At 73.6% G+C, this 55,237-nt stretch carries 50 protein-coding genes, 1 pseudogene and 1 riboswitch (1 of these 52 only partly in view); of the genes and pseudogenes, 24 read left to right on the top strand and 27 right to left on the bottom strand.

Going from position 1 to position 55,237, the window contains the following annotated elements; genetic code table 11:
• Positions 1-836: the 3' portion of a hypothetical protein gene (locus AC1Q5D_RS11190; protein ID WP_481738676.1), read on the top strand. It extends 373 nt beyond the left edge of the window; the window shows 836 of its 1,209 coding nt (coding positions 374-1,209); its start codon lies off the left edge, out of view; it ends in the stop codon at positions 834-836.
• Between the two features lie 4 nt (positions 837-840).
• A complete protein-coding gene (locus tag AC1Q5D_RS11185; protein ID WP_481738675.1) occupies positions 841-1,434 on the top strand; it encodes a DedA family protein in 594 nt (197 codons plus the stop codon).
• A gap of 34 nt (positions 1,435-1,468) precedes the next feature.
• Here AC1Q5D_RS11185 and AC1Q5D_RS11180 read toward each other — a convergent pair whose 3' ends face one another.
• The 13 genes from AC1Q5D_RS11180 to AC1Q5D_RS11120 form a co-directional block, all read right to left on the bottom strand.
• Positions 1,469-1,996, bottom strand: a complete 528-nt coding sequence (locus AC1Q5D_RS11180) for a DUF421 domain-containing protein (protein ID WP_481738674.1) — start codon at positions 1,994-1,996, stop codon at positions 1,469-1,471.
• 43 nt (positions 1,997-2,039) lie between these two features.
• Entirely contained in the window at positions 2,040-2,486 is a 447-nt protein-coding gene (locus AC1Q5D_RS11175) for a pyrimidine dimer DNA glycosylase/endonuclease V (protein ID WP_481738673.1), read from the bottom strand.
• 76 nt (positions 2,487-2,562) lie between these two features.
• Positions 2,563-4,203, bottom strand: a complete 1,641-nt coding sequence (locus tag AC1Q5D_RS11170) for an aldehyde dehydrogenase family protein (RefSeq protein ID WP_481738672.1) — start codon at positions 4,201-4,203, stop codon at positions 2,563-2,565.
• The gene (locus AC1Q5D_RS11165; protein ID WP_481738671.1) at positions 4,200-4,940 is read right to left on the bottom strand and encodes an HD domain-containing protein; all 741 of its coding nucleotides are present in this window, start codon (positions 4,938-4,940) and stop codon (positions 4,200-4,202) included. Before AC1Q5D_RS11165 ends, AC1Q5D_RS11170 begins: the two co-directional genes overlap by 4 nt.
• A gap of 22 nt (positions 4,941-4,962) precedes the next feature.
• Positions 4,963-6,276, bottom strand: a complete 1,314-nt coding sequence (locus tag AC1Q5D_RS11160; RefSeq protein ID WP_481738670.1) for an NAD(P)/FAD-dependent oxidoreductase — start codon at positions 6,274-6,276, stop codon at positions 4,963-4,965.
• Between the two features lie 2 nt (positions 6,277-6,278).
• Positions 6,279-6,599, bottom strand: a complete 321-nt coding sequence (locus tag AC1Q5D_RS11155; protein WP_481738669.1) for a 2Fe-2S iron-sulfur cluster-binding protein — start codon at positions 6,597-6,599, stop codon at positions 6,279-6,281.
• 47 nt (positions 6,600-6,646) lie between these two features.
• Positions 6,647-7,405 carry an SDR family NAD(P)-dependent oxidoreductase gene (locus AC1Q5D_RS11150; RefSeq protein ID WP_481738668.1) on the bottom strand — a complete coding sequence of 253 codons (759 nt, stop codon included), beginning with the start codon at positions 7,403-7,405 and terminating at the stop codon, positions 6,647-6,649.
• Positions 7,406-7,593: 188 nt separating this feature from the next.
• The gene (locus AC1Q5D_RS11145; RefSeq protein WP_481738667.1) at positions 7,594-9,489 is read right to left on the bottom strand and encodes a PEP-utilizing enzyme; all 1,896 of its coding nucleotides are present in this window, start codon (positions 9,487-9,489) and stop codon (positions 7,594-7,596) included.
• Between the two features lie 105 nt (positions 9,490-9,594).
• Entirely contained in the window at positions 9,595-10,842 is a 1,248-nt protein-coding gene (locus AC1Q5D_RS11140) for a PEP/pyruvate-binding domain-containing protein (protein WP_481738666.1), read from the bottom strand.
• Positions 10,843-10,845: 3 nt separating this feature from the next.
• On the bottom strand, positions 10,846-12,120 hold the full coding sequence (locus AC1Q5D_RS11135) for a cytochrome P450 (protein WP_481738665.1): 1,275 nt from the start codon (positions 12,118-12,120) through the stop codon (positions 10,846-10,848).
• 153 nt (positions 12,121-12,273) lie between these two features.
• Positions 12,274-13,086: an IclR family transcriptional regulator gene (locus tag AC1Q5D_RS11130; RefSeq protein WP_481738664.1), complete on the bottom strand. Its 813-nt coding sequence runs from the start codon at positions 13,084-13,086 to the stop codon at positions 12,274-12,276.
• Positions 13,087-13,149: 63 nt separating this feature from the next.
• Complete coding sequence (locus AC1Q5D_RS11125) at positions 13,150-13,827, bottom strand: HD domain-containing protein (protein WP_481738663.1); 678 nt, start codon at positions 13,825-13,827, stop codon at positions 13,150-13,152.
• A gap of 43 nt (positions 13,828-13,870) precedes the next feature.
• The gene (locus tag AC1Q5D_RS11120; protein ID WP_481738662.1) at positions 13,871-16,033 is read right to left on the bottom strand and encodes an HNH endonuclease signature motif containing protein; all 2,163 of its coding nucleotides are present in this window, start codon (positions 16,031-16,033) and stop codon (positions 13,871-13,873) included.
• A 970-nt stretch (positions 16,034-17,003) separates the two neighbouring features.
• Between AC1Q5D_RS11120 and ectA the strand changes: the two genes are divergently transcribed.
• The 4 genes from ectA to thpD all read left to right on the top strand — a co-directional run bounded on the left by ectA (position 17,004) and on the right by thpD (position 20,571).
• A complete protein-coding gene (gene ectA, locus AC1Q5D_RS11115; protein WP_481738661.1) occupies positions 17,004-17,549 on the top strand; it encodes a diaminobutyrate acetyltransferase in 546 nt (181 codons plus the stop codon).
• A gap of 142 nt (positions 17,550-17,691) precedes the next feature.
• Positions 17,692-18,963 carry a diaminobutyrate--2-oxoglutarate transaminase gene (gene ectB, locus AC1Q5D_RS11110; protein ID WP_481738660.1) on the top strand — a complete coding sequence of 424 codons (1,272 nt, stop codon included), beginning with the start codon at positions 17,692-17,694 and terminating at the stop codon, positions 18,961-18,963.
• A gap of 180 nt (positions 18,964-19,143) precedes the next feature.
• Positions 19,144-19,548 carry an ectoine synthase gene (locus tag AC1Q5D_RS11105; protein WP_481738659.1) on the top strand — a complete coding sequence of 135 codons (405 nt, stop codon included), beginning with the start codon at positions 19,144-19,146 and terminating at the stop codon, positions 19,546-19,548.
• A gap of 120 nt (positions 19,549-19,668) precedes the next feature.
• A complete protein-coding gene (gene thpD, locus AC1Q5D_RS11100; protein WP_481738658.1) occupies positions 19,669-20,571 on the top strand; it encodes an ectoine hydroxylase in 903 nt (300 codons plus the stop codon).
• A 220-nt stretch (positions 20,572-20,791) separates the two neighbouring features.
• Here the strand turns inward: thpD and AC1Q5D_RS11095 are convergent, their stop codons facing one another.
• From AC1Q5D_RS11095 to AC1Q5D_RS11085, 3 genes and pseudogenes are all read right to left on the bottom strand, one after another.
• On the bottom strand, positions 20,792-21,694 hold the full coding sequence (locus AC1Q5D_RS11095) for an Orn/Lys/Arg family decarboxylase (RefSeq protein WP_481738657.1): 903 nt from the start codon (positions 21,692-21,694) through the stop codon (positions 20,792-20,794).
• 106 nt (positions 21,695-21,800) lie between these two features.
• A pseudogene (locus tag AC1Q5D_RS11090) lies at positions 21,801-23,006 on the bottom strand (Orn/Lys/Arg decarboxylase N-terminal domain-containing protein); the annotation flags it as partial.
• A 209-nt stretch (positions 23,007-23,215) separates the two neighbouring features.
• Positions 23,216-24,856, bottom strand: coding sequence for a PucR family transcriptional regulator (locus AC1Q5D_RS11085; RefSeq protein ID WP_481738656.1), 1,641 nt, complete (start codon positions 24,854-24,856; stop codon positions 23,216-23,218).
• A gap of 135 nt (positions 24,857-24,991) precedes the next feature.
• On the opposite strand from AC1Q5D_RS11085, the gene rlmN reads away from it, so the two are divergent.
• Positions 24,992-26,467, top strand: a complete 1,476-nt coding sequence (gene rlmN / locus AC1Q5D_RS11080) for a dual-specificity RNA methyltransferase RlmN (RefSeq protein ID WP_481738655.1) — start codon at positions 24,992-24,994, stop codon at positions 26,465-26,467.
• A 10-nt stretch (positions 26,468-26,477) separates the two neighbouring features.
• Here the strand turns inward: rlmN and AC1Q5D_RS11075 are convergent, their stop codons facing one another.
• Positions 26,478-26,909, bottom strand: a complete 432-nt coding sequence (locus AC1Q5D_RS11075; protein ID WP_481738654.1) for a DMT family transporter — start codon at positions 26,907-26,909, stop codon at positions 26,478-26,480.
• A 2-nt stretch (positions 26,910-26,911) separates the two neighbouring features.
• Positions 26,912-27,226 carry a DMT family transporter gene (locus AC1Q5D_RS11070; protein WP_481738653.1) on the bottom strand — a complete coding sequence of 105 codons (315 nt, stop codon included), beginning with the start codon at positions 27,224-27,226 and terminating at the stop codon, positions 26,912-26,914.
• Between the two features lie 12 nt (positions 27,227-27,238).
• Positions 27,239-27,305: riboswitch (guanidine-III (ykkC-III) riboswitch) on the bottom strand.
• 108 nt (positions 27,306-27,413) lie between these two features.
• On the opposite strand from AC1Q5D_RS11070, the gene AC1Q5D_RS11065 reads away from it, so the two are divergent.
• Complete coding sequence (locus AC1Q5D_RS11065) at positions 27,414-28,256, top strand: oxygenase MpaB family protein (RefSeq protein ID WP_481738652.1); 843 nt, start codon at positions 27,414-27,416, stop codon at positions 28,254-28,256.
• On the opposite strand, the gene AC1Q5D_RS11060 is transcribed toward AC1Q5D_RS11065, so the two are convergent.
• Positions 28,253-28,636 carry a VOC family protein gene (locus AC1Q5D_RS11060; protein ID WP_481738651.1) on the bottom strand — a complete coding sequence of 128 codons (384 nt, stop codon included), beginning with the start codon at positions 28,634-28,636 and terminating at the stop codon, positions 28,253-28,255. The two genes, AC1Q5D_RS11065 and AC1Q5D_RS11060, sit on opposite strands and share 4 nt — an antisense overlap.
• 106 nt (positions 28,637-28,742) lie before the next feature.
• Positions 28,743-29,249: a GNAT family N-acetyltransferase gene (locus tag AC1Q5D_RS11055; RefSeq protein WP_481738650.1), complete on the bottom strand. Its 507-nt coding sequence runs from the start codon at positions 29,247-29,249 to the stop codon at positions 28,743-28,745.
• Positions 29,250-29,447: 198 nt separating this feature from the next.
• On the opposite strand from AC1Q5D_RS11055, the gene AC1Q5D_RS11050 reads away from it, so the two are divergent.
• The gene (locus AC1Q5D_RS11050) at positions 29,448-30,602 is read left to right on the top strand and encodes a pyridoxal phosphate-dependent aminotransferase (protein WP_481738697.1); all 1,155 of its coding nucleotides are present in this window, start codon (positions 29,448-29,450) and stop codon (positions 30,600-30,602) included.
• Positions 30,603-30,701: 99 nt separating this feature from the next.
• On the opposite strand, the gene AC1Q5D_RS11045 is transcribed toward AC1Q5D_RS11050, so the two are convergent.
• Positions 30,702-31,079 (bottom strand): hypothetical protein, encoded by a 378-nt coding sequence (locus AC1Q5D_RS11045; RefSeq protein WP_481738649.1) that lies wholly within the window; start codon positions 31,077-31,079, stop codon positions 30,702-30,704.
• 206 nt (positions 31,080-31,285) lie between these two features.
• Here AC1Q5D_RS11045 and AC1Q5D_RS11040 point away from each other — a divergent pair, with 206 nt between their 5' ends.
• The 4 genes from AC1Q5D_RS11040 to AC1Q5D_RS11025 are packed head-to-tail and all read left to right on the top strand — an operon-like array spanning position 31,286 to position 34,792.
• Positions 31,286-32,347, top strand: coding sequence for an ABC transporter ATP-binding protein (locus AC1Q5D_RS11040; protein WP_481738648.1), 1,062 nt, complete (start codon positions 31,286-31,288; stop codon positions 32,345-32,347).
• On the top strand, positions 32,344-33,099 hold the full coding sequence (locus AC1Q5D_RS11035) for an ABC transporter permease (protein ID WP_481738647.1): 756 nt from the start codon (positions 32,344-32,346) through the stop codon (positions 33,097-33,099). The genes AC1Q5D_RS11040 and AC1Q5D_RS11035 overlap by 4 nt, the downstream gene beginning before the upstream one ends.
• A complete protein-coding gene (locus tag AC1Q5D_RS11030; protein WP_481738646.1) occupies positions 33,096-34,190 on the top strand; it encodes a sensor histidine kinase in 1,095 nt (364 codons plus the stop codon). Before AC1Q5D_RS11035 ends, AC1Q5D_RS11030 begins: the two co-directional genes overlap by 4 nt.
• Complete coding sequence (locus tag AC1Q5D_RS11025; protein ID WP_481738696.1) at positions 34,187-34,792, top strand: response regulator transcription factor; 606 nt, start codon at positions 34,187-34,189, stop codon at positions 34,790-34,792. The genes AC1Q5D_RS11030 and AC1Q5D_RS11025 overlap by 4 nt, the downstream gene beginning before the upstream one ends.
• Positions 34,793-34,841: 49 nt before the next feature.
• On the opposite strand, the gene AC1Q5D_RS11020 is transcribed toward AC1Q5D_RS11025, so the two are convergent.
• Both AC1Q5D_RS11020 and purB read right to left on the bottom strand, forming a co-directional pair.
• Positions 34,842-36,017, bottom strand: coding sequence for a metallophosphoesterase family protein (locus AC1Q5D_RS11020; protein WP_481738645.1), 1,176 nt, complete (start codon positions 36,015-36,017; stop codon positions 34,842-34,844).
• Between the two features lie 280 nt (positions 36,018-36,297).
• A complete protein-coding gene (purB, locus tag AC1Q5D_RS11015) occupies positions 36,298-37,707 on the bottom strand; it encodes an adenylosuccinate lyase (protein WP_481738644.1) in 1,410 nt (469 codons plus the stop codon).
• 253 nt (positions 37,708-37,960) lie between these two features.
• Here purB and AC1Q5D_RS11010 point away from each other — a divergent pair, with 253 nt between their 5' ends.
• Together AC1Q5D_RS11010 and AC1Q5D_RS11005 are read left to right on the top strand one after the other, a co-directional pair.
• Positions 37,961-38,380, top strand: coding sequence for a hypothetical protein (locus AC1Q5D_RS11010; RefSeq protein WP_481738643.1), 420 nt, complete (start codon positions 37,961-37,963; stop codon positions 38,378-38,380).
• Positions 38,377-39,795 carry an alpha/beta hydrolase family protein gene (locus AC1Q5D_RS11005; RefSeq protein ID WP_481738642.1) on the top strand — a complete coding sequence of 473 codons (1,419 nt, stop codon included), beginning with the start codon at positions 38,377-38,379 and terminating at the stop codon, positions 39,793-39,795. Before AC1Q5D_RS11010 ends, AC1Q5D_RS11005 begins: the two co-directional genes overlap by 4 nt.
• A gap of 88 nt (positions 39,796-39,883) precedes the next feature.
• Here the strand turns inward: AC1Q5D_RS11005 and AC1Q5D_RS11000 are convergent, their stop codons facing one another.
• The 4 genes from AC1Q5D_RS11000 to AC1Q5D_RS10985 are packed head-to-tail and all read right to left on the bottom strand — an operon-like array spanning position 39,884 to position 45,298.
• Entirely contained in the window at positions 39,884-40,291 is a 408-nt protein-coding gene (locus AC1Q5D_RS11000) for a phage holin family protein (RefSeq protein WP_481738641.1), read from the bottom strand.
• A complete protein-coding gene (locus AC1Q5D_RS10995; RefSeq protein ID WP_481738640.1) occupies positions 40,288-41,820 on the bottom strand; it encodes an FAD-dependent oxidoreductase in 1,533 nt (510 codons plus the stop codon). Before AC1Q5D_RS10995 ends, AC1Q5D_RS11000 begins: the two co-directional genes overlap by 4 nt.
• Positions 41,817-43,928, bottom strand: a complete 2,112-nt coding sequence (locus AC1Q5D_RS10990; RefSeq protein WP_481738639.1) for a molybdopterin oxidoreductase family protein — start codon at positions 43,926-43,928, stop codon at positions 41,817-41,819. The genes AC1Q5D_RS10995 and AC1Q5D_RS10990 overlap by 4 nt, the downstream gene beginning before the upstream one ends.
• Before the next feature lie 2 nt (positions 43,929-43,930).
• Positions 43,931-45,298, bottom strand: a complete 1,368-nt coding sequence (locus tag AC1Q5D_RS10985; RefSeq protein ID WP_481738638.1) for an MFS transporter — start codon at positions 45,296-45,298, stop codon at positions 43,931-43,933.
• Between the two features lie 141 nt (positions 45,299-45,439).
• Between AC1Q5D_RS10985 and AC1Q5D_RS10980 the strand changes: the two genes are divergently transcribed.
• The 9 genes from AC1Q5D_RS10980 to catA all read left to right on the top strand — a co-directional run bounded on the left by AC1Q5D_RS10980 (position 45,440) and on the right by catA (position 55,166).
• Complete coding sequence (locus AC1Q5D_RS10980; RefSeq protein ID WP_481738637.1) at positions 45,440-46,561, top strand: histidinol-phosphate transaminase; 1,122 nt, start codon at positions 45,440-45,442, stop codon at positions 46,559-46,561.
• A gap of 122 nt (positions 46,562-46,683) precedes the next feature.
• Entirely contained in the window at positions 46,684-47,856 is a 1,173-nt protein-coding gene (gene pdhA, locus AC1Q5D_RS10975) for a pyruvate dehydrogenase (acetyl-transferring) E1 component subunit alpha (RefSeq protein ID WP_481738636.1), read from the top strand.
• Positions 47,853-48,827: an alpha-ketoacid dehydrogenase subunit beta gene (locus tag AC1Q5D_RS10970; RefSeq protein WP_481738635.1), complete on the top strand. Its 975-nt coding sequence runs from the start codon at positions 47,853-47,855 to the stop codon at positions 48,825-48,827. Before pdhA ends, AC1Q5D_RS10970 begins: the two co-directional genes overlap by 4 nt.
• 97 nt (positions 48,828-48,924) lie before the next feature.
• Complete coding sequence (locus AC1Q5D_RS10965; RefSeq protein ID WP_481738634.1) at positions 48,925-50,490, top strand: dihydrolipoamide acetyltransferase family protein; 1,566 nt, start codon at positions 48,925-48,927, stop codon at positions 50,488-50,490.
• A 152-nt stretch (positions 50,491-50,642) separates the two neighbouring features.
• Complete coding sequence (locus AC1Q5D_RS10960) at positions 50,643-51,584, top strand: hypothetical protein (RefSeq protein WP_481738633.1); 942 nt, start codon at positions 50,643-50,645, stop codon at positions 51,582-51,584.
• A gap of 175 nt (positions 51,585-51,759) precedes the next feature.
• Positions 51,760-52,647 carry a LysR substrate-binding domain-containing protein gene (locus AC1Q5D_RS10955; protein ID WP_481738632.1) on the top strand — a complete coding sequence of 296 codons (888 nt, stop codon included), beginning with the start codon at positions 51,760-51,762 and terminating at the stop codon, positions 52,645-52,647.
• A complete protein-coding gene (locus tag AC1Q5D_RS10950) occupies positions 52,644-53,747 on the top strand; it encodes an enolase C-terminal domain-like protein (protein WP_481738631.1) in 1,104 nt (367 codons plus the stop codon). The genes AC1Q5D_RS10955 and AC1Q5D_RS10950 overlap by 4 nt, the downstream gene beginning before the upstream one ends.
• Before the next feature lie 56 nt (positions 53,748-53,803).
• Positions 53,804-54,082, top strand: a complete 279-nt coding sequence (gene catC, locus AC1Q5D_RS10945) for a muconolactone Delta-isomerase (RefSeq protein WP_481738630.1) — start codon at positions 53,804-53,806, stop codon at positions 54,080-54,082.
• A gap of 229 nt (positions 54,083-54,311) precedes the next feature.
• Positions 54,312-55,166, top strand: coding sequence for a catechol 1,2-dioxygenase (catA, locus tag AC1Q5D_RS10940; protein ID WP_481738629.1), 855 nt, complete (start codon positions 54,312-54,314; stop codon positions 55,164-55,166).
• The last annotated feature ends 71 nt before the right edge of the window (positions 55,167-55,237 follow it).

Genomic DNA, 55,237 nt, shown 5'->3' with positions numbered 1-55,237 from the left:
TCTTCGGGCTCACCGTCGACGCCGTCGCGGGCGCGACCATGCTCGCCGTCGCGGCGGGGATCAGCGCGTACGCGGCCTTCACATCCGGGGCCCGGATCACGGCCGCGACCCTGTCCGTGCTGCTGGCCGTGTTCATGGCCTCCGGCATGCTCGTGAGCATGCTGTTCGCGGAAAACCCGCTGTGGTGGCACTCGATGTTCAGCGAGCTCGGCACCGGCCAGGCCGGGGCGACGTCGTTCTGGACGTTCAACACCACCATCACCACGTCCGGGGTCATCCTCACGACGCTCTCCTCGTTCCTGACCCGGGACCTCAAGCACTGGGCCGAGGTCCTCGGGCGCGCGGACGCCGCCATCGGCCGACGGCGCCGGCTGGCGCGCCCCCGCCCCGCCGTCGTGCGCTGGGGGCTGATCGCCGGCGGGCTGTGCATGGTCGGGATCGGCGTGTTCCCGGTCAACACGTTCACGGACGTGCACACGTTCTTCGTGCGGCTGCTGGCCGTGATCCTGCTGGTGCTGCTGCTGGGGGTGCCGCTCTGGCTGCCCGGGTATCCGGCCGCGTTCTATGTGCTGACGCTCCTCGCCGTGGGCGCCCTCATCGGGGCGGCCGCGCTCTGGTTCCCGCTGCGCTACTACAACCTCACGGCGCTGGAGCTGGCCGCGGCGGGGATCGTGTTCTCCTGGCTCGTGGTGTTCATCCGGAACACGACCGCCGTCATCGAGGCCGCCGGCATGCAACCCGTGGAGCTGGGCCACGGGACCGACGAGCCGGGGGAGGGGGACGACGGCGGCGCCCCCGCCGGCCCGACACCCGCGGAGAGCGGCGGGACGGGGTAGCGCCGTGGACGTCCTCTCGATGCTGCTGGGCCACCTCGACGCCTGGTGGGTGTACCCGGCCGCCGGCCTGGCCGTGGCCCTGTCCGGGGTCTTCCCGCCCGTGCCCAGTACGACGCTGTTCGTCGCCCTCGGCTCCCTGTCCGTCAGCACGGGGCAGCTGAACCCCTACCTGCTCGGCCTGGCGATGGTGGGCGGCGCCCTGGCCGGGGACCTCGCCGGGTACCTGCTGGCCCGGTACGCCGGGCTGGCCGGGTTCCGCCTGTTCCAGCGCCCGGGATGGCGGGCCACGCTCCGGGCGACGGGCCGCCGCCTCGAGCGGCACGGCCTCGTGTTGTTGACGACGTCCCGCTTCATCCCGCTGGGCCGGATCACCTCGAACGTCGCGGCCGGCCTCGTGCCGCTGGCCCCGGGGCGGTTCTGCGCGCTCTCGGCCGGGGCCGCGGTGCTCTGGGCGTCGTATTCGGTGGCCGTCGGCGCCGTCTCGGGGGCCTGGGAGGGCGTGCGCACCGAGTTCGCGGTCCTGTTGGCCATCGCGGCGGCCCTGGTCCTGGGCCGGGTCTTCTCCGGCCTGGCCGTGTGGTGGCAGAACCGGGCGTGAGGCCCGCGCGGGGGTCCTGCGGGGCGACGTCCGCTCAGGTGTCGAGGTCGTCGTCCCGGGGGGCCACATCGACCAGGGCGGACCCGTCCCCGTATTGCGCGCGCGGGATGACGCTGATCTTGCCGTTGGTCTCCAGAACCATCGCCTGGACCGTCGAGAGGTCGCCGATGCCCTGGAGCCGGGCGGCCTGCCGCAGTTCGGAAACCGTGAGCCGGTTGCGCCGGAGGGCCTCCTGGCGGATCTGGCCATCGGCGAGAAGCAGGGCCGGCTCGCTCGTAAAAACACCCCTGGCGCGGGGCCAGCGCGAGGAGGTCCAGGCGACGACGAACTGCAGGCTCGCCAGCAGCACCAAGGCCACCGTGCCTTCGGCCCAGGAGACCTCCGGGCTGAGCAGGATGGTGGCCACCGTCGAGCCGAGCGCAACGGTCACGACGAAGTCGAAGGCATTGAGCTGGCCGAGGGTCCGTTTCCCGGTGGACCGCAGCACCAGGACCAGTGCCGCGTAGGTCGCCGAGCCCACGAGCAGGATCCGCAGGATCGCGTCCCAAGAGTCAAACCACATGCCAAGCCCTTCCGCCGTCTGGTGTCAACGCGCCGTGGTCCCGTCAGCCCGCGGCCCGTTCCCACGCCTCGACCGGGCCCGGGACCAGGCGGAACGAGGGGTGGGCCCTGACGGGGTCGGCCGCCGCGAGGGCCGCGGCGCGCGCCGGGTCCCGGACGTCGAGCTTGGCGAGCAGGTGGCCGCGCTCGAAGGCGAGCTGGCCCTCCGTGAGGGGCAGGAGGGCCGCCGCGTCCGGGGCGTGCCCCGCCGGTCCGAGCTTGCCCCGGTCGAAGCGGTAGCCCCGCGCGTCGGCCTCGTCGACGACCCGCCCGAGGTAGGCGTCGACTGCGGCCAGCGGGTCGGCGCACGCCCGGAACCGGACCAGCTGCGGGTGGTTGGTGTACCCGCGGGTCTGCCCGGCCAGGACCTTGCGCGCCAGCAGGCCCTCGCGCCAGCACGCGAGGAGCCCCTTCGTGTCGAGGTAGGCGGGGTGCAGGCTCCACAGGCGCATGCCGACAGCGTCCCACACCCGCCGGTCCCGGCCGGCACGCCGGGTTCGCCGCCGCGCGGGGGTCCCGCCGCTCCCGCTACCGCCGGCGGTGGATCGACTTGTAGCTCAGGTACGCGGCGAGGCCCTCGGGCCCGTACTCGGTGCCGAGCCCGGAGTCGTGCCGGCCCCCGAACGGGGACGCGTGGTTGGAGGCGAAGAAGTTGATCCCCACGCTGCCGGAGTCGACCCGGTCCGCCACGGCCAGCGCGGCGTCCTCGTCCGTCCCGTACACGATCCCGCCGAGCCCGAAGCCGGTGTCGTTCGCCAGGGCCACGGCCTCGTCCACGCCGTCGTAGGCGATCACGGACAGCACCGGCCCGAAGACCTCCTCCCGGGCGATCCGCATCGACGGCGCGACGTCCGCGAACACGGTCGGCTCCACGAAGAACCCGCCCTCCAGGCCGCCGCCGGGCGCCGCGGCCTCTCCGCCCGTGGTCGCCCGCGCGCCCTCGGCGTGCGCCGACTCCACGTACTCCATGACGGTGCGGAACTGGGAGGCCGTCGCGGACGGCCCGAACACGGTGGCCGGGGCCAGCGGGTCGCCCTGCGGCTGGGCGGCGACCGTCGCCGTCGCCATGTCCACGACGTCGGCGTACCGCTCGCGCGGGGCGAGGATCCGGGTCGAGATGTAGCAGGTCTGCCCCGTGTTGCGCAGGCACGAGCGCACCAGTCCGCCGGACATCGCGTCCAGGTCGGCGTCCGGCAGCACGATCGCGCTGGACTTGCCGCCCAGCTCCAGTGTCACCGGCCGCAGCAGCTCCCCCGCCGCGGCCGCGATCTTCCGGCCCACCGGCGTCGAGCCGGTGAACGCGACCTTGTCCACGCCGGGGTGCCGCACGAGCGCGTCCCCGAGCCGGCCGGAACCGGTGACGAGGTTGACGACCCCGGCGGGCACGCCGGCTGCGGCGCACGCGTCGACGATGTGGCGGAAGGACAGCGGCGTCGGCGAGGCCGGCTTCATGACGACGGTGCACCCGGCCAGCAGCGCCGGCGCGAGCTTGATGGCCATCAGGTTGATGGGGAAGTTCCACGGCGCGATCAGCCCGCACACGCCCACGGGGTCGCGCCGCAGCACCGACTCGCGGTCCGGCGCGTTCGGGAACGGGCGCACCTCCTCCCCGTCGAGCAGCGGGGCGAGCGTCGCGAAGTAGCGCAGGATCCCCGCCGCGTTCGCCGCGGCGCCCCGGGACTCGGAGATGGGCGTGCCGTTCTCCCGCGTGTTCGTCAGCGCGATCTGCTCGGACCGGGCCTCGACCTCGTCCGCGATGCGCAGCAGGTACCCCGCGCGCTCCGCGGCGGACAGGCGCGGCCAGGGGCCGGCGTCGAACGCGCGGCGGGCGGCGCCGACGGCGCGGTCCAGGTCCGGGGCGCCGCCGTCGGGCACCGACCCCCACGCCTCGCCGGTGGCCGGGTCGGTCACGTCGTTGCGCCCCGGCGCGAGCGCGGGCACCCACGCGCCGTCCGCGAACACGTCGTCGACGTGCGCGTAGCGCAGGTCCAGCGCGGCGCGGGCCGCGGCGGCGGGGGAGGACGACGGCGGCGCCGCCGTCGGACCGGGCCCAGCGCCGGCGGGCGCAGCGCCGGCGCGCGCACCGGCGGGGACCGCGGCGGGCGCAGCTGCGGGGGCCGCGGCGGCCGCGCCCGCCTCGGGGCGGGAGGCCTGCGGCGCGGCGCTCATCGGATGGCCTCCGTCCGCAGCAGGGCGTTGGAGCGGGCCAGGTCGGCGCGGGCCATGGCGACGGCGGCCTCGGTGATGAGCTCCGGGACGATCTCCTGGCCGAGCCGGTCGCAGTACGTGGCCGGATCCATCCCGAACCAGGAGCTGGCCAGGGCGATCCCGGCGTGGTCGAAGCGCCACAGCCGGTCGGCGTCGCGGACGAGGGCGTCCTCGAGGGAGTAGGCGACGTGCCGGGTGTCGTGCCCGTCGATGATCTCGCAGACCCGGTCGACGAACTCCGGGCCGTGGCCCAGGCCCGGCAGGACGCGGCGCGCCACGGCGCAGCCCCGCTCCTCGTGCTCGAAGCGGATGGCGGCCTTGCGCCAGTCCCCGGAGAAGCCCTCGGACAGGATCCGGGACTCGTCCACGTGGGCCCAGCCGGTGTCGTGCAGCAGGATCGCCACGAGCACCAGCTCGCGGTCCGCCTCGGGGTAGGCGTCGCAGAGGCGCTGCGCGTAGGCGAGGGAGATCGGCAGGTGCACGTCGTTGCCGCGCGTGCGCGTCTCCGGGACGACGGCCCGCCACAGCGCGTCCAGCCCCGTGCTCGGGGTGAGGGCGATCGGACCCGTGTCCACGGGGCCTGCCGCGGGAAGGGGCCGGTCCGGGTGGGCTGCGGCGAAGGCGGCGGCGCGCGGGTCCGCGGCGTGCGCCGCCGGGTCGGCCGGGGCCCACTCGGCGTGGGTCTTGTCGGTGCTCATGTCTCTCCTTCCGCCCGGACGCTCAGGCGTCCGTCGCGAGGGTCTTCAGCGGGGTGGCCGGGTCCGCGGCCGCCGCGGCCGGGATGTTCTGGCCCTTGCCCAGCGCGTTCTTCACGGCCATGAAGTCCAGCGGGTGGTTGACGCAGTCCGCGGCGATGATCCGTCCGTCCCGGTAGTAGAGGACCGAGAAGCGGCCCTTGGCGTCGTCGCGGCGGACCACCGTGGAGTCGTGGCCCAGGGACAGGCCGGCGATCTGCAGCTTCAGGTCCGCCTGGTTGGACCAGAACCACGGGATGCCCGCGTACTCCTCCCGGCGGCCCATCAGCGAGTAGGCGGCGACCTTCGCGTGCTCGACCGCGTTGTTGACGCTCTCGAGGCGGAGGCGCTCGCCGGCCGGGGCGCCGGGCAGCGGGTTGGGCAGGTTGGCGACGTCGCCGACCGCGACCGTGGCCCCGTCGGAGGCCAGGGCGTTGCCGTCGACGACGATCCCGTTGTCGACCTCCAGGCCCATGGACTCCGCGAGCTCCGTGTTGGGGACGACGCCGATGCCGACCAGCACGATGTCCGCCGGCAGGACGGTGCCGTCCTCCAGCTCGACGCTGCTGACGCGGCCGCCCTCGCCGGCGATCCGCCGGATCCGCGTCTGGAGCCTGATGTCCAGCCCGCGCGCGCGGTGGGCCTCGAGGAAGTAGGCGCTCGTGGGCTCGCCGACGGCGCGGCCGATGAGCCGCGGCCCGTACTCCAGGACCGTGACGCGCTTGCCCATGCCGTGCAGCGAGGACGCGGCCTCCAGCCCGATGAACCCGCCGCCGACCACGACGACGTCGGCCGCCTCCGGGGCGAGGTCCTTCAGGGCGAGCGCGTCGTCGGCGTTGCGCAGGTAGACGACGCCGTCGAGGTCCGCGCCCTCGGCCTCCAGGCGGCGGGCGCGGGCGCCCACGGTGAGGGCCAGCCGGTCGAAGGCGATCCGCGACCCCGTGGCCGAGACGGCCGTGCCGGAGCCGTCGGCGTTCTTCTCGATCCGCTCGATGCGCTCCCCCTTCACGAGCGCGATGCGGTGCTCGGCCCAGTACTCGGCGGTGCGGAAGATCAGCTTCTCCTTGTCCACCTTGTCCTGGAGGAACTCCTTGGACAGGGCGGGCCGCTGGTAGGGGCGGTGGTCCTCGTCGCCGAGCAGCGTGATGTGCTCCGTGTAGCCGAGGGCGCGGAGGGACGCGGCCAGCTGCACGCCGGACTGCGAGGCCCCCACGATCAGCAGGCCGGTGCGGGTGGGCGCCTCGCCCGCGGCGAGGACGCCGACGGCGGGGTCGGCCGCGCGGGTCGTTTCGGTCGCCATGGCTACACCTGCGTTTCCGGCGTCGTGACGTGCAGGTCCTGGCCCTCGCACAGCTTCAGCTGGCAGGAGAGCCGGGAGTTCTCCTCGCGGTCGACGGCGGTGCCGTAGAGCATCTCGTCCTCCATGTCCTCCATGGGCGGCAGGTTCGGGAGGTCCCGCTCGTCGACGAAGACGTGGCAGGTGGCGCAGGAGAGGGACCCGCCGCACTCGGCGACGATGCCGGGCACGCCGTGGCGGACGGCCGTCTCCATGACGGAGTCCCCGGTGTTGCCTTCGATGTCGCGGACGGTTCCGTCGGCGTCGGTGAACTGGACGACTGGCATGGTGTCCTCCTCTGGTCTGGGATCCGTGGGGGATGCTGGGTGGTGGGCTAGATGAATTGGCGGCCGCCGTCGACCACCAGGGTCTGGCCGGTGACGTAGGAGCTGTCGGGGCCGGCGAGGAACAGGGCCGCGCCGACGATGTCCTCCGGCTGGCTGGAGCGCTTGAGCGCCCCGCGGTCCACGCCGTAGGTCTCCGCGTTGTCCATGAGCGAGTAGCTGGCCTCGGTGAGCGTGAAGCCCGGGGCGATCGCGTTGACGGTGATGCCGCGCCGGCCGAGCTCCTTGGCCATGACGCGGGTCAGGGCGACGACACCGCCCTTGGACGCCACGTAGTGCATCCACTGCTCGGAGCCGGAGTAGATCGTCGCGGAGGAGAGGTTGATGATCCGCCCGCCCTCGGGCAGGTGCGGGCTGGCGGCCCGGGAGACGAGCCACGGGCCCTTGAGGTTCACGCCCATGACCAGGTCCCATTCGGCGGGGTCGATCTCCTCGAAGGGGGAGCGGGTCACGGCGCCGTAGATGGCGGCGTTGTTGAGGACGACGTCGATGCGCCCGCCCCCGAACTCCGCCGTCCGGGCGGCGAGCTCCGCCGTCGACTCCGGGCTGGTGACGTCCGCCGCGAAGGCGGCGGCTTCGGCCCCGGCCCCACGGACCAGGGCGGCGGTCTCCTCGGCCCCGGCGGCGTTCGTGTCCGCGACGGCGACCCGGTAGCCGCGGCCGGCGAAGCCCAGGGCGAACGCCCGGCCCAGGCCGCCGGCGCCGCCGGTGACCAGGACGGTGCGGGCCGTGTCGGTGGTGTCGGTCATGTCAGTCGCTTTCGCTTCGGGGGTGCGGGACGGTTCGGGCGGTGGGCCCGAGGAGGGGGAGCGCGGCTGCCGGGCCGGCGGCGCCGGAGCGCCGATCGGGGGGAGGGCCGGCCCGGCAGCCGCCACCGGCCGTGCCGGTGGGATGCGGGGCGGCGGCCGCCGGGGGACATGGGCCGCCGCCCCGCTGGCTAGGCGGGGGCGTGCGTGGGCTCGTGCCCGTGGGCGTGGGAGTGGGCCCCCGGGCCTTCGACGGCGGGCGCGTCCGCGTCGTCGAGGATCTCCACGGTGCCCTTCGTCCCGTCCACGCGCAGGCGCTGCCCGGTGCGGATGGTCGTCGAGGCGTTGCCGGTCCCGGTGACGGCGGGCAGCCCGTACTCGCGGCAGACGATCGCGGCGTGGCTCATCATGCCGCCGATGTCAGTGACCGTCGCCCGGATCTTGCCGAAGATCGGGCCCCAGCTGGGCGCCGTGACCGTGGCGACCAGGATCTCGCCCTCCCGGACCTCGGAGAGCTGGTCCGCGTCGTGGACGACGCGGGCCGGGCCCTCGACCGTCCCCGGGGAGGCGGCCATCCCCTTCAGGCCGGTGCCGCCGTCCTCGTCCCCGGCCAGCCACTGCTGGACCTGCTCCGTGGTGATGCCCCAGAGCATCCGGGTGAACGGCTCCGTGATGGACGCCGGCGGGGTGTTCAGGGCCGGCGCGGGACGGGCCGTCTTCAGTGCGTCGACGATCCTCCGCCGGCGCTCGATCTCCTCCGGCCAGTAGGTCGGGCCGATCGGACCGGTCGGCGCGCCGACGCCCCACCCGGTGACGAGGTCGAACAGGGCGTCCCGGACCTCGTTGCGGTTCAGGTAGAGCAGGTCGTCCGGTTCGCTCCAGAAGCCCTCGGCGTGCATCATCCGGGACAGCTCCCGGACCTTGCGCCAGAAGACGCCCATGGTCCAGTGCTCGATGTAGAAGTTGTGGTTCTCCACGTACGGGTACGCGGTCGCGGCCAGTCCGCGCTTGGCGTCGAAGACCTCCGCGGCCTGCGGGTCGAGGATCTCGCGGTATTCGGCGACGATGCGTTCCTTCTCCGCGATCAGCTCCTCCTTGGGCCGCATGATCGTCTGGCCCTCGTCGAGGCGCCGGATGTAGTCGGCGATGTAGCCGAGCGGGATCTCCTGGTGGTCCTTCCAGTACTTGTCGTGCCCGTAGAAGCCGTTCCCGACCGTGAAGTTGAACCACGGGTCCTGCGCCTCCGCGTAGCGCTCCAGCCACCGGGCGCCGCCGTCGGCCGCCTCGAGGCCCGCGAGCGTGCCGGCGACGTCGTCCGTGTCCGCGAAGCGGGACTGCAGGCCGAGCTCGACCGCGAGCGTCGCGAGCGCCTTCAGCTCGTCGTCGGGCCGGAACAGCTCCATGTCCACGCCCTGGACCATCGTGGCGATGGACTGGTCCGGGATGTTCGGGAAGACCTCCTTGCAGAAGTTGAAGAAGTCCAGGTACGCGATGTAGCCGAGGTTGAGGAACTCGAAGTGGTACTGCCAGTTCTGGTACGCCAGCTGGATCAGCCGGTCGTAGTTCCCGAGCAGCACCTCCGACCCGTCCTGGGCCTTGCCGGAGGTGATGTCCTCCAGTGGCACCATGTCCGGCAGCTTCGCGAAGGACAGGGCCTCCATCTCGTCGATCGTGCCGCGGACCTTCCGCTTCCACTGCTCCAGCAGCGGCTCCCAGTTCCGGAAGTAGTGGCCCACCCGCTCCTCGAAGTGCGGCACCCGGGCGGCGATCTGCTCCTCCGGGACCGGGATCGGGGACATGTACAGGTAGCCGAGGTGCACGCGGAATTCGATCCCGTTCGCGTTGGGGATCATCAGGTGCCGCGCGTTGTACTGGCCCAGGCACTTGACCGCGAACTCGCCGCCGATGGTCTCGAACGGCTTGAAGACCGTCGGCCAGTGCTGGGAGTCGCAGAACCAGAACTTGGCGTCCTCGGCGTCCTGGAGCTGGTCCTGGAAGACCAGGTAGTAGGGGTAGATGCTCTTCCAGTCCTCGGCGCCCGCGGGAACCGGGAGCTCGGACGGCTTGGGGAAGGACTTCATGGACATCTCTGGGGTGTCCTCTCGGTCGGGGTTCGACGGTGAACCGTGGTGGGGGATGTCGGTGGTGCTCGGGAGGTGGCGGGGGAGGTACGGGGGAGCCGTGGCGGTGCGTCAGGGTGCGCTGCGGAGCAGGCTGGCGGTGATGGAGCCGAGGCCGAAGGAGCCCGACGGCGCGGTGCCCGCCGTCGGGCCGCCGTTCGCGGTGCTGGCCGTTGTGCCATCGCCGGCCGCCGTGGCGCCGCCGGCTGTGTCGCCGGAACCGGGGTGGCCGGGGCCAGGCGTTCCGGGCGGGTGCGCCGCCGTCGTGCCCGTTCCCGGGATGCCGAGGGCGGCGGCGAAGCCGCCGGTCCCCGCCGCGGCGGGCGCCTTCGACGAGTGCACGGTCTCGGGGCGGGACTGCAGGAGCATGAGGTTCTCGCCGTCGGGGAGGTCGGCGTCGAGGGCCCACTCGATGTCCTGCGGGCACCCGTAGTGCTTCTCGGCGCGCTTGGCCATGCGGGCGACGGCCTCCAGCTCGGCGTCGGTGAGGCTGCGGCGCCCGCGGCGGTCGGCGTCGACGGGGCGCTCCACCAGGGTGTGGGCGCCGGCGTCGGGCACGAGCTCGACGTGCTTGTCGCCGATGTGTTCGGTGACGACGGCGAGCGTGACCTTGTCGAGTTGGATGTTGTCCGGGGTGACCGTGCCGGAGACGACCGTTTCCCCGACGCCGTAGGAGGCGTCGACGGTGATCTTGGAGCGGTCCCCGTTGGCCGGGTCCAGGGTCATGGCGACGCCGGAGACCCGCGCGTTGGCCATCTTCTGGACGACGACGGCCATCGACAGGCCCTCGTCCTCGATGCCGTTCTTGAGCCGGTAGGTGATGGCGCGGGCCGTGTAGAGGGAGGCCCAGCAGCGCCGGACGTGCTCGGCGACCGAGTCGAAGCCCTCGAGCCAGAGGTAGGTGTCCTGCTGGCCGGCGAAGGAGGCGTCGGGCAGGTCCTCGGCGGTGGCGGAGGAACGGACGGCGACCGGGGCGGGGGCCGCGAAGCGCGACTGCAGCGCCTCGTAGGCGGCGCGGGTCTCCTGGCGCAGGCCGGCCGGGACCGGGCGGGAACAGATCTCCTCGCGGATGGCGGCAGACGCGGACTCCACGGCCGTAGGGTCGTCGGCGTCGAGCCCGGCCAGGCGGGTTCGGATGCCGTCCCGGATCCCGGCCTCGTCGATGAAGGCGTCGAACACGGCCGTGGTGACGACGAAGCCCGGGGGGACGGGCATGCCGGCGTCGGTCATGGTGACCAGCGACGCGCCCTTGCCGCCGAGACGCTCGAGCTTCGGCTCGATGCCTCCGTCGAAGGACTGGATGTAGTCGGTGCTTTCCATGGGTCAGGACTCCCAGGTGACGGGGACGGTTTCGGGGACGCGGAACGAGAGGTTCTCGCGGAAGGTGATGTCGTCGGGGGCGACGAGGCGCAGGCCGGGGGCGAGGCGGAGGGCCTCCTCGAGGGCGATTTTGGCCTGGAGCTTGGCGAGCATGTTTCCGAGGCAGTAGTGGATGCCGAACCCGAAGGAAAGGTGCTCGCGGGCGTTGTTGCGGGAGATGTCGAACTCCTCGCCGTGCTCGAAACGCTCCTCCTCGCGGTTCGCGGAGCCCATGACGAGCAGCAGCTCGCCGCCCTGGGGGATCCTCACGCCGCCGACCTCGGTGTCCTTGAGGGCCTTGCGGCGCCAGGCGACGATGGAGCCGGAGTAGCGGAGGACCTCGTCGACGGCGCCGGCGATCTTCTTCGGGTCCTCGGCGAGCTGCGCCCACTGGTCCTGGTGCGCGAGCAGGACGCGGAAGCAGTTGGCGATCAGCGTCGTCGTGGTTTCGTGGCCCGCGAAGAGCAGGGAGTAGAGGAGCGAGGCGATCTCGTGGTCGCTGATCTCGGCGCCGTCGGACTGTGCGCGGACCAGGTCGGCCGTGAGGTTGTCGCCGCCCTCCTCGTGGGCGACGCGGACCAGCCGGAGGCACTCCTGCCAGTAGTCGACCAGGTTGTGGGCGTGCGGGACCTGCTCCTCGTCGGACAGGTCGCCCCACGTCATGGCGGCCCGCGAGTCGGACCAGGCCTTGAACGTGTCCAGCTTGGACACGTCCGCGCCGATCAGGGTCAGGATCGTGACCGTGGGGACCTCGTAGGCCAGGTCGCGGAAGATGTCGCCGTCGCGGTCCGGGCGCGCCAGCATCTTCTCGACGAGCCGGACGACGTTCTTCCGGATCTCCGGCTCGAGGACCTTGTAGCGGCGGGGCGTGAAGGCCTTCTGCGCGACGGCGCGGATCCGGGTGTGCTCCGGCGGGCGGCGGGCCGACAGTCCGGAGTAGGCCGTGAAGCCGCCCTCCTCCATGATCTTCGTCGCGGCGGCGCCCCGCCGGCGGACGGGGGCCTGGGCGTTCTCGGAGGAGAACGTCTCCCAGTCGTCGAAGACGGCCTTCACGTCGTCGTACCGGGTGACGACGTAGTAGCCGACGCGCTCGTCGAACATGACCGGCTGCTCGGTCCGCAGCGCCTGGTAGGCGGGGAACGGGTCCTTCTGCTGGAACGGCTCGAAGCCGTGGTGGTCGGCCGGCGCCTCGGCGCCGTGGCCGAACGGGCAGCGGGCGGTGTCCGTGGTGGAAGGCATCTGAACTCCTGGGAAGGCTTCCCGGGCCGCTAGGCGGTTCCCGGCTTGGCTTCCTCAAGTGTTACTCAGGTCACGCGATGGCACTCACTCCACTATCCCACTGAGTGGAAGAGGTGTTGGGGTTCGGCCGGTTGCTCCGGGTCCCGCGTTTGCCTAGTGCTCGCGCGGCTCGTCCGGCAGGGGGTCGATGAGGCTGCCCAGAAGGGTCTCCAGGGGGATATGGGCGGTGGCGCGCTCGATCCGGCTGGAGATTCCCCGCAGGGCCGGGAGGTGCCGGGTCATGGTCGCGCCGTGCGTCGACGGGACCACGAGGCCGATGCTGCAGCCGATCCGGCCCGTATGGAAGACCGGCACGGCGATCGAGCACGAGCCGCCGCGCATCTCCTCCAGGGTCACGGCGTAGCCGCGCTCGCGGACCTCGTCCAGTTCCTCCGCCAGCCGCGCCGGGTTCGTGTGGGTCTGGGGCGTGGGCCGCTCGAGGTCGCGCTGCAGGTAGGCGGTCCTGACCCAGGGCTCGTCGAAGGCGAGGATCACCTTTCCCACGGCCGTGGCGTGGAGGGGCAGCCGGCCGCCGACGCGGGAGGCCCGGGGGACGCGCATCGTGCCGTAGACGCGCTCGATGTAGAGCGCGGAGTTGCCGTCGCGGACTGCCAGCTGGCTGGTTTCGCCCGTGAGGGAGAAGAGGTCCTGGATGAACGGGCGTGCGGTGTCGCGCAATTGGCGGCCGGCGTTCTGAGCGATGGCCCACAGCCGGAGGCCCAGCTGGATGTTCCCGTTGGCGCCCCGCGACAACAGGCCCCATTCGACCATTTCCCCGACCAGGCGGTGCGTTGTGGACAGGGGGACGCCGGCCTGCTCGGAGAGTTCGGTCAGGGACATCGAGCGGCGCGAGGTCTCGAACACGCCGATGATGGCGAGGACCTTGGACGTGACGCTCCGCCCAGGCTCCCTGTTGCCACCCGCCATGTCGCCTCCTCCGCTGGAACCAGTCTAGGGAGGGCGGCGCCGGGCGGCGCCCGTCCCGTAGGGTCAGCCCAGGGCCTGCCGCTCCGGCCAGAGCGTGGCGGACTCGAGGGCGGCCAGGCCGCCGGCGACGGCGGTGGCCTCTTGCGTGAAGAGGTGTCCGAGGACGCGCGACGCGCAGAGTCGGAGGGTCTGGGCGCGGTCGAGTCCGAACCAGTCCATGATCGTGTCGATGCCGTGGGGGCTCAGTCGCCAGACCTTGTCGGCGTCCTTGACGAGGGCGTCCTCGATCGAAAGGGCCTCCCGCCGCGAGTCGTGCCCGTCGATGATCCGGGTAATCCGGTCGCGGGTGTCGGGTGGGCAGCCGACCTGGTCGAGGATGTCGCGGGCCAGGCGGGCTCCCTCGCGCTCGTGGAGCAGCACGAGGTCCCGGTCGCCCCCACCAGGGGCGATGGCCGAGAGTACGTCGTCGGCGGGGACCTGCGACCACCCGATGTCGTGGAGCAGGATCGCCGGGAGGACGACCCGGGCGTCGGCCTCCGGGTGGGCCGCGAGCAGCGACCGGGCGAGGGCGTACGCGTAGAGCGTGTGGGCGTCGTTGTCCCGGACCGCCAGCAGGGGAGCCGCGAGCCGCCACGCCCCCGCGTCGTCGGGCTCGAGGATCTGCGGGCCTGGCGCAGCAGCGGGCACGTGGTCTGCGACGTCCTGGCCATAGAGGTTTGATGCCGGCTCCATTTTCGTCATGGCCCCAGCGTCCCGCCTTCGACGGGGTGCGCCAAGCGGAGTTTCAAAAGGGCGGCTCATCGTCGGGTGGCGGATCTGCCGGGTCCGGTGCTGGGGGCGGTTCCGCGGGAAGGGCACGCGCGGCCACCTGGCGTCTGAGGTCGTCGAGGTGCATGGCCCAGATGCGGTCCTCATGGGGATTCGGGTACCGCGGGGGCAGGGGGCCAGCCGGCTCTGGTGGGGGTGGCGGTCCCTGCATGGCCCAGGGGATCTCGGGGGCCGTGGTGTGGCGGCGTCCGGTGACGGTGGTGAATTCGATGGCACCGTTGCCAAGCGGCCGGGAGTGCAGCAAGCCGCCCGTGTCCAACGCATGGTGGCGCCGGCAGTCCGGGTGGAGGTTATCCAGGCTGGTGTGGCCGCCGGCGGCCCATTCCGTGGCGTGGTCGTTCTCGCGGGCGGGCGTGTTGCATCCGCCGACGCTGCAGGTCGGCTGCCGGGCCTTGAGGACGCGTTCCTGTGCGCGGCTCGGCCGATAGCGGGTCCTGCCGTAGCTGGGCCGGGCCAACGCCCGGGGCGGTGCGTGGAGACGGTCCCAGGCAGGCGGCGGCGGGCCTCCTGGAGCCATTCCCGTCCCCCTCACGCCGAGGGGCGCGCGGAGGGCCGCGCGAAGGGCCTCGCGTTCGGCTTCGGTGGGTCGGTACTTCGTGGCGGCCATCCCGATGATGGTGCGGCCGTCGGCGCCCGTGTAGAGCCTGTCCCAGGTCGCGGCGGAAGCGGCGAGGCGCAGTGCCGTCGCGGTGTCGATGGGACCGTGGCCGACCAGGTGTGCCCCTGCCGTCGGGTCGGGGCCTCCCATCGGTGGGAGGGCGTCGCCAGGGGCGGCCTCGAGGATGTCTTCCTCGTCGTCTCCGTCCGTGCGGCCACCACCGTCCGCGGCCGCCCCGGGGCGTACTGGCGTGGCCAGGGCGCTTCCGGATCCGTGCGGGAGGGCCTCCGGGGTGTGCCCCGGTGCCTGCGCCTTCTTATCGTCGGCGCTCCCGGCGCTGGAGCTGGCGTTTGCGTCCGCCCCGGCGCTGGAGCTGGCGTTTGCGTCCGGCCCGGCGCTGGAGCTGGCGTTCGCGTCCGGCTCGGCGCTGGACGTGGCGTCCGCGCTCGCGTCGGCGTTCGAGTGCACGTTCGGCTCGGCGCTGGGGCTGGTGTTCGGCTCGGTGCTGCGGGGGGCGGGTGTGCCGGGCAGACAGGTGTGGGGGAGCAGAACCATGACTTCGGCGCGGATGTTCTCCCAAGCGGCCGAGTCCTCGGTCCCCAGCAGGAGCTCCACGAGGACGTCTGTCTTGAGCTGGGCCATGGTGCGGGTTTCGCCAGGTTCGCGTTTCAGGGTGGCCGCAATGTGCGCGAGGCGGTCGGCGACAGCGATGCCGTATTCGGCCGGGATCTGGGCGAAGAGTTCACTCATGCCCTCCTCGCCGGGGGAGATGACGACGACCCGGTCGGCCCGGTTGCGCCTGGCGCGTTCGGCAGCGGTGCCGGGGCCGAGCCGGTGGCGGAGGTCTTTGGATTTGCGGCGCAGCGTGGCCGGCGTGGTGGTCGGAGCGGCGGTGAGGAGCTCGCCCTCGAGCCAGGCCCGGCGCAGGGCGTTGTGGGCCAGTTCCGTGGAGACTGCGCGGAGGTAGGCCTCTCGGTCCGCTTCGCTGGCGTCCACGGCGGGCAAGTCGGGCATCTCTGGCTGGACGTCCTGGCAGGCCTCGACGATGGTGCGGGCGTGCTGGCCGGAGATTTCCCCGGTCGAGAGGGCGGCCAGCGTGGCGGCCCTTTCGTGGTGGAGCTCAAGGGCTTCGTCGATGCGGTTGCAGACCGTGCGTTCGGACAGGTGCAACGCTTGCGACAGGGTGAAGGCCAACGCGGTCTCGCTCCAGCTCGCCCAAGCGGGGGTGGGGCCACCGAGGTCGCAGCGGAGCCGGGCTGCGTTGTCCGCGTCTGCGGCCTGGTTTCCCGAGAGGTCGGCTAGTTCGGTGATCTCGCGGTGGTACTCGGTGCCCATGGCGGTGGCGGCGCGGGCAAGGACCACGTGGCTATCGGCTTCGAGGCCCCTCCGCCGTGCCTCGAGGGCCATCGACAGGGCCTCGGCCTCGGACAGGGACAGGTCCGCCTCGGGGGCAAGCCATAGCCGTCCATCGACGAATCCGGCCCGGGACGAATCCACGCCGGGGACCGGGACCAGATCCACCGGAGCGTCGGGGCCCGGGGTGGGCGGAGTGAAATCGTGCACCTGGATCTGGGCGGCGGGCTCTGCGGGACTGCCTGGCGCCGCCGGGGCTTGTGCGTCCGATCCGCTGGCGGGTTTATCTGCGCCGGTGGCGGGCGCGTCTGGACCACTGACGGGCGTGTCCGTGCCGCTGGCGGGTGCGCCAGGGGCGCAGGGCGGGTGCGCGGCAGCAGGCGAGGAAGCGGGCCGTGCCTCCGACGCCCCGCGACCGACCGCGTCGTCGCTGCCGCGCCCCGGTGCGCGGCCCTCGTCCAGATCCATGCCCCCAATATTAGAAGAGATGTACGACACATTGGCTCGACAGAATGGGAATGTGGAAAGAAATTCCGACTTAATCGGAGCGTGTAGTGCCGCCGTGGCTGGGCTGGCGTTGTCGCCTCTGCGGAGTGTCGGCGGGCTTCTGCCCGCGCCAATGGGTTGGGATGGGTCGGTGTCCGCGCGGGGGGCGCCGGCGCACCCATGCCTGCGCCGGGGGCGCCGGCGCACCCATGCCCGTGCCCGCGCCGGGGGGTGCCGGCGCACCCATGCCCCCAGCGGTGGGCCGCCGGCGGGTTCCGTCCGACGCCGGTGCGCGGCAGGCGTACCCATGCCCGCACCCGACGGATGGCCGGTGGGCCAGGGTCGCGTCCATGGGCGGCTGGCGACCCATGCCCCGCACTGCTGGCGGCCGTCGGGCGGGGCTTCGGTTACTCCGGGGTATCGGCGGCCGAAGCCCGAAAAGTGGCATGCCTCACGCATACGTTAAATAACAAAACGGTAACGTTCCTCACCCCCCGTGGTACTCGTCGCGGGATCCGCGTGCATCCCGCGCCAGCTTTGGGATGCACGGGGGCCGCTCATGAGCGCGATCGAGGCCGAACTTGAGCCGAAAGCTGTCAAATGCGGGACCCCGGGGGTTGAGATCGAAAATGATCCCGGTACGTTGAAATGGATGGCTGATCAAACAGAAAACGTCCTGTCCGAGCCTATTCTCCGCCAGCCCGAAACGGCTGACGGCCACGCCATGTGGTGCATGGCCAAGGACTCCCAGGTCCTCGACCTGAACTCGTCCTACTCCTACCTGCTGTGGTGCCGCGACTTCGCGGAGACCAGCGTGATCGCCGAACTCGACGGCGAGCCCGTCGGCTTCGTCACCGGCTACAACCGCCCCGACGAGCCCGGCACGCTGATGATCTGGCAGGTCGCCGTGGACTCCGCCGCACGCGGACGCGGTCTCGCCGGCACGATGCTGGACGAGCTCGCGCTGCGCACCGGCGCGAAGGCGCTGGAGACCACCATCACGGACGACAACGCGGCGTCCAACCGCCTGTTTGCCTCGTTCGCCGAGCGCTACGGCGCGGACCACGATGTCACGGCCCTCTTCACCCCGGAGATGTACCCGGACGGCCACGACACGGAGTACCTGCACCGCATCGGCCCGCTCGCGGCCGACCGCGCCGCACGACCGGCCGCGAAGGCCACCGTCGGAGCGAACTAGCCCCGACGCCGCCGTCGTCCCCGGCGCCGCCCCGCGGCGCCCCGGCGCCTCCCGCCCGGGAAAGGGACCGGCACGCAGCCACCACCGCACTTCCACCTTGAGCGCGGAACCACCGGGTTCCGCACCGCCGAAAGGGAACACCATGGACACCACGATTTTCGAAACCCTCGAGTCCGAGGTCCGCGGCTACAGCCGCAGCTGGCCCGCCGTCTTCACGAAGGCCAGCGGCGCGACCCAGACCGCCGAGGACGGCACCGAGTACCTGGACTTCTTCGCCGGGGCCGGCGCCCTGAACTACGGCCACAACAACCCGGCCCTGCAGGCCCCCCTGGTCGAGTACCTCACCAGCGGCGGCGTCGTGCACTCGCTGGACATGATGACCCCGGCCAAGCGCGAGTTCCTCGAGACGTTCCGCGACGTCATCCTCAAGCCGCGCGATCTGGACTACAAGGTCATGTTCCCCGGCCCGACCGGGACGAACACCGTTGAGGCGGCCCTGAAGCTGGCCCGCAAGGTGACCGGCCGCCAGCACATCCTGTCCTTCACGAACGCGTTCCACGGCATGACGCTGGGTTCGCTGTCCGTGACCGGCAACTCGATGAAGCGCAAGGGCGCCGGCATCCCGCTGACCAACAGCTCCAAGATCCCGTACGACGACTACTTCGACGGCGAGACCCCGGACTTCCTGTGGCTCGAGCGCGTGCTCGAGGACTCGGGCTCGGGCGTCGACAAGCCCGCCGCCGTCATCGTCGAGACCGTTCAGGGCGAGGGTGGCCTGCGCGCCGCCCGCGCCGAGTGGCTCCGCGGCCTCGCTGCGCTGTGCAAGCGCCACGACATCCTCCTGATCGTCGACGACGTCCAGGCTGGCTGCGGCCGCACCGGGTCCTTCTTCAGCTTCGAGGAGGCCGGGATCGAGCCGGACATCGTCTGCCTGTCGAAGTCGATCTCCGGCTACGGCCTGCCGATGGCGCTGACCCTGTTCCGCAAGGAGCTCGACGTCTGGTCCCCGGGCGAGCACAACGGCACGTTCCGCGGCCAGAACCCGTCCTTCGTCACGGCCACCGCCGCGCTGAAGAAGTACTGGGCCGACGACACGTTCCAGAACGAGCTGGCCGGCACCATCGCCGAGATGCACCGCCGCCTCGAGGAGATCGCCGCCTCCGTGGAGGGCGCCTCCGTCCGCGGCCGCGGCCTGCTCGCCGGCGTCCGCTTCGAGGACCCGGAGATGGCCGGCAAGGTCGCCGCGGAGTCGTTCGCGAACGGCGTGCTCGTCGAGACGTCCGGCCCCGAGGACGAGGTCCTGAAGGTCATGCCGCCGCTGACCATCACGGCCGAGGAGCTCAAGCGCGGCCTGGACACCATCGCCGAGGCCGTCCGCGCGGTGGCCGGGCAGCCCGCCCTGGCCGGCGTCTAGGACGCCGCCGTCGGATCCCACGCGCCGCGCGCGTGGGGGGCCGACACCGGGCGCCGGGAGGCGCCCCGAAGACAACGGACGACGGCGGGGCCCGCTCCCGCCGTCGCCCGCTGCCCGGGCCGGCCCCGCGAGGGGCCGCTCCGGGCGGGAACGAAACCACCACGACCCAGAGGAGCCGACATGCTCGTTGTGAACCGAGACGACCTGAACGAGACCGAGCGCGACATCCAGTCCGAGACCTGGCGCAGCCGCCGGATGGTGCTGGCCAAGGAGGGCGTGGGCTTCTCCTTCCACGACACCGTCATCTACGCCGGCACCACCTCGACGTTCCACTACGCGAACCACATCGAGGCCGTGTACTGCGTCCAGGGCGAGGGCACCCTCACCAACGAGGTGACCGGCGAGGTGCACGAGCTCAAGGACGGCACCATGTACCTGCTGGACGGGCACGAGAAGCACACGGTCCGCGCCACCACCGAGCTGCGCATGGCCTGCGTGTTCAACCCGCCCGTCACCGGCCGCGAGGTCCACGACGAGAACGGCGTGTACCCGCTCGTGGTCGAGCCCGAGGGCGCGAACGCCTAAGACCACCGGTCCGGCAAGCCCGACCAGCCCCGCCAGGCTGGCCGGGCTTTCGCCGTCCCGGAATGGGCGCCGGCGGCAACGACGCCGCGGCGCAAGGAAAACAACACCGAGGAGGAACGCATGACTGCTGTGGCAGAACAGAACCGAATCGATGCCTACCCGACCCGCGCCGGCCAGGTGCAGGTCATGCCGCGAGAGGACAAGGTGGTCTGGGGGACCGCGGCCGATGGCCCCATGGACCAGGCGACCCTTGACCACTACGAGGCGAAGGGCTATCTCACCATCGACGAGCTGGTCTCCCCGGAGGAGCTCGAGGAGCTCCGGGGCGAGCTGAAGCGGCTCTCGGAGGACCCGACCGTCCGGGCCGACGAGCGCTGCATCGTCGAGGCCAAGAGCCAGGAGGTCCGCTCCGTCTTCGACGTCCACCGGACGTCGGAGGTCTTCAAGAAGATCGCGAACGACCCGCGCGTGGTCGGACGGGCCAAGCAGCTGCTGGGCTCGGACGTCTACATCCACCAGTCCCGCGTGAACTACAAGCCCTCCTTCGAGGGCAAGGACTTCATGTGGCACTCGGACTTCGAGACGTGGCACGCCGAGGACGGCATGCCCCGGATGCGCGCCGTGTCGATCTCGATCTCGCTGACGGACAACTACTCCTTCAACGGCCCGCTGATGATCATGCCGGGCTCCCACAAGGAGTACGTGTCCTGCGACGCCGCCACGCCCGAGGACAACTACAAGAAGTCCCTCGTGATGCAGGGTGCCGGCACGCCGGACAAGGCCACGCTCACCGAGTTCGCCGACCGCTTCGGCATCGACGTGCTCGAGGGCAAGGCCGGCGGGGCGATCATGTTCGACTCGAATTGCATGCACGCCTCCAACGGCAACGTGACGCCGTTCTCGCGGTCGAACATCTTCATCGTGTTCAACTCGGTCGAGAACACGACGCAGGAGCCGTACGCGGCGTCGAAGCCGCGTCCGGAGTTCGCCAGCTCGACGGACTTCACGCCGGCCGGCCAGTAGCGGGGCACGCGACCGGCCTGCCTCGGGCGAGGCCCCCTGGAAGGGGCCCGGAGTAACGGGGTGGCGCGGTCGCGCTCCCGGCGCGCCGCGCGGCGTGGCGCTGGATTTCCCGGCGCCGCGCCCCGCGCGGCAGGGCGCTGAACCGAAGGAAGGGGACGACGGCGGGGCCCACCCGCCGCCGTCCCCTTCCGCGTCCCCGGGCCTCCCGGGCGGGGCGGCGCTATTCCCTGATGCAGATCACCGATCGCGGCCGGCCGTCCGCCGCCTCCGTCATGCCATGCGTGAGGGTCTCGAAGCCGGGGAACAGGGCGTTGCAGCCCTCCTCGAACTTCAGGTACCGCATGATCGTCGAGTTGATGCGCTCGCCGGGCACGAGGAGCGGGATTCCCGGCGGGTAGGGCGTGAGCAGCACGGCGGTGATGCGGCCCTCGAGCTCGTCCAGGGGCACGTGCTCGACGTCGCCGGCCGTCATGGCCCCCCACGCCTGCGTGGGGAGCATCGCCGCGTCCAGGCCGGACGTGTAGATCTCCGTGGCCAGCCTCGCCACGTCGTGGGCCCGATATTCTGCGTGGATCGCCTGGCAGAGGTCCCGCAGGCCCGTCCTCGCATACCGCGGCTGCTCGGCGGCGAGGCCGGGCATCGCCTCGGCCACGGCTGCGTTCGCGTCGTAGGCGTCCTTGAACCGCTGCAGCTCCGAGATCATGGTGTTCCACCGGCCCTTGGTGATGCCGATGGTGAAGAGGATGAAGAACGAGTACAGGCCCGTCTTCTCGACGACGATCCCGTTCTCCGCCAGGTAGCGCGAAACGATCGAGGCCGGGATGCCGGATTCCCCGAACACGCCGTCGACGGTCAGGCCCGGCGTGAGCACGGTGACCTTGATCGGGTCGAGCATGGTGAAGCCCTCGTCGACCGCCTCGAAGCCGTGCCAGTCGTCGGAGCCCGTGAGCTCCCACTCCTCGCGCGCGGCCAGGCCCTCGCGGGCCGGGGTGTCCGGGCCCCAGACGCCGAACCACCAGTCGGCCGGGCGCTCCTCGCCGATGCGGATGATCGCGCGGCGGAACTCCATCGCCTCGGTGATGGCCTCCTCCACGAGGGCGTGCCCGCCGCGGCCCTCCATCATGGCCGCGGAGACGTCGCAGCTCGCGATGATCGCGTACTGGGGGGCTCGTCGACGTGTGCATGAGGAACGACTCGTTGAACACGGTCTGGTCCAGGGCGCGCTCGCGGGACTCCTGGACGAGGATCTGGGAGGCCTGAGACAGGCCGGCCAGGAGCTTGTGGGTGGACTGGGTCGCGTAGACCATGGACCGGCCGGGCCGGGGCCGCCCGCGCCCGATGGCGTGCATCCCCTCGTAGAGTTCGTGGAACGCGGCGTGCGGCAGCCACGCCTCGTCGAAGTGGAGCGCGTCGACGTACCCGTCGAGGACCGACTTGATTTCCTCGGCGTGGTAGATGATGCCGTCGTAGGTGCTCTGCGTCAGGGTGAGGACCTTGGGGCGCTGGGTCTTGTTGCCGATGAAGGGGTTGGCGTCGATCTTCGCCTGGATCGACTCGGGCGTGAATTCGCTGCGCGGGATGGGGCCGATGATGCCGGCAAGATTGCGGGTCGGCGTCAGGAAGATCGGGATGGCGCCCGTCAGGATGATCGCGTGGAGCACCGACTTGTGGCAGTTGCGGTCGACGACGACGATGTCCCCCGCGCCGACCATCGAGTTCCACACGATCTTGTTCGACGTCGACGTGCCGTTGGTGACGAAGTACAGGTGGTCGGCATTGAACGTGCGGGCGGCGCGGCGCTCCGATTCGGCCACCGGCCCCGTGTGGTCGAGCAGCTGGCCGAGCTCCTCGACCGCGTTGCACACGTCGGAGCGCAGGAGATTCTCGCCGAAGAACTGGTGGAACAGCGTGCCGGCCGGGCTTTTCAGGAACGCGGTCCCGCCCGAGTGGCCCGGGCAGTGCCACGAGTACGCGCCGTCCTGCGCGTACTTCATCAGGGCGGAGAAGAACGGAGGGGCCAGCTGGGCCACGTAGTTCGACGCCTCGCGGGCGATCGACCGGGCCACGAACTCCGGGGTGTCCTCAAAGGCGTTGATGAACCCGTGCACGTGGCGCAGGACGTCGCTCGGGATGACCCGCGCCGTCAGCTGTTCGCCGAACAGGAAGAGCGGGACGTGCTCGTTGCGGCTCCGCACCGCCGACACGAAGGACCGGATGTCGTCGACCGCCCGCCGCTCCGTCCCGTCCTGCCCGCGGGGGGCGGCCACCGCGTAGACCATGGCCGAGACCCGGCTGGTCATGGACCCGAACGTCGTGACGTCCTGGGCGTCGGGAACGCGGACCAGGTCGAGCCCCGACTCCTCCAGCGCGGCGGACAGGCCCTTGAGGGCTGCCGGGCCCGCGCCGTCGCCGTCCAGGCCGCTGGACACGATCATGATCGGGAAATCGAGCTTCACTGCTGCTCCTGCTCCTCGGGGGTGCCGCCCACGGGGATGGGCCGGCGTCCATCGTCGCAGTGGCACGGCTCACGCTCTTGGTGGAAGCCGACAACAGGGGCTCTGGCCGGAGGTGGGAACCGACAACAGGCGGCCGGCCGAAGGTGGGAACCGACAAGCGGGACGCCCGCCCGCTCCGGGGCGCGCGGCTACCGGTCCCGGGCCCGAGCGCCCGCCGTGCCGGCGGTCCGCAGTTCGAGCCAGAGGGCGAGTCGCGTGTCCGGGTCCGCAAGGTCGAGCCCGAATTCCTCGGCGGCGCGGCGCACGCGGTAGCGGACGGTGTTCTCGTGCACGCCGAGCGACCGCGCAGCGGCCGCGACGTTCCCCGACGCGTCGAACCACGCCAGTAGGCTCGCCGCAGAGCCGGTGCCGTGGTCGGCATCGTGCCGGAGCAGTCGGGCCAGGGCGCCGCTGCGCGCCCAGGGGGTGGCCGCGAGCGCGGCCCCGGCCGCCCGCAGGGACAGCGTGGCCCGGGACTCGTCCGCGACGGCGACGCCGTCGTCCCCCGCGGGCAGGCCGGCGTCGAGCATCGCGTCCACCTCCGCGCGGCCCGCCGCGAAGCGGGCGACGGTCCCGTCCCCGGAGCCGACGGCGGCGCGGACGCGGTCCCCGACGATGTGGCGGACGCGGGACACCGCCGACCGGGCGAGGCGGGGCAGTTCCTCCGGGTGGCGGGGATGGGCCAGGACATACAGGCGGTGCCCGGCGACCACCACCTGGGCGTGGCTCAGGAAGGCCGCGTAGGCGCGGGCCAGCGTGGACCTGACCTGGTCCATGACGAGGGGCGGCACGTGCTCGGCGTCGAGCCCGAACGCCGTGACCGCCAGGGGCGCGTCCGCCGACAGGCCCAACTCGGCGAGGTCGCCCTCGTCGAGGCCCTGGCCCGAGAGCAGCCGGCGCACGGCCTCGAGGTGCGCCCGCCGGCCGTCGGTGCGCAACTGCAGCGCCTCGACCAGGGCGCCGGCGGCCTCCTGGCCGGCGGCGCGGAGGGCCTCCAGTTGCGCGTCGGGCGCAGCGTCGCCCCCGTCGGTCCGGATGGCCCAGATGGTCCCGAGGTTGATGGTGCCCGAACGGATGGCGACCCCCGCGCGCGGCAGCTGCTCGGGGGAGCCGGGAAAGCAGAGGGCGTCGTCGCTGCGCAGCACCGCCCGGTACCGGTCGTCGTTGAACGGCGACGCCGAGGCGCGCCGCCCGAGGATCCCCTCGACGCGCAGCGGGTCGATGGCCTGTCCGGGGACCGACGAGTAGGCCAGGACGCTGCGCCCGAGATCCTCGACCGCGACGGCGCCGCCGAAGACCTCGGCGAGCGAGTTGGCCAGGTCGTGGAGCGAGCGGGCGGGCCCCGACTGGGGGCGTCCGAGGGAGTCGTGCTCGCCCAGGGCCCGGGCCACCAGGGCGTCCACGTAGCGCCACGGAATGTGCGGGGCGAAGCGCAGGAGCGGGACGCCCGCTGCGGCCGCCAGGCCAGCCAGAGCCGCGGTCGTGTCCGGGGAGGACTTCACGGCGACGGCGCTGCAGCGGGCCGCCGCCGCCCGGCGCAGCAGCTGGTCGAAGCCCCCGTTCGGCGCCGTGCCGAGGGCATCGGCGGACGTGACGTGCAGCAGCAGCCCGGGCGTTTCCGGCGGTTCCGACGCGGTGTCGGCGAACTCCGTTCCCGTGACGACGGGGTAGGCGCCCGGAGGGGCGGCCAGGACCTCGACGGACTCCTCGCCGAGTGCGCCGATGAGCTCGTCGAGGGTCATCGGTGCGCCGCTCGTCGCGACGCCGTTTGGCGAAATCCATGAATCCACGGAGAAAGCCTAAGTGGAATCCACAACCCCGCGTACAGCCCGGCGGGCACGTGGACGACAGCCTCCCTCGCCGTCGTCGTTCCCGGGCGCGCCCCGGCGTTCCCGCCCGCCGGGTTTCTTGGGACAATGGAACGGATGACTTCCACCCAGCCCCGCCCCCAGGACCACGAGCCCGCAGGACCGGGCGCGCCGGCCACCCACGCGGCCGAGGAGCTCCACCCGGCCGACGGCCACCACCGAACCGGGACCTCCAGGCACCACGCCCGACGCCCCGACGCCCCCTCCGCGGGACCGCTGCGCGGCGTCCCCGGGGCGGAGGGCACGCGTCCGGGGGACCGTCCCGCGGCCGGCGCCGCCGGCGAGGCGGCCGCCGTCGGGCGCCCGGGAACCGCCGCCCGCGACGGCCTCGACGCGCGCGCCCGCCGCGAGGGCCGCGCCCAGGTGCGACCGACCCCCGAGGGGTGGAAGCAGGCCATGGGCCCGGACGGGCGCCCGCAACTGCAGTTCGCGCAGCGGCCCCGCGTCACCCAGCCGCCCACGCACCTGGCCGACCTCACGCTGGAGGAGCGGCAGGCCAAGCTCAAGGAGCTCGGGCTGCCCGCGTTCCGGGCCAAGCAGCTCTCCCAGCACTACTTCCGCCGCTACACCACCGACCCCGCCGCCATGACGGACCTTCCCCAGGGGGGCCGGCAGGAGCTCGTCGACGCCCTGTTCCCGACCCTGCTGACCGAGGTCAAGCGGCTCACGACCGACAACGGGGACACCGTCAAGTTCCTGTGGCGGCTCTTCGACGGGTCGCTCGTCGAGTCCGTGCTGATGCGCTACCCCGGCCGGATCACGCTCTGCGTCTCCAGCCAGTGCGGCTGCGGCATGAACTGCCCGTTCTGCGCGACCGGGCAGGCCGGCCTGACCCGCAACATGTCCACCGCCGAGATCCTGGACCAGATCGTGCAGGCCAACCGGGTCATCGCCGAGGGCGGCCTGGGCCCGTCCGCGCGCGAGGACGGCGAGCCCGAGCGCGTCAACAACATCGTCTTCATGGGCATGGGCGAGCCGCTCGCCAACTACAAGCGGGTCATGGCCGCCGTGCACCGCATGGTCGACGAAGCGCCCGAGGGCCTGGGGATGAGCGCCCGCGGCATCACGGTCTCCACGGTCGGGCTGGTCCCGGCGATCCGCAAGCTCGCCGACGAGGACCTGCCGTTCACGTTCGCGCTGTCCCTGCACGCACCCGACGATGAGCTGCGCGACGAGCTGATCCCCGTGAACTCGCGGTGGAAGGTCGACGAGGCCCTCGACGCCGCGCACGAGTACTACCGGCGGACCGGCCGGCGCGTCTCCATTGAGTACGCGCTGATCAAGGACATGAACGACCACGGCTGGCGCGCCGACCTGCTCGCCCGCAAGCTCAACGCACGGGGCCGCGGCTGGGTCCACGTCAACCCCATCCCGCTGAACCCCACGCCGGGATCGATCTGGACGGCGTCCGAGCGGGACGTCACCCGCGACTTCGTCTCGCGCCTCAACGACGCCGGGATCCCGACGACGCTGCGCGACACGCGGGGCAAGGAGATCGACGGCGCCTGCGGGCAGCTCGCCGCCGCCGAGTAGCCGGGGGAGGTCAGCGACGCGCCTGCCGCGGCTCGCGGTCCCCGGCCGGCCGGGAGGGCGCTCCGGCCCCGGACGCCGCGCCGTCCCCGGCCCCCTCGCCGCCCCCGGTGGCGCGGGGACCAGGCTCGGTCTTCGTGAACTTCAGCCCCGCGACGCAGGCGATGATCCCCGCCAGGAAGACGACCTTCAGGGCGGACACGGGCTCGTTCCCGGTGGCCATGGCCCACGCGACGGTGAGGGCGGCGCCCACGCCGGTCCACACCGCGTAGGCCACGCTGATCGGGATGCGCTTGGCGGCCAGGCCGAGGCCCGCCATGCTCAGGACGAGGAAGACGGCGAACGCCGCCGTCGGACCGGGTCGGGTCAGGCCGTTGGACTCGCCCAGGGCGGTGGCCCACACGGCCTCGAAGACGGCGGAAACCAGCAGCAGCGCCCACGCCACGGCTACGCCACCGCCTTGAGGCCGACGACGCAGCCGATCAGGCCGATCAGCAGCAGCGAGCGCACGAGCGTCGCCCGCTCCCGGCCGGAGACGATCGCCCAGAGGACCGTGAGGCCCGCACCGGTCCCGGTCCAGACGGCGTAGGACGTTCCGGTCGGGAGCTCGGCCATCGCGTAGGCCAGCCCGGCCATCGAGACGACGAGCGCCCCGGCGAAGAGCAGGGTGGGCTTCCACTTCCGGAAGCCCTGGGTCGCGCCGAGCGCCGAGGCCCAGACGGCCTCCAGGACGCCGGAGAGAATCAGGACGAGCCATGCCATGGCCAACACCTCCATGGCCCGTCTTGTCGCTGTGCGGGTACGGGTCCCCTCGTCCGCGGGGCCTGTTGCGGCGCCCGGATTAAGGTTCGCACGCGGTTGCGGGGGCGGCAAGGCGCTGTCGGGAACGCCACCGGTCGGCGCCGGCGGGCGGGCCCGGCCGCTCCCGGCCGCGCGGTAGCCTCGAAGTATGGCCGTGTCCGAACCCCTGCGCAGCCTCGCCCCCGAGGCCGTCTTTCTCGCGGGCGCCGGCCGCGCGATCCTGCTGCAGATCGCCCACCCCGCCGTCGGCCGCGGCGTCGCCGAGCACAGCCGGTTCGCCGAGGACCCCATGCGGCGCTTCCACGGCACCCTCAGCTACATCTACGCGCTCACCAACGGCACCGACGAGCAGGCCCAACGCGTCCGCGCCCGGGTCGACCGGGCGCACGCCCCGGTGCGCGGAACGCGCCGGGCGGACCATGGCGCCCATTCCGGCCGTGGCGGGGCGCGGCCGACGCCGACCCGCCCGTCCGCCGCGCAGTCGGAGGCCGCGCCCGCCTACAGCGCCCGCGACCCCAGACTGCAGCGGTGGGTCGCCGCCACGCTCTACGATTCCGCGATGCTGGTCCAACACGCCGTCCTGCCGCCGCTCGCCCCCGGCGAGGCCGATGCGCTGTACCGGCAGTACGCCGTGCTCGGGACGGCCCTGCAGATGCCGGCGGGCCTGTGGCCCGCCGACCGGAGGGACTTCGCCGCCTACTGGGAGCGGGAATCGTCCCGTCTGGCGGTGACGCCCGCGGCCGCGGAGGTCGGGCGCACCCTCCTGCACGCGACCAACGTGCCGGTGTGGGCGCGCGCAGCCCTGCCGCTGGCCCGGCTGCTCACGGCGGGCATGCTCCCGCCCCAGCTGCGGGAGGCCTTCGGGCTTCACTGGTCCCGCGGCCGCGACACGGCCTACCGGGCGGCCATCCGGGGCGCCGCCGCCGTCTTCCCGCGCCTTCCGACGGCGGTGCGGCACGCGCCCATGCGGCACTACCTCGCGAAGATCTAGGGGGCCTCGGCCCCGGCAGGGCCAGCGTCGGCCGCGCCGCCGGTGGGCGCCCCGCCGAAGCCGAGCTCGTTCCCGTCGGGGTCCCGGTAGACGGCCTTGCGCACGCCGTTGCCGTACGTCTCCCGCGTATCGGGCTCGAGCCCGCGCTCGGCGGCGGCGCCGGTGAACGCGTCCAGGTCGTCGAGGAAGACCGTGGCGAGGCCGTGGCCGGCCCTGTCGGGGCGCACCTCGATGTACAGCCAGCCGTGCTCGGCCACTTCCCACACGGCTTCGGACTCGTTCGGCAGGAAGCTGGGGCCCGTCCCGAGCAGGCGCCCGTACCAGTCGAGGGCCCGGTCGTAGTCGCTGACGGGCAGTCCGGCGAACAGGTCGGCAGCCATGGCCCCAGCGTACGGCCCAGTGCCCGCACGCGGTACGTCAGTCCCTGCACGCGGTACGGCTCAGTGCCCGCACGCGGTACGGCTCAGTGCCCGCACGCGGTACGGCTCAGAGCCCGAACGCGTCCGCGTAGCGCACCGTCCCGACCGGAAGCGGGACGCCGCCGCGCAGCCCGAGAGCCATGAAGGCCTCGTCGGGGACGTCCATCGGGGCAGCGATGCCGAACCGCGAGGCCGGGGCGAAGCCGAAGCGCGGGTAGTAGGCGGGGTGGCCGAGGACGACCACCGCGTGCTCGCCCCGCTCCCGGGCCGCGTCCAGCGCGGCGCGGATGGCGGCCGACCCAGCGCCCAACCCCTGCCGGGCCGGGACGACGGCGCACGGCGCCAGGGCGAGGGCCGGGGCGGCACCGACATGGCAGCGGGTCAACAGGCAGTGGCCGACGACGGCGCCGTCGTCCTCGACCACGATCGACAGCCCGGGCACCCACGCGCCGCGGTCCGCGCGGAGGGCGTCGACGAGGTCGGCCTCCGCCCGGGTCGGGAATGCGGCGGCGTTGACCCGGTGGACGGCGTCGACATCGGCGGCGGACTCGGACCGCACGGTCCACTCCGGCATGGCGTTCCTTCCGGTCGGGCGGGGTCCCATCGTCGCACGGGGCTGCGGAGGCGGGGGCCGGTAGGGCGCCCGCTCCCGGGGCTTAGGCTGGTGCGGAACCCGTGGCGCCACGACGCGGCGCCGCACGTCCCAGGAGCCGCCGCAGTGAACCACCGCCTCGCCGTCGCCCGCCGGGCCCAGGTCCCGCCGTTCCAGGTCATGGACATCCTGCAGCGCGTGGCGGAACTGCGGGCCGCCGGCCGCGACGTCGTCTCCCTCTGCGCGGGGGAGCCCGGCGGGGGTGCCCCGGCTCCCGTCTCCGACGCCGCGGCCGCCCTCCACGCCTCGCACGCGCCCCTAACGTACACCCCGGCCCTCGGCCTCCTCGCGCTGCGCGACGCCATCGCCGCCCACTACTCCCGCTGGTACGGGATCGACCTCCCCGCCCGGAACGTCGCCGTCACCACCGGCTCCTCCGGGGCGTTCATGCTCCTCTTCCTGGCCGCGTTCAACCCCGGCGACCGGGTCGCGCTCGCCCGGCCCGGCTACCCCGCGTACCGCAATATCCTCCGGGCCCTCGACGTGGACGTCGTCGAGATCCCCTGCGGCCCCGAGACGCGCTACCAGCCCACTCCCGAGCTGCTCGAGGCAGCGGCCGGAGAGCATGGGCCGCTGGCCGGCCTCGTGCTCGCCTCCCCGGCCAATCCCACCGGGACGATGGCAACGCGCGCGGAGCTCGCCGCGTTGGGGGCCTGGTGCGCCGGTCACGGCGTCCGCCTCGTCAGCGACGAGATCTACCACGGCATCACCTACCCGGCCCCCGGCCAGCCCGACCCCCGCGGGGTCTGCGCCTGGGAGCTGGACCGCTCCGGCGCCGTGGTCTCGAGCTTCTCCAAGTACTGGGGCATGACCGGGTGGCGGATCGGATGGGCCCTCGTGCCGGACGACCTCGTTGCGGCCGTGGATGCGCTCGCCGGCAACGTGGCCCTCTGCCCGCCCGCCCCGGCCCAAATCGCCGCGCTCGAGGCCTTCACCCCGGAGTCCTACGCGCAGGCCGAGCGAGCCGTCGCCGGGTTCGCCGAAACCCGGGCCGCCCTTCTGGACGCGCTGCCCCGCCTCGGATGGGGCGACGCGGCCCCCGCGGACGGCGCGTTCTACCTCTATGCGGACCTCGGCGCCGCCCTGGAGGGCTTCCGCGACTCGGCCGCCTACTGCGCGGCGCTCCTCGAGGCCGAGGGCGTCGCCCTGGTGCCCGGCGCCGACTTCGACGGCGAGGGCGGCCGCCGCGCCGTCCGGCTCAGCTTCGCCGCGGGGGCCGACGCGGTCCGGGAGGCCGTGGAGCGGATCGTCCGGTTCCAGGCGGGCCCGCGGTAGAACGCGGCGGCTGGCAGCCGGTCGGGGAGACCCGCGTCCGCCGCGCATCCCGGTCCTGCCCGCCCGCAGCGGACCCGGCCGTGGCATCCTCGCGCCCGCTCACCGGCGCGGGATCCTGAGCCACAGGCAGCACGGCTGCGTCGAGCCGCGGCGTACGCCGTGGCACACCGGCATGGGCTCAGTGACGAAGTCCCCCTCGGCGTCGACCGCGAAGAACCGCGGGTTCGGCTGGTAGGCGTTCCAGAACACCTCGCATTCGCAGCAACACGCCCCCATCCGCGCCAGCCGCCGGAGCAGGGCCGTGGCCCGGGGCGCGCACAGGTCGCGGTAGCGCGCCGTGAACTCGTGGCCGCGGCACCCGAACTCCAGCATCCGGTAGAGGTAGCAGACCAGACACTCGGCGGCTTTCGGCCGGGTCATCTCGTCCGAGAGCCGCCGCAGCTCGTCCGCGAGGCCGTCAACATCCACCTGGTCCATGCCCTTGCTCCCTTCGCCGGCCGGACGGTCGCCCGGACCTCGAGCATGGCCGCGGTCCGGGCGCCGTGGGGGCGCGGACTCCGCCGTTGTGGACGGCGGGCCGGGCCGCGGGATGGTGGAGGGGAGGTCGGGCCGTGACATCTGTCAGGGCCGTCTCGTGACGGTCTCCCCTGCCGCCGGCGTCCGCGCGCGGGAAGAGTGGAGGCATGAAGCCCACCGCATCCCCCTCCAGCGGCCGCGCCGCGCCGGCCGCTCCCCGGCCGGCCTCGGCCGCACCTCCCGGTCCCCGCCCCGGCGCGGTCGCATCGTCGGGTCCCCGCCCCGGCACGGCCGGATCGGCCGGAGCACGCCCCGGCCCCGCCCTCCGCCTGGACGGTGTCCGCAAGGCGTTCAGGACCGCGCGGGGCCGGGTCGCCGCCGTCGACGGGATCGACCTCTCCGTCCGGCCGGGGGAGATCGTCGCCTTCCTGGGTCCCAACGGAGCCGGCAAGACCACGACGATCGACATGGTCCTGGGGCTCACGCTCCCGGACTCCGGAACGGTCGACGTGCTCGGCACGACCCCGCGCCGGGCCGTCCGGGAGGGCCGCGTTTCGGTCGTCCTGCAGACCGGCGGCCTGCTGCGCGATCTCACGGTCCGTGAGACCGTTCAGGCGATCGCCTCCCTGCACCGCGCCCCGCACCGGGTCGCCGACGTCATGGCGCGCACCGACACCGCCCGGATTGGGGCCCGCCGGGTCTCCAAGTGCTCCGGCGGCGAGCAGCAGCGCCTGAAGTTCGCCCTCGCCCTCCTGCCGGACCCGGACCTGCTGATCCTGGACGAACCCACCGCCGGGATGGACGTGGCGGCGCGGCGCGGGTTCTGGGACGCCATGCGCCAGGACGCCGACGCCGGCCGGACCGTCCTCTTCGCCACGCACTACCTCGAGGAGGCCGAACGGTTCGCCCACCGCACCGTCCTCGTCGTTGGCGGCCGCGTCGCCGCAGACGGCCCCACCGAACGGATCCGCGCCCTCGCCGCCGGCCGGACGCTCGGCGCCACCGTGGACGACCCCGACGCCGTCCTGGCCGCGCTGCGGTCCGACCCCGCCGTCCGCTCCGCCGAACGCGCCGGGGCCCGCCTCGACGTCACCGCCACGGACACGGACCGGATCGCCCGGACCCTGCTCACCGAGCACGGGGCGCGGGACCTGGAGATCTCCGCGCCCAGCCTCGAGAAGGCCTTCATCGACCTGACCTCCCCCGCGCCCGAAGGAGCCCGGCCGTGAACGCGACCTACCTGCGCATCGACCTGGTCCGCCAGCTGCGCGACGTCAGCAACGTCCTGTTCGTGGTCCTCATGCCGCCCCTGATGTACGTCGTCTTCGGGGCGTCCGCCCCGTTCGGCGACGAGCGGTTCGGCGCCGGGAACGTCAAGTTCTACACCATGGCCTCCATGGCCGCGTACGGTGCCGCGCTCGCCGCGACGACCGCCACCGGGGGCGCCGCCGTCGAACAGCTCCAGGGCTGGGGGCGCCAGCTCGGCCTCACCCCGGCCCGGCCGGCCGCCGTCGTGGCCGGGAAGGTCGTGAACGCGCTGGCCATCACGGGCGTGTCCATCCTCGGCGTCTACGCCGTGGGCGCCGCCACGGGGGCCCGCGCCGCCGGGCCGGGCGTCTGGGCCGCGACGTTCGCGCTGACGCTCGCCGGGGCCGCGGCGTTCGCCCTGTTCGGCTACGCCGTCGCGATGCTGTTCAAGAGCGAGTCCGCGCTCGGCGTCGCCACCGGCGTGCTGGTCCTCATGTCCTTCATCGGCAACGTGTTCATGCCGCTGACCGGGGCCATGCTGGACCTGGCCCGGTTCACGCCGATGTACGGCTACGTCGGCCTGCTGCGCTGGCCCCAGCTCGAGGGGGCGCTCGCCAGCGCGGGCGAGGCCCCGGACGCGCTGCCCGCGCTGCTCGCTAATCTGGGGGCATGGATCCTCGTGTTCGGCGCGGCGGCCGTGGCCGGGGTGCGCCGCGGCCGCAGGCGGCAGTGACGCCCCCGGACCGCGGCCTCGCCGGCGCCTGGGCGCGCTTCGGGTGGATCCTCCCCGCGGTGTGGCTCGTCTTCCTGGCCTTCACCGTCCGCTCGGTGCTCGGCTCCGGCCTCCCGGCGGGCGCGACGGCGGCCGCCCTGGCGCTGGTGGGGCTGTTCGCGGCGGTGTACGTCGGCGGCTTCTTCGGCATGGCCCGGTGGGGCGCCCGGCGCGTCCTGGGCCTCCCGTGGAACTGGGCCGGCCTGGCGCTCCTCGGGATCCTCGCCGCGGCCCTGGCGCCGTTCATCGGCCTCGACGCGCTCTTCACCACGCCATTCGTCCTCGCGTACGCCTGCTACCTGCTCCCGCGCCGGGCCATGTGGGCCATCGGGGCGGGAACCATCGCCGGGACGCTGCTGCTCACCGCCGCGGCCGGACGCTTCGCCGAGTACCTGTTCATCGCGGCCATCCAGACCGGCGTGTTCGCCGCCAACGCCGTCCAGCGCGCCCTCATCGACTCGGAGACCCGCGCGCACTCCGCCGCCCGGGAGCTCGCCGTCGTCAGCGAACGGGAGCGCGTCGCCCGCGACGTCCACGACGGCCTCGGCCACACGCTGACGGTCATGTCCCTCAAGGCCGAGCTCGCGGAACGCCTCGTCGGCACCGACCCGGCCCGCGCCCAGGCGGAGCTGGCGGAGCTGCACGGCATGGTCCGCGCCGCGCTCGCCGACGTGCGCGCCACCGTCGGCGGGCTCCGGTCCGTGGACCTGCCCACGCAGGCGCGGGCCCTCGAGCTCGCCCTGCGCGACGCGGGGCTCGACGTCCGCACCGACGGCGACCCCGGCGCCGTCGACCCCGCGCTGCGCCCCGTGCTCGGCTGGATCCTGCGCGAGGCCGGCACCAACGTGCTGCGCCACGCGCATGCCACCTCGTGCAGGCTCAGCTTCGCCGAGCGGCGGATCGCGGTGGAGGACGACGGCGACGGCCTCCCCGTGCCCCACACCCCGGGCAACGGCTTGCGCGGCATGGAGGAGCGGCTCGCGGGCACCGGCGCCCGGCTCACCGTGGGCACGGCCCCCGCCGGCGGGACCCGGGTGGAGGTGGCGTGGTGATCCGCGTCGTGGTCGCCGACGACCAGGCCCTCGTACGCGGCGCGATGGCCGCGCTCCTGAACCTGGAGGCCGACCTCGAGGTCGTGGCGGAGGCGGCCGACGGCGGGGCCGCCGTGGACGCGGCCCGCAGGCACGAGGCGGACGTGTGCCTGCTGGACATCCAGATGCCCGGCGTCGGCGGGATCGAGGCGCTGGCCCGGCTGCGGGCCGAGGCCCCGGGCTGCCGGGCGCTGATGGTCACCACGTTCGGGCGCACCGGCTACCTGCGCCGGGCCCTGGAGGCGGGGGCCAGCGGATTCGTCGTCAAGGACACGCCCGCAGCGCAGCTGGCCGACGCGATCCGGCGCGTGGCCGCCGGGCTGCGCGTCGTGGACCCGCAGCTCGCCGCCGAGTCCCTGGCGGAGGGCACCAGCCCGCTCACCGGACGCGAGCGGGAGGTCCTGGCCCTGGCCCGGGACGGGCTGCCGGTCGCGCGGATCGCGGCCCAAGTGCACCTCTCGCCCGGGACCGTGCGCAACCACCTCTCCAGCGCCATCGGCAAGACCGGGGCGGCGAACCGGATCGAGGCCGCGCGCGTGGCCGCGGACCGGGGGTGGATCTAGGGGGACGACGACGGCCCCGCGCGGGCGCCGCCGTCGTCCCCCGAACCCGCTACGGCAGGGGCAGCGGCTCGTCGATCGGCTGGGACTCCGGCGCCATGTCGATGCCGAGGTCCTTCGCGAACACGGTGCGGGTGCCGGTGTAGACGCCGTCGGCGGACTCGTCGAGCTCGAACACGCGCGCGCCGCGCAGGTGGTGCTCCCCGGCCCCGCCCAGGCCGTACGTGCCGAATCCGGTGCCCGGGCCGTAGCCCAGCTCGATGCCGAAGTAGTCGCCCATGTACGTGTTGATGTGGTCGTGCCCCACGTACACGCCGCGGACGTCGCCGCGCTCCTGCAGCGCCGCGTACAGGCCGGAGTTAAACGCGCCGGTGTAGACGCCCTCGTTCTTGACGCCCACGATGCCGTGCTTCTCGACGGCGGCCGCGTGCTTCGACTCGTCCGAGTCGAACTGCGAGCCGTACCAGAGGTGGTGGTGCTCGAAGAGGGGGATGTGGAAGAACATCAGGGACTGGACCTTGCCGCCGAACTTCTGCTCCGTGGCCGCGGAGGCCTCGCGGTACCACTGGATCTGGCTGGGGCGGATCCAGTCGTAGCCCATCAGGCCCTCGAAGTCCTGGCCGCCGAGCGTCTCCGGGGCGTAGCGGCCCGAATCCAACAGCCACACGCCGAACGCCGGGCGGTTGCCGCGCGAGGAGCGGACCAGCAGCTGCCGGTTGGAGTGCCCGGCCACGGCCTCCTCGGGCGCCGGGTTCAGGTTGTGCTTGTACGCGCCGCGGATGAACTCGAGGATCTTCGGCTCGGTCATGCCCGTGCCGTTGCCGAGGGAGTCCTCGTCGTGGTTGCCGAACGTCAGGGCCCACTTGATGCCGCGGGACTCCATCGGCTGGACGACGTTGTTGACGGCCTGCTTGACCTGCTCGGCGCTCTTCGGGGAGCCGTTGATGACGTCGCCGTTGATCAGCGCGAAGCCGGGCTTCTCCCGGTCCAGGACGCGCTCGATCAGCTGGATGGTGCGGCGGTCGGTGCGCGGGCCGTCCTGGGTGTCGTTGAACTGGACGATCCGGAACCGGCCGTCGGCGCCGAACTGCAGGGGCATGTTCTTCGGGGCCCCGGCGGGGGCGGCCTGGGCGGGCGTCGCCGTGGCGGCGAACATGCCCGCCAGTGCGGCGGCGCCACCGGCCGCGAGGACTCCGCGCCGGCCGACGCCCTGGTTCTGCTGGGTCACGTGGGTTGCCTTTCTCGTGCGCCGGCCGCGGCGGGGGAAGGCCCGGCCCCGGGGGTCGGGGCGGTCGGCCGGCCCACCGAGGCTAGGAGGCCCCGGTGATCGGAAGGTGGACCACCGGCGAATGGCCGGGAACGCGCGGGTGAGGGGCCGCGGGGGGCCGGGCGCGGGGGACGCGCGGGCGGGCCTGGCGGGCATGCGAAGGCCCCGCCGTCGCGCCCGCCCCGAACGGGGGGAGGGCGCGACGGCGGGGCCGGCGCGGAGGGCCCGTCCGGGCCCGCTCCTACTTCTTGAGGTGGTCCACCAGCTGGGACGCGATGCCCCGGTAGGTGGCGGGCGTGAGGTCGAGCAGCCGCTGCTCGGCGTCGGCGGACAGGCCGAGGGAGGTGACGAACTCCTTCATGCGCTCGGCGTCGACGCGGTGGCCGCGCGTGAGGTCCTTGAGTCGCTCGTACGGGTTCTCCATGCCGGGGACTCCGGCGATCGCCTCGGCCCGCATGACCATCTGGATCGCCTCGCCGAGGACCTCCCAGTTGGACTCGAGGTCGTCGGCGAGGACCTGCTCGGCGACCTTGAGCTGTCCCAGGCCCTTGAGGACGTTGGAGATGGCGAGCAGCGAGTGGCCGAACGCGGTGCCGATGTTGCGCTGCGACGAGGAGTCGGTGAGGTCGCGCTGCCAGCGCGAGGTCACCAGGGTGGCGCCGAGCGTGTCGAGCAGGCCGTTGGAGATCTCGAGGTTGGCCTCGGCGTTCTCGAAGCGGATCGGGTTGACCTTGTGCGGCATGGTCGAGGAGCCGGTGGCGCCGGCGACGGGCACCTGCGCGAAGTAGCCGATCGAGATGTAGCTCCACACGTCGGTGCAGAAGTTGTGGAGGATCCGGTTGAACCGGGCGATGTCGGCGTACAGCTCGGCCTGCCAGTCGTGGGACTCGATCTGGGTGGTCAGCGGGTTCCAGGTGAGCCCGAGCGACTCGACGAACGTGCGCGAGACGCTCTGCCAGTCGGCCGTCGGCACGGAGGCGTAGTGGGCGGCGTAGGTGCCGGTCGCGCCGTTGATCTTGCCCAGGTACTCGGTGGCCGCGACCCGGTCCAGCTGCCGGCCGAGGCGCCAGGCGACGACGGCGAGCTCCTTGCCGAGCGTCGTCGGCGTCGCGGGCTGGCCGTGGGTGCGGGACAGCATCGGCACCTCGCGGGTGTCCTCGGCCATCTGGGCGATGCGGGCGACGAGCTCGCGGGCCGCGGGGAGCCAGACGTCGGCGACGGCTCCCTGGACGCCGACGGCGTAGGAGAGGTTGTTGATGTCCTCGGAGGTGCAGCCGAAGTGGACCATCGGCTTCAGGTGCGCCAGGCCCATGTCGTCGAGGCGCCGGCCGATGAAGTACTCGACGGCCTTGACGTCGTGGACCGTGACGGCCTCGATCTCGGCAAGTTCCCGGACGGACTCGGCGTCGAAGGAGGTGACGATCAGGCGCAGGGCCTCCTGCTGGTCCGCCGTGAACGGTTCGGTCCCCGGCAGGACGCGGTGGGCGGCGAGGTGGATCAGCCATTCGACCTCGACGTGGACGCGGTCGCGGTTCAGGGCGGCCTCGGACAGGTAGTCGACGAGGGGCGCGACGGCGGAGCGGTAGCGGCCGTCGAGGGCCCCGAGGGCGATCGGTTCGGAGGCGAGGGAGGTGCGCGCGGATTCAGCCATGGGTCCGATTATCCCATGCGGTCCGCGGGTCCCCGGGGCATGGGCCCCGTCGTCCGGCTCCAGGGGACGGCCCGGACGGCCCCGGTCCGTCCCGCCCCCGGTGCGTCCCACCTTCCTTGGTCCGTCCGGCCCTCCACAGGCCGCCGCGGCCCGCGGGCCCTCCACACCCCGGCGGCCGCCGCCGCGGGCCGGCTGCGCCCGGGCCTACCGTGGTGCGACCGGGGCGGCGCCGGACACCGGGAAGGGGAGGGACATGGATTGGTTCGACGGCGGTTGGGACGAGCGGCTGGCGCGGACGAGGGCGGCCGCGGCTGGGATCGAGGAGGCGGGCGGCTGTCTCGCCCCGCTCGGGACCCTGCGGTGGGAGTCGCCCGCCGGCCGCGCGTTCCGGGTCCAGCTCGAGCTGCTCACCGCACAGGTCCGCTACCTCTCCGGGATCGTGGAGGCGGCCGAGGTGGCGGTGGCCAGGGCCCAGGCGGTCGCCGTGGCTGCCGTGGAGACGCGCCGGGCCGCCGGCGAGATCATGCAGGAGGGGATGCGCGTCGCCGCGGAGGCGGGCGTGGAGATGATGGGGTCCATGGTCACGGCCGGGACGCCGGGGGACTTCCAGTACCCGGCCGGGACGGTCAGGGGCGGCCCCGACCCCGTTCCCCGCCGCCCGCCCGGCCCATGATCCACGACACCCGGGGCGGGACGGGCCGGGTCGAGGCGAACTTCGACGAACTCGAGCGGGGCACGGCCCTGCTGCACCGGGCGGCGGACGCGCTCGCCGGCGCGGCGGGCCACCTGGCCGCACGTCCCTGGGCGGCGGTCTGGGGGCCGCGCGGCTGGGAGGAGATGGCCGCCGTGGCCGCGGCGGAGGCGCTGCTCGGGGAAGCCGCCGACCTGTGCCGCGTCCTGTGGGGCGAGGTGGCGGCGACGGCCGAGGCGGTCGGGCGCAGCAGGGCGGTGTACACCGTGGCCGAGGAGGCCGCCGCGCGCGCCGTCCACGAGGCCCGGGTCCACCTGCTGCCGTGGCTCGTCTCCGGGGACCTCGCGACGAACGCGGGGCGTCCGCGGCAGGGGACGGTCGAGGACCTCGTCAACCAGTCGCCGGCCGTGGCAGGGACGCTGCTCGGGCTGCTCTTCCCCGCGGCCCTTCCGGTCGCGGGGTCCGCGCCCCTCCTTCGCGACACCCGCCACGGCGGGGTGTTCGACACCCGCGTCGCGGAGCGGCTGTATCCGGTGCTGGCGGGAACCGGGTCGCGCCACGGGTGGGTGGATGTGCGGCCGATCGGGGTCGTCGGCGTCGAGGACGCGGGCACCGCCGCCTTCAGGGGGACCCTGACCGACGTCACCGACCTCCAGCAGCGGGCCGAGGCGGCCGGCGACGGCCGGCTGCTCGTGGCCACCACCAACGGCGAGGCCGGGCCCGTCCACGTCGTCGTCCTGCCCGGGACGCAGACGGGAACGCCGCTGGGCCGGGCCAACCCGTGGAACGAGGGCGGGATCGTCGAGGGCGCGGGGCTGGGGAGCCAGCACGTGTCGGCCGCCGTCGGCGACGCGCTGCGCGCGGCCGGCGTGGAACCGGGGGAGCGGATCGTGCTCACGGGCTACAGCCAAGGCGGGATCCATGCCGCGAACATCGCGGCGGACCCGCGGATCAACCGCGTCTACGACGTCGACCACGTCGTGACGTTCGGGGCCCCGGTCGGCGCCAAGGACCTCCCCGAAGGGGTCCGCGGGCTGCATCTGGAGCACCTCGACGACCCCGTCCCGGGGGCCGACGGCGTCCAGAACCCCGACGTGCGCGACCGGGTCACCGTTCGCCTCGACGGCTACGCCCCCGGGACGGACCGGTCGGCCCCCGGCTTCGGGGCGGCCCACGGCCTGGACAACTACGCGTTCGGGGCCGGGGCGGCCGAACTCTCGACCGACCCGACCGTCGTCGAGGCCACGGGCGCGCTGGGGGCCGTGTTCGCCGGGGCCGGCACGGCGCGCATCCAGGCCGTGGCGCTCAAGCGGAGGGTCCCGCCCGGGCAGCTCCCGGCGCGCCGGCCCACGGGACCGGAGTTCAGGGACCGGCGGGATTGGTTCCCCGGGCGCTGACGGCATGGTGCCGCGCCTCGGGACGCGGACGCTGGCCGACGGTGCCGTGCCGTGGGCACGGGACCGCCCGGCAGCGGGCCCCGCGGGCCTACTTCCGGTCGCCGGGAACCAGCCAGCCGATGACGGCGGCGACGATGCTGATGATGATCGAGCCGAGGATCGCGTCCCAGAAGAACGACTCCACGTGGAAGCCGATGGGCGTGTAGCCCATGATCCAGGACGTGAGCATCAGCATCGCGGCGTTCAGCACGATGGCGAACAGGCCCAGCGTCAGGCACGTGATCGGCAGCGACAGGAAGCCGAGGACGGGCCGCACCACGGCGTTGACGACGCCGAAGACGAGGCCCACGAACAGGTACGACACGGCAGTCCCCACCGCCTCGCTTCCGGTGGCCCGCTGCGTGGCCTCGGCCCCGACGTCGATGCCGGGGAGGAGCCAGGCCGCTGCGGCCAGGGCGAGGGCGTTGATGACGACGCGCACGAGGAAGCCGATCATGGGCCCATCCTCGCACGCCCGGCCCCCGACCCGGCCGGGGCCGGGGCGGCCGTCCCCAGGAGGACCTCGATCCGTTCGCGGCAGCCGCCGCAGCCCGTGCCGGCCCGGCAGGCGCGCCCCACGGCGTCGGCGTCCGCGCAGCCGGCCGCGACCGCGTCGGCCACGTCGCGGTGGGTGGCCCCGCTGCACCGGCACAGCACGTCGTCGGGGGAGGGGGCCGATCCGCCCGGATGGCCCGCGGCGGGACCGTCGAGGCGCAGCAGTGTGCTGCGGTCCGCCGGCAGCTCGGCGCCGCGCTCGTACAGCAGCACCAGTTCGGCCGCCGTACGGGGGAGGCCGATGGCGACGAAACCGGTCAGGACGCCGTCCCGCGTGGTCATCCGGCAGTAGCGGCCGTGGTCCGGGTCCGCCCAGACGGCCGTGCGGGCCGGGCCGGGGCCCCACATCCCACCCGAGACGTCGCCGGCCGCGGCCAGATCCAGGCCCCGGGCCTTGAGCAGAATCAGCGGTCCCCCCGGCCTCGGGGGTGCCGGGGAGGCCGTGGCTTGGGGCACGGAGGGCCCAGCGGCTCCCGCGTCGAGCCGGCGGGCCAGCGCATCGGCCTGCTCCCATCCCGGGCCGATCAGCCCGCTCGGCGCCGAGCCGTCGACGGCCGCGCAGTCGCCCACGGCAAACACGTGGCCCTCCGTGTCGGCCTGCAGGCCGCGGTCGACCCGGATCCCCCGGCCGGTCGGCAGGCCGCACCCGGACGCGAGTTCGTCGCGCGGGCGCACGCCGCAGGAGAGGACCAGGAGGTCGCCCGGCACGTCGGGCGCGTCGTCCAGCTCCAGGGCCGCGAAGCGCCCGGCGTGCCGGGAGACACCCACGGCCCGCGCACCGCCGACCACGCGGACCCCGGCGGCCTCGAGCCTGGCCGCGAGGAGCCGCCCGCCGTCGGCGTCCAGGCTGCGCGCCAGGGGGTGTGGTCCGTGGTGCACGAGGACGGCGGAGGCGCCCTCTTCGGCCGCCGCCACGGCCGCTTCGACGCCGAGGATCCCTCCGCCGAGGACCACGATCCGGCCGCCCGCGCGGACCACGGGCAGGAGCCGGGCCGCGTCGTCGAGCGTGCGTAGCGCGACGACGCCGTCGGGCAGGTTGGGCTCGCGGTGCGGCTCGAAGTCCAGCCCCCGCAGGGTCGGCACGACGGGGCGGGCCCCGGTGGCGAAGACCAGCCGGTCGTAGCCGCGCCAGGCGCCGCTCGCGAACAGGACGCGCCGCGCGGCGCGGTCCACGCGGACGGCCGCCGTCCCGGTCACGACGGCGACGCCCCGGCGCCGGAGCTCGTCCGCGTCCGCGAGGTCGAGGGCGCGGGCCGGGGTGCGCCCGACCCCCACGTCGGCGACCAGCACGCGGTTGTAGGCGGTCCGCGGCTCGGCGCCCACGACGGCCAGCTCGATCCGGCCGGCGTCGACGGCGGGAAGCAGTCCGTCGACCAGCCGCGCGGCGACGGGACCGAACCCCAGGACGAGGACCCGCTCCGGCCCGTTCACCGGCGACCCGCCCGTTCGATCGTGGCGGCGGCGTTCTTGAAGGCGGGCATCCCGCTCACCGGGTCCGTGGCGGCGTTCGTCAGGGAGTTGGCGCGCCCCCCGCCGGGGAAGTGAAACGGCAGGAACACGCAATCGGGCCGGATGTCCTCCGTGAGCAGGGCCTTGGCCCTGGCCCGTCCCCGCGCGGTGGAGACGACGACGTCGTCGCCGTCGGCGATCCCCGCCGCGTGCGCCGTGGCCGGGTGCACCTCGGCCCGTGGCTCCGGGGCGGACTCGAACAGCTCCGGGACGCGGCGCGTCTGCGCGCCCGACTGGTAGTGCTCCAGGAGGCGACCCGTCAGCAGCGCCACCGTGCCCGGCGCGTGCAACGGCTCGGCCGCCCCGCCGGGCGCCACGGGCACGAGCAGGGCCCGGCCGTCCGGATGGGCGAACCGGTCCAGGAACGGACGCGGCGTCCCCGGCCCGGCCGGTTCCGGGCACGGCCAGTAGGCTTCGCGCCCCGCGTCCAGATCGGCATACGAGAGCCCGGAGTAGTCCGCCGGCCCGCCGGCCGACGCGGCGCACAGCTCCGCGAAGACGTCCGCCGGGTCGGTGGGCCACCGGCCCGGGGCGTCCAGCCGCCGCGCCAGTTCGGACAGCACCCACAGTTCCTGGGCCACCCCGGCGGGCGCGTCCACGGCCCGGCGGCGGCGCAGCACGCGGCCCTCGAGGTTGGTCATCGTGCCCTCCTCCTCCGCCCACTGGGCCACCGGAAGCACCACGTCGGCCACCTCGGCCGTCTCCGAGAGGAAGAAGTCGCAGACGACGAGCAGGTCCAGCCGGCGGAGCGCCTCGACCGTGCGCGCGGCGTCCGGGGACGACACGACGGGGTTGGAGCCGTGGACGAGAAGCATCCGGGACCCGCCGGGCAGGCCGAGGGTGTGCAGCAACTCGGTCGCCGGCAGGCCGGGCCCCGGCAGCGCGGCGGGGTCGACGCCCCACACCGCCGCCACGCGGGCGCGGGCGGCCGGGTCCGTGATCTTGCGGTACCCGGGCAGCTGGTCCGCCTTCTGCCCGTGTTCCCGTCCGCCCTGTCCGTTGCCCTGGCCGGTGAGGGTCCCGTAGCCGCCCGCGGGGGTTCCGGGCAGGCCGAGCAGCAGGGCGAGGTTGATGGCTGCGGTGGTCGTGTCCGTGCCGTTCGCGTGCTGCTCGACGCCGCGGCCGGTCAGCACGTAGGCGCCCGGGCCGCCCGCGCGGCCGGCCCGGGCCGCGGACGCCAGGCGGCGAGCGGCCTCGCGGACCTGGGGCGCGGGGACTCCCGTTGCCGCCTGCACGCGCTCCGGCCACCACGGCGCCACCGACCGGCGGACGGCCCCGGCCCCCCGGGTCCGGGCCGCGAGGAAGCCGGCGTCGTCCAGCCCCTCGGCCACCACGACGTGCGCGAGCCCGAGCAGCAGCACCAGGTCGGTGCCCGGCGCCGGTTGCAGGTGCAGTCCGCCGCCGTCGTCGGCCAGCCGGGCGGTCGCGGAGCGGCGGGGATCGACGACGACCAGGCCGCCGCGGGACCGGGCCCCCTCCAGGTGCCTGACGAACGGGGGCATCGTGTCCGCGGCGTTGGAGCCGAGGAGCAGGATGGCGCCCGCGCCGCCGAGGTCCGCCAGCGGGAAGGGCAGGCCGCGGTCCAGCCCGAAGGCCCGCTGCGCCGCCGCGGCCGCGGAGGCCATGCAGAACCGGCCGTTGTAGTCGATCCGGGACGTCCCGAGCGCCAGCCGCGCGAACTTCCCGAGCTGGTAGGCCTTCTCGTTGGTCAGGCCGCCCGCGCCGAACACGGCGACGGAGTCGGGCCCGTACCGCTCGCGCAGCGACCGGGCCGACGCGGCCACCCGGTCGAGCGCCTCGCTCCAGGCCGCGGGCCGCAGGCGGCCGCCGGCGTCGCGCACCAGGGGCGTCGTCAGCCGGTCCGGTGCGGCCAGGACCCGGGCCGAGGACCAGCCCTTCCGGCAGAGGCGTCCGCCGTTGGTCGGGAAGTCGCGGCCGGCGACGGCAGGGACGGCTCCGGGAGCGGGGGCCGCCAGCTCCATGGCGCACTGGAGGGCGCAGTAGGGGCAGTGTGTGGGCGTGCCCGCCATGCTCAGACCCCCTTCCGGGCCAGAACGGCCCCGCGCCGGACGTAGGTCGCCCACGTCAGCGCCCCGAGGGCCGCATAGGCGGCGACGAGCGCGGTGAAGGCGGCGGCGTAGCCGCCGGTGGCCGTGGCGCTGGCCCCCATGGCCTGCGGGACGAGGAACCCGCCGTAGGCGCCGACGGCCGACACGAGTCCGAGGGCGGCCGCGCCCCGGCGCCCCGCACTGATGCCGCCGAGGTCGCCACGGAGGGCGAACAGGGCGGGCAGCATGCGGTAGGCGGAACCGTTGCCCAGCCCCGCGGCCCCGAACAGGACCAGGAACAGGCCGAGGAACGGGCCGAAGCGTCCGGCCGACAGCACCGGGACGACGGCGGCGGCCGCGGCGGCCATGAGGGCCAGCGCGGCGACCGTCACCCGGGCCCCGCCCCAGGCGTCGGCCAGCCGGCCGCCCAGCGGCCGGGCCAGGGACCCGACGAGCGGGCCGAGGAAGGCCAGCGAGAGCGTGGCGCCGGCGAGGGGGAGCCCCGCGTACTGGGGGAACGTGTCGAGGATCAGTTTCGGGAACACCGCGGAGAAACCGACGAAGGACCCGAAGGTGCCGATGTAGACCACCGCGACGATCCACAGGTGCGGCTCCCGCAGGGCCGAGCGCACGGCCCGCCCGTCGCTGCGCGCATCCGTGAGGTTGTGCATGTGGCGCCAGGCGCCCCACGCGGCCAGCAGGAGCAGCGGGATCCACAGGAGGCCGGCCACCGGGAGGGCCAGTGCCGCGCCGCCGAGCGCGGACACGGCGACCGGGACCGCCAGCTGCGCGGCCGCCGCGCCCAGGTTGCCGCCGGCCGCGTTGACCCCCAGGGCCCGCCCCTTCTCGCGGGCCGGGTAGAAGTGGGTGATGTTGGCCATCGAACTGGCGAAGTTGCCCCCGCCGAGCCCGGCCAGGGCGGCCGCGAGCAGCAGGACGGCGAACGGCGTGCCGGGATCCGACACCGCCCAGGCCAGCGCCGCGGCCGGAAGGACCAGCAGCAGGGCCGACGCGACGGTCCAGTTCCGCCCGCCCCAGCGGGCGACCGCGAAGGTGTAGGGCACCCGCAGGGTGGCCCCCACGAGGCTCGGCACGGAGATCAGCCAGAACACCTGGCCGGTGTCGAGGTCGAAGCCGGCGGCCGGCAGCTGGACGGCCACGACCGACCACAACTGCCACACGACGAACCCGAGGAACTCGCAGAAGACCGACCAGCGCAGGTTCACGGCGGCGGTTCCCCGCCCGGTGGAGCGCCAGAACGAGGCGTCCTCGGGGGTCCATTCGTCGACCCACCGGCCTGGGCGCAGGCGCAGCCCAGGCTCCGGGGCGGTGGCGCGGGTGTTCGTGGCCATGGATTCTCCGTTCGTCGGGGACGCTGCCCACGCTCGCAGGCCCCCGTTTCGCCCCGTGGCCGGGCGCGTTTCGGCCCCGGAAAACCCGCCTCACGCGCCGGGCCGGGCGGGAGTGAGCCACGCGCCGCTAGGCTTGGGTCCATGACCACCGAGAACCACGTCACACGCCGCGAGGTCACCCCTCGCCCGGTCATCGACCGGCTGCCCAAGTACGTCGCCGGGAAACCCCCGGCCGCCGCCCCGGGCCTGACCCCGTTCAAGCTCTCCTCCAACGAGAACCCGATGCCCCCCGTGCCGGGCGTCCTGGAGGCGATCGCGGCGGGCGTCGACTACAACCGCTACCCCGACCCGCTCTCCACGAACCTGCGCGAGGCGCTCGCCGGGCACCTGTCGGTCCCGGCCGAAGACATCGTCACGGGCGCCGGCAGCCTGGGCGCCCTGACGCAGATCGTCAGCGCGTTCGCCGGGCAGAACGACGACGGCGTCGCCGACGAGGTCGTGTACGCGTGGCGCTCCTTCGAGGCCTACCCGATCGTCATCCAGACCGCGGGCGCCACCGCCGTCCCGGTGCCCGTGCTCGCGGACGGACGGCACGACCTCGAGGCCATGGCCGCGGCCGTCACCGAGAACACCGCCGTCGTCCTGCTGTGCACGCCCAACAACCCGACCGGGCCGATCCTCACCGCCGACGAGGTCGAGGGATTCCTGGCCAGGGTGCCCCGCGACGTCGTGGTCGTCATCGACGAGGCCTACGTCGAGTTCGTCCGCGCGGAGGACGCCGTGGACGGGATCGAGATGTACCGCAAGCACCCCAACGTCGTGGTGCTCCGGACCTTCTCCAAGGCCCACGGGCTCGCCAACCTGCGGGTGGGCTACTCCGTGGCGCAGCAGGGCATCACGGCACACCTGCGGGTCGTGGCCGTTCCGTTCGCCGTCTCCACGCTCGCCGAGACCGCGGCCGTCGCGTCGCTGCGGAACCTCGACGCGGTTGTGGAAAGGGTACAAGGGCTCGTCGACGAGCGGACGCGGGTCGTGGCCGGCCTCCGCGAGCTCGGGTGGGAGATCCCGGACGCGCAGGGAAACTTCGTCTGGCTCGGCCTCGGCGAGCACACCCAAGACTTCGCGCGGGTCGCGGGGGAGCGGGCGCTGGCCGTGCGCGCCTTCGGGAACGAGGGCGTCCGGGTGTCGATCGGCGAGGCGGAGGCCAACAGCCGCTTCCTGGAGCTTTGTAGGACCTATCCAAACGCCCCCCGGCTTTCCTAGTCGGTCACAAATCCCGGGGCGCGCCCTGGCGGCCAGTAGGCTGGAGGGCGACTAGCCACATATGCCTGGCGGGGAATGCATGCCCCGCCAGGCATATATATCCACGTGAGGGGCCCTCGCCTATGACGCCCAGCCGCCCGCAGGCCGGACTGATCGCCGCCGCGGAAGAGCTACCGGACGACCTCGCGCAGCTGCAGCTGCTGACGCCCGGCGGCGAACTGCGGACCGACCCGGTCTTCTCGCCGTACCTCGAGGACGTCGACGACGAGGCCCTGCGCGGGTTCTACCGCGACATGGCGGTCACCCGGCGCTTCGACGAGGAGGCCACGGCCCTCCAGCGGCAGGGCCAGCTCGCGCTCTGGGTCCCGCTGCGCGGCCAGGAGGCGGCCCAGATCGGCTCCGGGCGGGCGACGCTCCCGCGCGACTACGTCTTCCCGACGTACCGCGAGCACGGCGTCGCGCTGACCCGCGGCGTGGACTTCGCCGAGATGCTGCGGATCTTCCGCGGCATCTCCAACGGCGGCTGGGACCCCCGGGAGACCGGCTTCCACCTCTACACGATGGTCCTCGCCGCCCAGATGCCGCACGCGACCGGCTACGCCATGGGCATCCAGCGCGACCAGGCCGGCTGGGACGCCGAACGGCTCGAGCGCGAGGGCGAGGCCGTGCTGGCGTACTTCGGCGACGGCGCGTCGTCCGAGGGCGACGTCCACGAGTCGATGGTGTTCGCGGGCAGCAACCGCTCGCCGGTCGTGTTCTTCTGCCAGAACAACCAGTGGGCCATCTCCGTGCCGTTCCACGTCCAGTCCCGCGTGCCGCTCGCGCGCCGCGCGGCCGGCTACGGGTTCCCCGGCCTGCGCGTGGACGGCAACGACGTCCTCGCCGTCCACGCGGCCACGCGCTGGGCGCTCGAGCGGGCCCGGCGCGGCGACGGTCCCGTGCTGATCGAGGCCGAGACCTACCGCCTCGGCGCCCACACGACGGCCGACGACCCCACGAAGTACCGCACGTCCGACGAGGAGGAGGCCTGGGCCGCCAAGGACCCGCTGCCGCGCCTCGAGCGGCACCTGCGCTCGACCGGCGCCGGCGACGACGCCTTCTTCGCCGACGTCGCGGCGCAGGGGGACGCCCTGGCGCAGCGCGTCCGCGCCGAGGCGCTGGCGTTCCCGGGGCCGTCCCTCGCGGACGCGTTCCGCCACGCCTACGCGGAGGCGCACCCCCTGGTCCGCGAGGAGCTGGACGCGCACCTCGCGTACGAGGCCGGATTCGCCGACGCCGAGGAGGGCGCCCGATGACCATGATGACCCTGGCCAAGGCCACGACGGCCGGCCTCCGCCGCGTCCTCGAGGAGAACCCGAAGTCGCTGCTGATCGGCGAGGACATCGGGCGGCTCGGCGGCGTGTACCGGATCACCGAGGGCCTCCAGGCGGACTTCGGCGCCGACCGCGTCGTCGACTCCCCGCTCGCGGAGTCCGGCATCATCGGCACCAGCATCGGGATGGCGCTGCGCGGCTACGCGCCGATCGCCGAGATCCAGTTCGACGGCTTCGTCTTTCCGGGCTTCAACCAGATCACGACGCAGCTGGCCAAGATCCGCTCCCGCTCCGAGGGCCGGCTGGGCGCCCCCGTCGTCGTCCGGATCCCCTACGGCGGCGGCATCGGCTCCATCGAGCACCACTCGGAGTCCCCGGAGGCGCTGTTCGCCCACACGGCGGGCCTGCGCATCATCACGCCGTCCAACCCGCACGACGCCTACTGGATGATCCAGCAGGCCGCCGCGTGCCAGGACCCGGTGATCGTCTTCGAGCCCAAGCGCCGGTACTGGCTCAAGGGCGAGGTCGACACGGAGAACCCGGGGCAGGACGCCTTCGGCGCGCAGGTGGTCCGCGAGGGCACCGACGCGACGATCGTCGCGTACGGTCCGCTGGTTCCCGTCGCCCTGGCCGCGGCCGCGGCCTCCGAGGAGGACGGCCGGAGCGTCGAGGTCATCGACCTGCGCTCCATCAGCCCCATCGACTTCGACACCGTCACGGCCTCCGTCGAGAAGACCGGCCGGCTCATCGTCACCCACGAGGCCCCGGTCTTCGGCGGGATCGGCGGCGAGATCGCGGCCCGCGTGTCCGAGCGGGCGTTCCTGCGCCTGGAGGCCCCGGCCCTGCGCGTGGGTGGTTTCCACCTGCCCTACCCGGTCTCCAAGGTGGAGGAGCAGTACCTGCCGGACATCGACAAGCTGCTCGACGCGCTCGACCGCTCGTTCGCCTACTAGCCCCGACCCGCCAGGAGACCGCGCCGGCCGCCAGCCCCGGCCGGCCCCGCCCGCCAGCACGACCCGCGGCCCCGCCGCAGACCCGCCAGGAGGCACCATGAGCACGTTCAACCTTCCCGACGTCGGCGAGGGGCTGACCGAGGCGGACATCGTCTCCTGGAAGGTCAAGCCGGGGGACACGGTGGCCGTGAACCAGGTCTTCGTCGAGATCGAGACGGCCAAGTCGCTCGTGGAGCTGCCGAGCCCGTTCGCGGGCACCGTCTCCGAGCTGCACGCCGCCGAGGGCGAGACGCTCGAGGTCGGCTCCCCGCTCTTCTCCGTCGACGAGGCCGCCGCCGGCGGCGCGGGTGCCCCCGCCGGGGGGACGACGGCGCCGCCCGCCCGCGGTGGAGCGGCCGCGGAGGCGGAGGCCGCCGCGGCCGGCCCGGACGAGCCGCAGCTCCCGGCCGGGGTGCCCGCGCCGGCCCCCGCCCAGGACCAGGCCGAGGCCGCGGCGCCCGGACCGCTCGTCGGGTCCGGCCCGAAGGCCGACCCGGCCAAGCGCCGCCCGCGCCGCAACCGCCCAGCCCCGGGGAGCCTCCGCGGCCCCGCCGCGCGCCGCCCGGGCGGCTCCGCGGAGGCGCCGCCGTCGTCCGCCCCGGCGCCGACTCCGACGGCGGCGCCCGCCCCGGGTTCGGCGCCGGCCGCGGGTGCGCCGGCCAACCCCTCGGGCACGGCTTCCGCCACCGCGGGCGCGGCGGCGGCGGGCCGGGCCCGCGTCGGCGAGCTGCTCGGCCGCGTGCTCGCGAAGCCCCCGGTGCGCAAGATCGCCAAGGAACTCGGCATCGACCTGTCGAAGGTCCCGGGAACGGGCGGCGGCGGCGAGGTCACCCGCGAGGACCTGCTGTCCTACCAGGCCCAGCGCGAGGCCGAGCAGGCCGCGGCCGGGACGTTCTGGACGGCCCAGCCCGGCCAGGGCGACCGGGTCGAGCGCGTCCCCGTCAAGGGCGTGCGCAAGGCGACGGCCAAGGCCATGGTCGAGTCCGCGTTCACCGCACCCCACGTCAGCATCTACGTCGACGTCGACGCGACGCGCACCATGGAGTTCGTGCAGCGGCTTAAGGCCTCGCGCGACTTCCAGGGCATCAAGGTCTCGCCCCTGCTGATCCTCGCGAAGGCCGTCATCTGGGCCGCGGCCCGCAACCCCAGCGTCAACGCGAGCTGGGTCGAGCAGCCGGACGGCTCCGCGGAGATCCACGTCAAGCACTTCATGAACCTCGGCATCGCCGCCGCGACCCCCCGCGGCCTGCTGGTCCCGAACATCAAGAACGCCCAGGACCTGAGCCTCAAGGAGCTCGCCGTGGCCCTGAGCGACCTGGCCACCACCGCGCGGGCCGGCAAGACGCCGCCCGCCGACATGCAGGCCGGCACCCTGACGATCACGAACATCGGTGCCCTCGGCATCGACACCGGCACGCCGATCATCAACCCCGGCGAGGTCGCGATCGTCGCGTTCGGCACGATCCGGCAGAAGCCGTGGGTCGTCTCCGGCGAGGTCATCCCGCGCTGGATCACCACGCTCGGCGGCTCGTTCGACCACCGCGTCGTCGACGGGGACCTCTCCGCCCGGTTCATGGCCGACGTCGCCGCGATCATGGAGGAGCCCGCGCTGCTGCTCGACTAGGGAGGGCGGAGGCCGCCGGGCGCCGGGCGGCGAAGGGGGCCGTTTCGTCACCGGATCGTGACGGCGGGGCGCACCGTCCCGGCCTACGGTTGATACAGACGCGTCTGGGATCCCCTCCGGCGCCCGCCGGGGCCCGACACACGGAGCCAGCCATGCGCACCACCCCTGCTCCCAGCCAATCCACCAGCCGGCGGTCCCGCCGCCGCGCCGGGCTCGCCGCGGTGGTCGCCGTGCCGCTGCTGCTCGCCGGGTGCGGCGCGCCCGAGGCCGCGCCGCCCGGCCAGGGGGACGACGGCGGCGCGACCGCGACGGGCGCGTCCCCGACCGGCGGAACCGACTCCGGGAGCCCCGGGACGCCGGACGATGCGTCCACTGCCGACCCGGACACGCCGACCTCCGATGGCGGCTCCGCCACCGACGGCGCCACCGCGCCCGGTGCCGGCGGCGCCACCGCGCCCGGTGCCGGCGGGGCGGCGTCGACCTCCGCGGCGCCCGGCGCGACCGGCGGCGCGGCGCGCGGAAGCTCCGGCGCCGGCGCGGCCGAGATCCCCATGGACGACTGGAAGACCTTCACCGGCGGGGGCCTGTCGTTCCGCTACCCGGCCGTGTGGTCCCTGGAGGGCGGATTCACGGAACACCAGGGCGTCTTCGAGATCATCGACGGCCGCGGCCGGCCCATCGCGCAGTTCCAGACGAACGTCGTCACGGACACCGACGGGGACGTCGGGTCCTACGAGCGCGCCGACCTCGACCGGGGCACCGTCCAGGGCCTGGCCCGAGAGGGCCGCGTCGACTGGGTCTATACGTACCGGACCATCACGGACACCACGGCCCCGGACGCCCCTCCGGACCGGTCCGTCCTCTTCGCGGTCGCCGACACCGCCAACCTCGCCCGCCGGACGGAGCAGCCGCACCTCTACACCTTCCCGAATCCCCCGGCGGGCGTCGCCTGGCTGATCACCACCGAGCACTTCGTCAACACACCGGGCACGGACCCCGACCGGTTGACGGAGGCCGAGGCCAAGGCCTTCATGTCCACCGAGCGCTACCAGGCCATGGTCCAGATCGCCGGGTCGCTCCGGTACACGGACTAACCCGGGGAGCCCGTTCCCCCGAGGGACCGGGACCGACGCGACCCCGCGACCGCCACCCACGATTCAGAGCGCCTCCATATGAATCCAAGCCGATTTGGTATTTCAGTCGGGGAATAGGTCGACCTACGCTGGGTGAACGCGCCGCTGCGGCGCGCCCACGCGACAGGAGGACCCGATGGAGCTGCGCCAACTGCGGTACTTCGTCGCGGTCGCCGAGGAGCGGCACTTCGGCCGGGCGGCCGTGCGCCTCCACATGGCCCAGCCCCCGCTGTCGCAGCAGATCAAGCAGCTCGAGGAGCAGCTGAACACGCGCCTCCTGGAGCGCACGACGCGCCGCGTGGACCTGACCCCGGCCGGAGAGCTGCTGCTCGAGCGGGCCCGCTCGCTGCTGGCCGAGGTGGACCAGCTCGCCCACGACGTCGAACTCGTCGGCCAGGGCGCCAGCGGAGTCGTCCGCATCGGGGTGGTCGGCTCGGCGACCTACCGGCTGCTGCCCCGGATCGTGGAGAACGCCCGCCGCCGCATGCCCGGCCTGAAGCTGCACGTCACCGGCGAGATGCTCACCCCCGACCTGGAGCGCGCCCTCGAGGACAACCGCGTCGACGTGGCCGTGCTCCGGCCGCCCGTCCACTCGACCGCGATCGAGACGCGCCTGCTCGAGCAGGACGAGCTCGTCGTCGCGCTGCCCGAGGAGCACGAGCTCGCCTCCCGGGGCACGCTCCGCCTCGAGGACCTGCGCGACGAGCCGTTCGTCGGCTACCCGCGCGGCTCGGCGGTCAGCGGGATCACCCTCGAGGCCACGGGCCGGCGGGGCTTCCGTCCGCGCGTGGTCCAGGAGGCCGGCGAGACCTCGACCCTGCTCTCGTTCGTCGCCGCCGGCCTCGGCGTCGCGCTCGTCCCCACGACGCGCCGCAACTTCGCCCTGCGCGGGATCGTGTTCCGGCCCCTGCGCGACGCCCCCGCCGTCGACCTCGCCATCGCGTGGCGGCGCGGCAACGACTCAGCCCTCATCACCAACTTCGTCGCCCTCTTCGGCGGCGATCCGGAAGGAACACCCGAGTGAAAATCGAACGCATCGAGGCGATTCCGTACGCCATTCCGTACACGCACCCCCTGCGCTTCGCCAGCGGCGAGGTCCACACCGCGGACCACGTCCTCATCCGCGTCCACACGGACGACGGCGTCGTCGGCACCGCGGACGCACCCCCGCGGCCGTACACGTACGGCGAGACGCAGGCCTCGATCGTCGAGATCGTCGAGAACGTCTTCGCCCCGCAGGTCACCGGCCTCGAGATCACCGACCGCGCCAAGGTCCACGAGATCCTGAACCGCACCATCCACAACCAGGTCGCCAAGGGAGCGCTGGACATCGCCCTCTGGGACGCGCTCGGCCTCACGCTCGGCCAGCCCGTGCACAAGCTGCTCGGCGGCTACACCGACTCGATGCGCGTGAGCCACATGCTCGGCTTCCGTCCCGCCCAGGAGCTGCTCGACGAGGCGCTGCGCTTCGGCGAGGAGTACGGCATCACCACGTTCAAGCTCAAGGTCGGCCGCCGGCCGCTGGCCCTCGACATCGAGGCGTGCCACGTGCTGCGGGAGGGCCTCGGCGAGGACGTCGAGATCTACCTCGACGCCAACCGCGGCTGGACCGCCAACGAGGCCCTGGAGGTCCTGCGCCGGACCGACGGCCTCGGGCTGACCCTGCTCGAGGAGCCGTGCGACGCCAAGGAGGCCATGAGCCGGCGCCGCCTGGTGGAGAAGTCGCCCATCCCCGTGGTCGGCGACGAATCGGTCCCGACCGCCGGCGACGTCTCCCGCGAGCTGCTCTCCGGCGGCTGCAACGCCATCTGCATCAAGACCGCGCGCTCCGGGTTCACGGAGGCCCAGCAGATCCTCGGCCTCTGCACGGGCCTCGGCGTGGACGTGACCATGGGCAACCAGATCGACACGCAGGTCGGCTCGCTCGCCACCGTCACGTTCGGCGCCGCCCACGAGGCCTCCAGCCGCCGGGCCGGCGAGCTGTCGAACTTCCTCGACATGGCCGACGACCTGCTGGCCGAGCCGATCCGGATCGTCGACGGGTCCATCGCCGTGAGCTCCGTGCCCGGCGTCGGCGCCGCCATCGACGAGGACAAGCTCACGAAGTACCGCACCGACGCGTAGCGGCGCGGCGCCCGCGCGCCGCCGTCGTCCCCCCACCCCCCACGCAAGGAGAGAGCATGCTGTTTCTGGCCCGCATGGACGTGACGTTCCCGCCGCACCTGACCCCCGAGCAGGTCGCGGACTTCCAGGTCCGGGAGAAGGAGTACTCGGGCGAGCTGCAGCGCAGCGGCAAGATGGCCGGCATCTGGCGGATCGTCGGCGAGTACGCGAACCACTCGCTGTTCGACGTCGAGTCCAACGACGAGCTGCACCGGATCCTGAGCGGGTTCCCGATGTACCCGTACATGAAGATCAAGGTCACCCCGCTCGCGAAGCACCCCAACGCGATCGGCTGACCCGGCCGGCGGCACCGGTTCGGGGAACCCCGGGCACCCACGGGTGCCCGGGGTTTTCCGCGCCGCCTCCTCCATTAGGTTGCCCTGCGTCTCAATCCGCACGGAAAGAGTATTTCTCTTCGAAGAATCGCGCCCCTAAGGTGGAAACCAACGTCACGCAGCTGTGACGCACCGCATAGTTGCAGATCACCACGGGGCGGCCGGCAGGCCGTCGAGACAAGGACACGACATGAGCACCGAAACCGCTTCCGCTGCCGCCTCCGGCAACGCCGCCACCGACCGCTTCCGCGCCTCCGGCAAGACCGCCTCCATCCAGGCCAACCAGGAGCGCGTGAACCTGCTCGCGAGCAAGCTCGTCAAGGCCGCGAACGACATCGTGCTCGAGGAGCGCGTGACCTACGACGAGTTCAACGCGCTGAAGGCCTGGCTGATCAAGGTCGGCGAGGACGGCGAGTGGCCGCTGTTCCTGGACGTGTGGCTCGAGCACTCCGTCGAGGAGGTCGCCACCAGCCACCGCGAGGGCAACAAGGGCTCCATCGAGGGCCCGTACTACATCCCGGACTCCCCGGAGCAGAAGACCCCGGCCAAGATCTCCATGCGCGAGGACGAGAAGGGCACCCCGCTGCGCTTCCAGGGCCAGGTCCGCTCCACCGACGGCGCCCCGCTCTCCAACGCCAAGATCGAGCTGTGGCACGCCGACGAGGAGGGCTACTACTCCCAGTTCGCCCCGAACATCCCGGAGTGGAACCTGCGCGGCACGTTCATCGCCGACGAGGAGGGCAACTTCCAGATCGACACCATGCAGCCGGCCCCGTACCAGATCCCGACCGACGGCGCCTGCGGCCAGCTCATCGCCGCCGCCGGCTGGCACGCCTGGCGCCCGGCCCACCTGCACCTGAAGGTCTCGGCCCCCGGCCACGAGCTGCTCACCGCCCAGCTGTACTTCCCGGGCGACGCGCACAACGACGACGACATCGCGACGGCCGTGAAGCCGGAGCTGATGCTGGACATCCAGCCCGCCGAGAGCGGCAACGGCGTCCAGACCACCTACGACTTCGTGCTCGACCCCGAGCGCCAGTCCTAGCACCCGACCGCGCCGGGGCCCGCGGCCCCGCGGGCCCCCGAGCACCCCCAACACACCCCGGAGGGACAACA

The organism is Arthrobacter paludis, assembly GCF_056782315.1.
This window is presented reverse-complemented; position numbering and strand designations above follow the sequence as displayed.

What these genes read in the sequence shown, in the direction of transcription:
- AC1Q5D_RS11180 (WP_481738674.1), bottom strand. Translation starts at nt 1,996, where the DNA reads ATGTGGTTTGACTCTTGGGACGCGATCCTGCGGATCCTGCTCGTGGGC.
- AC1Q5D_RS11045 (WP_481738649.1), bottom strand. Translation starts at nt 31,079, where the DNA reads ATGGACCAGGTGGATGTTGACGGCCTCGCGGACGAGCTGCGGCGGCTC.
- AC1Q5D_RS11125 (WP_481738663.1), bottom strand. Translation starts at nt 13,827, where the DNA reads ATGACGAAAATGGAGCCGGCATCAAACCTCTATGGCCAGGACGTCGCA.
- catC (WP_481738630.1), top strand. Translation starts at nt 53,804, where the DNA reads ATGCTGTTTCTGGCCCGCATGGACGTGACGTTCCCGCCGCACCTGACC.
- purB (WP_481738644.1), bottom strand. Translation starts at nt 37,707, where the DNA reads ATGGCTGAATCCGCGCGCACCTCCCTCGCCTCCGAACCGATCGCCCTC.
- AC1Q5D_RS11175 (WP_481738673.1), bottom strand. Translation starts at nt 2,486, where the DNA reads ATGCGCCTGTGGAGCCTGCACCCCGCCTACCTCGACACGAAGGGGCTC.
- AC1Q5D_RS11005 (WP_481738642.1), top strand. Translation starts at nt 38,377, where the DNA reads ATGATCCACGACACCCGGGGCGGGACGGGCCGGGTCGAGGCGAACTTC.
- AC1Q5D_RS11135 (WP_481738665.1), bottom strand. Translation starts at nt 12,120, where the DNA reads ATGCCTTCCACCACGGACACCGCCCGCTGCCCGTTCGGCCACGGCGCC.
- AC1Q5D_RS11145 (WP_481738667.1), bottom strand. Translation starts at nt 9,489, where the DNA reads ATGTCCATGAAGTCCTTCCCCAAGCCGTCCGAGCTCCCGGTTCCCGCG.
- AC1Q5D_RS11040 (WP_481738648.1), top strand. Translation starts at nt 31,286, where the DNA reads ATGAAGCCCACCGCATCCCCCTCCAGCGGCCGCGCCGCGCCGGCCGCT.
- AC1Q5D_RS11140 (WP_481738666.1), bottom strand. Translation starts at nt 10,842, where the DNA reads ATGGAAAGCACCGACTACATCCAGTCCTTCGACGGAGGCATCGAGCCG.
- AC1Q5D_RS10985 (WP_481738638.1), bottom strand. Translation starts at nt 45,298, where the DNA reads ATGGCCACGAACACCCGCGCCACCGCCCCGGAGCCTGGGCTGCGCCTG.
- AC1Q5D_RS11070 (WP_481738653.1), bottom strand. Translation starts at nt 27,226, where the DNA reads ATGGCATGGCTCGTCCTGATTCTCTCCGGCGTCCTGGAGGCCGTCTGG.
- catA (WP_481738629.1), top strand. Translation starts at nt 54,312, where the DNA reads ATGAGCACCGAAACCGCTTCCGCTGCCGCCTCCGGCAACGCCGCCACC.
- AC1Q5D_RS10955 (WP_481738632.1), top strand. Translation starts at nt 51,760, where the DNA reads ATGGAGCTGCGCCAACTGCGGTACTTCGTCGCGGTCGCCGAGGAGCGG.
- AC1Q5D_RS11065 (WP_481738652.1), top strand. Translation starts at nt 27,414, where the DNA reads ATGGCCGTGTCCGAACCCCTGCGCAGCCTCGCCCCCGAGGCCGTCTTT.
- AC1Q5D_RS10965 (WP_481738634.1), top strand. Translation starts at nt 48,925, where the DNA reads ATGAGCACGTTCAACCTTCCCGACGTCGGCGAGGGGCTGACCGAGGCG.
- AC1Q5D_RS11095 (WP_481738657.1), bottom strand. Translation starts at nt 21,694, where the DNA reads ATGATGGAGGGCCGCGGCGGGCACGCCCTCGTGGAGGAGGCCATCACC.
- AC1Q5D_RS11160 (WP_481738670.1), bottom strand. Translation starts at nt 6,276, where the DNA reads ATGGCGACCGAAACGACCCGCGCGGCCGACCCCGCCGTCGGCGTCCTC.
- ectA (WP_481738661.1), top strand. Translation starts at nt 17,004, where the DNA reads ATGGCTGATCAAACAGAAAACGTCCTGTCCGAGCCTATTCTCCGCCAG.
- AC1Q5D_RS10960 (WP_481738633.1), top strand. Translation starts at nt 50,643, where the DNA reads ATGCGCACCACCCCTGCTCCCAGCCAATCCACCAGCCGGCGGTCCCGC.
- AC1Q5D_RS11010 (WP_481738643.1), top strand. Translation starts at nt 37,961, where the DNA reads ATGGATTGGTTCGACGGCGGTTGGGACGAGCGGCTGGCGCGGACGAGG.
- AC1Q5D_RS11050 (WP_481738697.1), top strand. Translation starts at nt 29,448, where the DNA reads ATGGACATCCTGCAGCGCGTGGCGGAACTGCGGGCCGCCGGCCGCGAC.
- AC1Q5D_RS10980 (WP_481738637.1), top strand. Translation starts at nt 45,440, where the DNA reads ATGACCACCGAGAACCACGTCACACGCCGCGAGGTCACCCCTCGCCCG.
- rlmN (WP_481738655.1), top strand. Translation starts at nt 24,992, where the DNA reads ATGACTTCCACCCAGCCCCGCCCCCAGGACCACGAGCCCGCAGGACCG.
- AC1Q5D_RS11055 (WP_481738650.1), bottom strand. Translation starts at nt 29,249, where the DNA reads ATGCCGGAGTGGACCGTGCGGTCCGAGTCCGCCGCCGATGTCGACGCC.
- AC1Q5D_RS11060 (WP_481738651.1), bottom strand. Translation starts at nt 28,636, where the DNA reads ATGGCTGCCGACCTGTTCGCCGGACTGCCCGTCAGCGACTACGACCGG.
- AC1Q5D_RS11150 (WP_481738668.1), bottom strand. Translation starts at nt 7,405, where the DNA reads ATGACCGACACCACCGACACGGCCCGCACCGTCCTGGTCACCGGCGGC.
- AC1Q5D_RS11130 (WP_481738664.1), bottom strand. Translation starts at nt 13,086, where the DNA reads ATGGCGGGTGGCAACAGGGAGCCTGGGCGGAGCGTCACGTCCAAGGTC.
- thpD (WP_481738658.1), top strand. Translation starts at nt 19,669, where the DNA reads ATGACTGCTGTGGCAGAACAGAACCGAATCGATGCCTACCCGACCCGC.
- ectB (WP_481738660.1), top strand. Translation starts at nt 17,692, where the DNA reads ATGGACACCACGATTTTCGAAACCCTCGAGTCCGAGGTCCGCGGCTAC.
- AC1Q5D_RS11165 (WP_481738671.1), bottom strand. Translation starts at nt 4,940, where the DNA reads ATGAGCACCGACAAGACCCACGCCGAGTGGGCCCCGGCCGACCCGGCG.
- AC1Q5D_RS10990 (WP_481738639.1), bottom strand. Translation starts at nt 43,928, where the DNA reads ATGGCGGGCACGCCCACACACTGCCCCTACTGCGCCCTCCAGTGCGCC.
- AC1Q5D_RS10970 (WP_481738635.1), top strand. Translation starts at nt 47,853, where the DNA reads ATGACCATGATGACCCTGGCCAAGGCCACGACGGCCGGCCTCCGCCGC.
- AC1Q5D_RS11105 (WP_481738659.1), top strand. Translation starts at nt 19,144, where the DNA reads ATGCTCGTTGTGAACCGAGACGACCTGAACGAGACCGAGCGCGACATC.
- AC1Q5D_RS11000 (WP_481738641.1), bottom strand. Translation starts at nt 40,291, where the DNA reads ATGATCGGCTTCCTCGTGCGCGTCGTCATCAACGCCCTCGCCCTGGCC.
- AC1Q5D_RS11155 (WP_481738669.1), bottom strand. Translation starts at nt 6,599, where the DNA reads ATGCCAGTCGTCCAGTTCACCGACGCCGACGGAACCGTCCGCGACATC.
- pdhA (WP_481738636.1), top strand. Translation starts at nt 46,684, where the DNA reads ATGACGCCCAGCCGCCCGCAGGCCGGACTGATCGCCGCCGCGGAAGAG.
- AC1Q5D_RS11170 (WP_481738672.1), bottom strand. Translation starts at nt 4,203, where the DNA reads ATGAGCGCCGCGCCGCAGGCCTCCCGCCCCGAGGCGGGCGCGGCCGCC.